General features: G+C 60.5%; 52 protein-coding genes (1 of these 52 cut by a window edge). 14 read left to right on the top strand and 38 right to left on the bottom strand.

Features of this window, described 5'->3' with window-relative positions:
* From AC1DZ5_RS17245 to AC1DZ5_RS17160, 18 genes are all read right to left on the bottom strand, one after another.
* A protein-coding gene (locus AC1DZ5_RS17245; protein ID WP_477891265.1) for an ATP phosphoribosyltransferase regulatory subunit crosses the window boundary here: on the bottom strand, window positions 1–903 show its 5' portion. 246 nt of this gene lie to the left of the window's left edge; 903 of the gene's 1,149 nt are visible here — the first part of the coding sequence; the start codon lies at window positions 901–903; its stop codon lies off the left edge, out of view.
* Between the two features lie 54 nt (window positions 904–957).
* Window positions 958–1,149, bottom strand: coding sequence for a DUF2065 domain-containing protein (locus AC1DZ5_RS17240; RefSeq protein ID WP_477891263.1), 192 nt, complete (start codon window positions 1,147–1,149; stop codon window positions 958–960).
* Between the two features lie 3 nt (window positions 1,150–1,152).
* A complete protein-coding gene (gene hflC, locus AC1DZ5_RS17235; protein WP_310339556.1) occupies window positions 1,153–2,055 on the bottom strand; it encodes a protease modulator HflC in 903 nt (300 codons plus the stop codon).
* Window positions 2,056–2,064: 9 nt separating this feature from the next.
* A complete protein-coding gene (gene hflK / locus AC1DZ5_RS17230) occupies window positions 2,065–3,441 on the bottom strand; it encodes an FtsH protease activity modulator HflK (protein ID WP_477891261.1) in 1,377 nt (458 codons plus the stop codon).
* A 39-nt stretch (window positions 3,442–3,480) separates the two neighbouring features.
* Window positions 3,481–4,653, bottom strand: coding sequence for a GTPase HflX (hflX, locus tag AC1DZ5_RS17225; protein WP_477891259.1), 1,173 nt, complete (start codon window positions 4,651–4,653; stop codon window positions 3,481–3,483).
* Between the two features lie 48 nt (window positions 4,654–4,701).
* Entirely contained in the window at window positions 4,702–4,950 is a 249-nt protein-coding gene (gene hfq / locus AC1DZ5_RS17220; protein WP_409034242.1) for an RNA chaperone Hfq, read from the bottom strand.
* A gap of 117 nt (window positions 4,951–5,067) precedes the next feature.
* Window positions 5,068–6,405: a ribosome biogenesis GTPase Der gene (gene der / locus AC1DZ5_RS17215; RefSeq protein WP_477891256.1), complete on the bottom strand. Its 1,338-nt coding sequence runs from the start codon at window positions 6,403–6,405 to the stop codon at window positions 5,068–5,070.
* A 19-nt stretch (window positions 6,406–6,424) separates the two neighbouring features.
* Window positions 6,425–7,555: an outer membrane protein assembly factor BamB gene (bamB, locus tag AC1DZ5_RS17210; protein ID WP_477891254.1), complete on the bottom strand. Its 1,131-nt coding sequence runs from the start codon at window positions 7,553–7,555 to the stop codon at window positions 6,425–6,427.
* Window positions 7,555–8,208, bottom strand: coding sequence for a YfgM family protein (locus AC1DZ5_RS17205; protein ID WP_477891252.1), 654 nt, complete (start codon window positions 8,206–8,208; stop codon window positions 7,555–7,557). The genes bamB and AC1DZ5_RS17205 overlap by 1 nt, the downstream gene beginning before the upstream one ends.
* An 11-nt stretch (window positions 8,209–8,219) precedes the next feature.
* Window positions 8,220–9,545, bottom strand: a complete 1,326-nt coding sequence (gene hisS, locus AC1DZ5_RS17200; protein ID WP_477891250.1) for a histidine--tRNA ligase — start codon at window positions 9,543–9,545, stop codon at window positions 8,220–8,222.
* 11 nt (window positions 9,546–9,556) lie between these two features.
* Window positions 9,557–10,825, bottom strand: coding sequence for a flavodoxin-dependent (E)-4-hydroxy-3-methylbut-2-enyl-diphosphate synthase (gene ispG / locus AC1DZ5_RS17195; protein ID WP_477891248.1), 1,269 nt, complete (start codon window positions 10,823–10,825; stop codon window positions 9,557–9,559).
* Window positions 10,825–11,760: a helix-turn-helix domain-containing protein gene (locus tag AC1DZ5_RS17190; protein ID WP_477891246.1), complete on the bottom strand. Its 936-nt coding sequence runs from the start codon at window positions 11,758–11,760 to the stop codon at window positions 10,825–10,827. Before AC1DZ5_RS17190 ends, ispG begins: the two co-directional genes overlap by 1 nt.
* Complete coding sequence (gene pilW, locus AC1DZ5_RS17185; RefSeq protein ID WP_477891244.1) at window positions 11,753–12,580, bottom strand: type IV pilus biogenesis/stability protein PilW; 828 nt, start codon at window positions 12,578–12,580, stop codon at window positions 11,753–11,755. The genes AC1DZ5_RS17190 and pilW overlap by 8 nt, the downstream gene beginning before the upstream one ends.
* The gene (rlmN, locus tag AC1DZ5_RS17180) at window positions 12,573–13,733 is read right to left on the bottom strand and encodes a dual-specificity RNA methyltransferase RlmN (protein ID WP_310339570.1); all 1,161 of its coding nucleotides are present in this window, start codon (window positions 13,731–13,733) and stop codon (window positions 12,573–12,575) included. Before rlmN ends, pilW begins: the two co-directional genes overlap by 8 nt.
* Window positions 13,734–13,741: 8 nt before the next feature.
* The gene (gene ndk, locus AC1DZ5_RS17175; RefSeq protein WP_310339571.1) at window positions 13,742–14,167 is read right to left on the bottom strand and encodes a nucleoside-diphosphate kinase; all 426 of its coding nucleotides are present in this window, start codon (window positions 14,165–14,167) and stop codon (window positions 13,742–13,744) included.
* A gap of 71 nt (window positions 14,168–14,238) precedes the next feature.
* On the bottom strand, window positions 14,239–15,522 hold the full coding sequence (locus AC1DZ5_RS17170) for a pseudouridine synthase (protein WP_477891241.1): 1,284 nt from the start codon (window positions 15,520–15,522) through the stop codon (window positions 14,239–14,241).
* Window positions 15,523–15,535: 13 nt separating this feature from the next.
* Window positions 15,536–16,195: an SMC-Scp complex subunit ScpB gene (gene scpB, locus AC1DZ5_RS17165; RefSeq protein WP_477891239.1), complete on the bottom strand. Its 660-nt coding sequence runs from the start codon at window positions 16,193–16,195 to the stop codon at window positions 15,536–15,538.
* Between the two features lie 119 nt (window positions 16,196–16,314).
* Window positions 16,315–17,460: an RluA family pseudouridine synthase gene (locus AC1DZ5_RS17160; RefSeq protein WP_477891237.1), complete on the bottom strand. Its 1,146-nt coding sequence runs from the start codon at window positions 17,458–17,460 to the stop codon at window positions 16,315–16,317.
* Here AC1DZ5_RS17160 and AC1DZ5_RS17155 point away from each other — a divergent pair.
* Window positions 17,357–18,163 carry an outer membrane protein assembly factor BamD gene (locus AC1DZ5_RS17155; RefSeq protein ID WP_477891235.1) on the top strand — a complete coding sequence of 269 codons (807 nt, stop codon included), beginning with the start codon at window positions 17,357–17,359 and terminating at the stop codon, window positions 18,161–18,163. The genes AC1DZ5_RS17160 and AC1DZ5_RS17155 overlap by 104 nt on opposite strands.
* Here the strand turns inward: AC1DZ5_RS17155 and AC1DZ5_RS17150 are convergent.
* Both AC1DZ5_RS17150 and AC1DZ5_RS17145 read right to left on the bottom strand, forming a co-directional pair.
* Window positions 18,132–20,135, bottom strand: a complete 2,004-nt coding sequence (locus tag AC1DZ5_RS17150) for an ATP-dependent DNA helicase (protein ID WP_477891234.1) — start codon at window positions 20,133–20,135, stop codon at window positions 18,132–18,134. The two genes, AC1DZ5_RS17155 and AC1DZ5_RS17150, sit on opposite strands and share 32 nt — an antisense overlap.
* Before the next feature lie 3 nt (window positions 20,136–20,138).
* Window positions 20,139–20,342 (bottom strand): YdcH family protein, encoded by a 204-nt coding sequence (locus tag AC1DZ5_RS17145; protein ID WP_477891232.1) that lies wholly within the window; start codon window positions 20,340–20,342, stop codon window positions 20,139–20,141.
* A gap of 111 nt (window positions 20,343–20,453) precedes the next feature.
* Here AC1DZ5_RS17145 and AC1DZ5_RS17140 point away from each other — a divergent pair, with 111 nt between their 5' ends.
* Window positions 20,454–21,215, top strand: a complete 762-nt coding sequence (locus AC1DZ5_RS17140) for a PP2C family protein-serine/threonine phosphatase (RefSeq protein ID WP_477891230.1) — start codon at window positions 20,454–20,456, stop codon at window positions 21,213–21,215.
* A gap of 13 nt (window positions 21,216–21,228) precedes the next feature.
* On the opposite strand, the gene AC1DZ5_RS17135 is transcribed toward AC1DZ5_RS17140, so the two are convergent.
* The 6 genes from AC1DZ5_RS17135 to AC1DZ5_RS17110 all read right to left on the bottom strand — a co-directional run bounded on the left by AC1DZ5_RS17135 (window position 21,229) and on the right by AC1DZ5_RS17110 (window position 29,070).
* Window positions 21,229–21,813, bottom strand: a complete 585-nt coding sequence (locus AC1DZ5_RS17135; RefSeq protein ID WP_477891228.1) for a hypothetical protein — start codon at window positions 21,811–21,813, stop codon at window positions 21,229–21,231.
* Window positions 21,810–22,907: a cell division protein ZapE gene (gene zapE / locus AC1DZ5_RS17130; protein ID WP_477891226.1), complete on the bottom strand. Its 1,098-nt coding sequence runs from the start codon at window positions 22,905–22,907 to the stop codon at window positions 21,810–21,812. Before zapE ends, AC1DZ5_RS17135 begins: the two co-directional genes overlap by 4 nt.
* A 79-nt stretch (window positions 22,908–22,986) precedes the next feature.
* The gene (gene lpdA, locus AC1DZ5_RS17125) at window positions 22,987–24,414 is read right to left on the bottom strand and encodes a dihydrolipoyl dehydrogenase (RefSeq protein WP_477891224.1); all 1,428 of its coding nucleotides are present in this window, start codon (window positions 24,412–24,414) and stop codon (window positions 22,987–22,989) included.
* A gap of 10 nt (window positions 24,415–24,424) precedes the next feature.
* A complete protein-coding gene (locus AC1DZ5_RS17120; protein ID WP_477891222.1) occupies window positions 24,425–24,781 on the bottom strand; it encodes a 5-carboxymethyl-2-hydroxymuconate Delta-isomerase in 357 nt (118 codons plus the stop codon).
* A 95-nt stretch (window positions 24,782–24,876) separates the two neighbouring features.
* Entirely contained in the window at window positions 24,877–26,130 is a 1,254-nt protein-coding gene (odhB, locus tag AC1DZ5_RS17115; RefSeq protein ID WP_477891220.1) for a 2-oxoglutarate dehydrogenase complex dihydrolipoyllysine-residue succinyltransferase, read from the bottom strand.
* Window positions 26,131–26,175: 45 nt separating this feature from the next.
* Window positions 26,176–29,070 carry a 2-oxoglutarate dehydrogenase E1 component gene (locus AC1DZ5_RS17110; protein ID WP_477891218.1) on the bottom strand — a complete coding sequence of 965 codons (2,895 nt, stop codon included), beginning with the start codon at window positions 29,068–29,070 and terminating at the stop codon, window positions 26,176–26,178.
* 309 nt (window positions 29,071–29,379) lie between these two features.
* On the opposite strand from AC1DZ5_RS17110, the gene AC1DZ5_RS17105 reads away from it, so the two are divergent.
* Complete coding sequence (locus AC1DZ5_RS17105; protein ID WP_477891216.1) at window positions 29,380–30,657, top strand: tetratricopeptide repeat protein; 1,278 nt, start codon at window positions 29,380–29,382, stop codon at window positions 30,655–30,657.
* Window positions 30,658–30,672: 15 nt separating this feature from the next.
* A complete protein-coding gene (locus AC1DZ5_RS17100) occupies window positions 30,673–32,022 on the top strand; it encodes a FecR family protein (RefSeq protein ID WP_477891214.1) in 1,350 nt (449 codons plus the stop codon).
* A gap of 6 nt (window positions 32,023–32,028) precedes the next feature.
* On the opposite strand, the gene AC1DZ5_RS17095 is transcribed toward AC1DZ5_RS17100, so the two are convergent.
* The 3 genes from AC1DZ5_RS17095 to AC1DZ5_RS17085 all read right to left on the bottom strand — a co-directional run bounded on the left by AC1DZ5_RS17095 (window position 32,029) and on the right by AC1DZ5_RS17085 (window position 35,417).
* Entirely contained in the window at window positions 32,029–33,924 is a 1,896-nt protein-coding gene (locus AC1DZ5_RS17095; RefSeq protein WP_477891212.1) for a propionate--CoA ligase, read from the bottom strand.
* 125 nt (window positions 33,925–34,049) lie between these two features.
* The gene (locus tag AC1DZ5_RS17090) at window positions 34,050–34,658 is read right to left on the bottom strand and encodes an isochorismatase family protein (protein WP_477891210.1); all 609 of its coding nucleotides are present in this window, start codon (window positions 34,656–34,658) and stop codon (window positions 34,050–34,052) included.
* Between the two features lie 78 nt (window positions 34,659–34,736).
* Window positions 34,737–35,417, bottom strand: coding sequence for a TetR/AcrR family transcriptional regulator (locus AC1DZ5_RS17085; RefSeq protein WP_477891208.1), 681 nt, complete (start codon window positions 35,415–35,417; stop codon window positions 34,737–34,739).
* Between the two features lie 218 nt (window positions 35,418–35,635).
* Here AC1DZ5_RS17085 and AC1DZ5_RS17080 point away from each other — a divergent pair, with 218 nt between their 5' ends.
* Window positions 35,636–36,184 carry a C40 family peptidase gene (locus AC1DZ5_RS17080; RefSeq protein ID WP_477891206.1) on the top strand — a complete coding sequence of 183 codons (549 nt, stop codon included), beginning with the start codon at window positions 35,636–35,638 and terminating at the stop codon, window positions 36,182–36,184.
* Window positions 36,185–36,235: 51 nt separating this feature from the next.
* Window positions 36,236–38,983, top strand: a complete 2,748-nt coding sequence (locus AC1DZ5_RS17075) for a DEAD/DEAH box helicase (RefSeq protein ID WP_477891204.1) — start codon at window positions 36,236–36,238, stop codon at window positions 38,981–38,983.
* Here AC1DZ5_RS17075 and AC1DZ5_RS17070 read toward each other — a convergent pair.
* The 3 genes from AC1DZ5_RS17070 to AC1DZ5_RS17060 all read right to left on the bottom strand — a co-directional run bounded on the left by AC1DZ5_RS17070 (window position 38,980) and on the right by AC1DZ5_RS17060 (window position 40,943).
* Window positions 38,980–39,600, bottom strand: a complete 621-nt coding sequence (locus AC1DZ5_RS17070; protein ID WP_477891202.1) for a 2'-5' RNA ligase family protein — start codon at window positions 39,598–39,600, stop codon at window positions 38,980–38,982. The genes AC1DZ5_RS17075 and AC1DZ5_RS17070 overlap by 4 nt on opposite strands.
* 161 nt (window positions 39,601–39,761) lie before the next feature.
* The gene (locus AC1DZ5_RS17065) at window positions 39,762–40,340 is read right to left on the bottom strand and encodes an NAD(P)H-dependent oxidoreductase (protein WP_477891200.1); all 579 of its coding nucleotides are present in this window, start codon (window positions 40,338–40,340) and stop codon (window positions 39,762–39,764) included.
* A gap of 69 nt (window positions 40,341–40,409) precedes the next feature.
* On the bottom strand, window positions 40,410–40,943 hold the full coding sequence (locus AC1DZ5_RS17060; protein ID WP_477891198.1) for a Crp/Fnr family transcriptional regulator: 534 nt from the start codon (window positions 40,941–40,943) through the stop codon (window positions 40,410–40,412).
* Window positions 40,944–41,030: 87 nt separating this feature from the next.
* Here AC1DZ5_RS17060 and AC1DZ5_RS17055 point away from each other — a divergent pair, with 87 nt between their 5' ends.
* The 4 genes from AC1DZ5_RS17055 (at window position 41,031) to AC1DZ5_RS17040 (ending at window position 44,369) form a co-directional block, all read left to right on the top strand.
* Entirely contained in the window at window positions 41,031–41,513 is a 483-nt protein-coding gene (locus AC1DZ5_RS17055) for a MarR family winged helix-turn-helix transcriptional regulator (RefSeq protein ID WP_477891196.1), read from the top strand.
* A 117-nt stretch (window positions 41,514–41,630) separates the two neighbouring features.
* The gene (locus AC1DZ5_RS17050; RefSeq protein WP_477891194.1) at window positions 41,631–42,671 is read left to right on the top strand and encodes an aromatic ring-hydroxylating dioxygenase subunit alpha; all 1,041 of its coding nucleotides are present in this window, start codon (window positions 41,631–41,633) and stop codon (window positions 42,669–42,671) included.
* Entirely contained in the window at window positions 42,668–43,636 is a 969-nt protein-coding gene (locus tag AC1DZ5_RS17045) for a PDR/VanB family oxidoreductase (RefSeq protein WP_477891192.1), read from the top strand. The genes AC1DZ5_RS17050 and AC1DZ5_RS17045 overlap by 4 nt, the downstream gene beginning before the upstream one ends.
* A gap of 7 nt (window positions 43,637–43,643) precedes the next feature.
* Entirely contained in the window at window positions 43,644–44,369 is a 726-nt protein-coding gene (locus AC1DZ5_RS17040) for a YceI family protein (RefSeq protein ID WP_477891190.1), read from the top strand.
* On the opposite strand, the gene AC1DZ5_RS17035 is transcribed toward AC1DZ5_RS17040, so the two are convergent.
* Entirely contained in the window at window positions 44,338–45,252 is a 915-nt protein-coding gene (locus AC1DZ5_RS17035; protein ID WP_477891188.1) for a DMT family transporter, read from the bottom strand. The two genes, AC1DZ5_RS17040 and AC1DZ5_RS17035, sit on opposite strands and share 32 nt — an antisense overlap.
* Window positions 45,253–45,356: 104 nt before the next feature.
* On the opposite strand from AC1DZ5_RS17035, the gene gcvA reads away from it, so the two are divergent.
* Window positions 45,357–46,220, top strand: a complete 864-nt coding sequence (gcvA, locus tag AC1DZ5_RS17030; RefSeq protein ID WP_477891186.1) for a transcriptional regulator GcvA — start codon at window positions 45,357–45,359, stop codon at window positions 46,218–46,220.
* Window positions 46,221–46,277: 57 nt separating this feature from the next.
* On the opposite strand, the gene AC1DZ5_RS17025 is transcribed toward gcvA, so the two are convergent.
* Both AC1DZ5_RS17025 and AC1DZ5_RS17020 read right to left on the bottom strand, forming a co-directional pair.
* A complete protein-coding gene (locus AC1DZ5_RS17025; RefSeq protein ID WP_477891184.1) occupies window positions 46,278–47,081 on the bottom strand; it encodes a siderophore-interacting protein in 804 nt (267 codons plus the stop codon).
* A complete protein-coding gene (locus tag AC1DZ5_RS17020; RefSeq protein ID WP_477891182.1) occupies window positions 47,081–47,662 on the bottom strand; it encodes a PadR family transcriptional regulator in 582 nt (193 codons plus the stop codon). The genes AC1DZ5_RS17025 and AC1DZ5_RS17020 overlap by 1 nt, the downstream gene beginning before the upstream one ends.
* Window positions 47,663–47,848: 186 nt before the next feature.
* Between AC1DZ5_RS17020 and AC1DZ5_RS17015 the strand changes: the two genes are divergently transcribed.
* Window positions 47,849–48,232 (top strand): hypothetical protein, encoded by a 384-nt coding sequence (locus AC1DZ5_RS17015; RefSeq protein ID WP_477891180.1) that lies wholly within the window; start codon window positions 47,849–47,851, stop codon window positions 48,230–48,232.
* On the opposite strand, the gene AC1DZ5_RS17010 is transcribed toward AC1DZ5_RS17015, so the two are convergent.
* Entirely contained in the window at window positions 48,219–51,302 is a 3,084-nt protein-coding gene (locus AC1DZ5_RS17010; RefSeq protein WP_477891179.1) for an EAL domain-containing protein, read from the bottom strand. The genes AC1DZ5_RS17015 and AC1DZ5_RS17010 overlap by 14 nt on opposite strands.
* 134 nt (window positions 51,303–51,436) lie before the next feature.
* Here AC1DZ5_RS17010 and AC1DZ5_RS17005 point away from each other — a divergent pair, with 134 nt between their 5' ends.
* Together AC1DZ5_RS17005 and AC1DZ5_RS17000 are read left to right on the top strand one after the other, a co-directional pair.
* Window positions 51,437–52,504: a YHYH protein gene (locus AC1DZ5_RS17005; protein WP_477891177.1), complete on the top strand. Its 1,068-nt coding sequence runs from the start codon at window positions 51,437–51,439 to the stop codon at window positions 52,502–52,504.
* 16 nt (window positions 52,505–52,520) lie between these two features.
* Complete coding sequence (locus tag AC1DZ5_RS17000) at window positions 52,521–53,882, top strand: diguanylate cyclase (RefSeq protein WP_477891175.1); 1,362 nt, start codon at window positions 52,521–52,523, stop codon at window positions 53,880–53,882.
* Window positions 53,883–53,956: 74 nt separating this feature from the next.
* Here the strand turns inward: AC1DZ5_RS17000 and AC1DZ5_RS16995 are convergent, their stop codons facing one another.
* Window positions 53,957–56,818 (bottom strand): sensor domain-containing protein, encoded by a 2,862-nt coding sequence (locus tag AC1DZ5_RS16995; protein WP_477891173.1) that lies wholly within the window; start codon window positions 56,816–56,818, stop codon window positions 53,957–53,959.
* On the bottom strand, window positions 56,818–57,061 hold a 244-nt coding region (locus AC1DZ5_RS16990), incomplete at its 5' end, for a hypothetical protein (RefSeq protein WP_477891171.1). The genes AC1DZ5_RS16995 and AC1DZ5_RS16990, both read right to left, overlap by 1 nt.

Genomic DNA, 57,061 nt, shown 5'->3' with positions numbered 1-57,061 from the left:
GCGCTTGCGGCCAAACACCGAACCCACCTCGTCATAGCGGCCACCGCGAGCCAGCGCATCGCTGGCACCGGCGGCATAGACAGAAAAGCGCACACCGGTGTAATAGGCGTAGCCACGCAGATCCGCCAGATCAAACGACACGCGCACGCCTTCTAGGTGGCCCGCCAGCCATTTCAAATGGTCCAGCGCTTCGTGAATCGCGGGCAAAGGGGGCAAGACCTTGCGAGCATGCTCCAGCACCTGTTCGCCACCGTAAAGATCGACCAGCGCCAACAGGCCTTGGGCAATCGCTTCGGGGCAGCTCTTCACCAGCAAAGCCAATTCGCTGCAGTCTTTGGCAGCCAGGGCGGCGTGCACCAGCACCTGCTGCGCGGCGTCCAGGCCCGATTGGGCCAACAGGGCTGCCACGATGCGCGCATCCGCCATGTCCACCGTGAGCGCACCCACTTGGGCGGTCTTCAGGGCATCCAGGGTCAGCGTCAAAATTTCTAGATCGGCTTCCAGGCCAGAGTGGCCATAGATTTCGGCGCCAAACTGCAAGGGTTCGCGCGTGGCGTGTGGCACTGCAGGACGCGTGTGCAACACCGGGCCGCAATAGCAGAGGCGGGTCACGCCCTGGCGGTTCAGCAAATGGGCGTCGATGCGGGCCGCCTGTGGTGTGCTATCAGCCCGCAGCCCCATGGTGCGGCCCGAAAGCTGGTCCACCAATTTGAAGGTTTGCAGGTCCAGCGCCTCACCGGTCCCCGACAACAAAGACTCCAGGTGTTCCAGCATAGGGGGCATGACCAGCTCATAGCCATAGCAGCGCGCCATGTCCAGCAGGTCTCGACGTATTTCTTCGATGTGGCGCGCTTCAGACGGCAACACATCGGCAATGTGATCCGGCAGGACCCAAGCAGACATGGAATTAGTGGGGGCTGTTAAAACAGCGATTTTACCGGGCTTGAGGCCCGGTTTTCAGGGCGTGAGCCACCAAATCGTGATCAAACCCGCCAAGATGCTGAGCAAACCGAAGAATCGGATCTGCCCATCCTGCAGCTGCAGCAGCTGCGTAAACATGCGGCGCCACCCGGTGGGGGAGATAAACGGGAACAGACCCTCTATCACCAACACCAGGGCCAGCGCCAGCCAGAACGCGTCAGCGCTCAAGGCCTACTTCTTGGCTGCGGCCGTTGCGCCGCCGCCATTGCGAAATACCTTGAAAAATTCAGAAGAGCTGGGATCCAGCACCATCACATCGCTCTTGTTGGCAAAGCTGGTCTTGTAGGCTTCCAGGCTGCGGTAGAACTGCGCGAACTGCGGGTCTTTGCCAAACGCCTCGGCATAAATGCGTGCAGCCTCGGCATCGCCCTCACCCTTGATCTTTTGGGCCTCGCGGTAGGCATTGGCAATGGCGATCTCGCGCTGGCGGTCCGCATCCGCGCGGATTTTTTCACCCTCAGCCGCTCCGGTGGAACGGAGCTCGTTGGCTACGCGCTTGCGCTCGGCCTCCATGCGGCGGTAGACCGACTCGGTGATGGCTTCCACATAGTCCACGCGGGTGATGCGCACATCCACCACATCCACACCCCAAGGCTTGGCACCACGCACCTTGTCGAGCACTTCGGCTTTCACGTCAGCCATCAGCGCTTCGCGCTTCAACGACAGCAGTTCTTTCACCGTGCGCTTGTTGATCTCTTCCTGAAAGGCATTGCGCACCACGCGGTTGAGCTGGCTGGCACCGGCACTTTCGTTCAGGCCCACATTGCGGATGTACTCGGTAGGCTCGCTGATGCGCCAACGCACATACCAGTCGATCACCACGCGTTGCTTTTCTGCAGTCAGCATGGGCTCGGCATCGGTGCTGTCCAGCGTCAGCAGGCGCTTGTCGATGTACGAGACATTTTGGAACGGCGGCGGCAGCTTGAAGTTGAGGCCTGGCTCCGTGATGACTTCCTTGATTTGGCCCAAGGCATAGACCACGCCAAACTGGCGCTGGTCCACTACAAACAGCGTAGAGCTGGCCAGCGCCAACACCACCAGCAACGAAGAAAAGATAAGTCCGATCCGGTTCATGGTCAGTTCCTAGCGCGAATCGCGGTCACGGGTGCGCGAAGCATCCCGGCTGCGTGCATCGTTGTTCAAAATGGTCACTGCTGGGGCAGTGGCAGGAGCGGTCGTGGTTGCGGCTGTGCCAGCATCCGCCGCAGGCGCTTGGGTCCCATTCATCTGCAAAACCTTGTCCAACGGCAAATACAGCATGTTGCCGCCCTGGCGAGACTCCACCAGCACCTTGGTCACGTTGCCATAGATTTGTTGCATGGTGTCCAGGTACATGCGGTCACGCGTGACCTGTGGCGCCTTTTGGTATTCGGTGTAGACCGAGCGGAAGCGCTGTGCATCGCCCTGGGCCTGGGCCACCACACGAGCTTTATAGGCATCGGCTTCTTCCTTCAGGCGCGAAGCGGAACCCACGGCACGGGGCACCACGTCATTGGCATAGGCCTGGGCTTCGTTCTTGGAACGCTCGCGTTCCTGGCCCGCCTTGAGCACATCGTCAAACGAGGCTTGTACCTGCTCGGGCGGACGCACACCGCCCTGCTGCAAGTTGATACCGACCACTTCCACACCCACCTTGTAGCGGTCCAGAATAGTCTGCATCAGGGCGCGTACACGCGGCGCAATCTGGTCACGCTCCTCGGAAAGGGCTGCGTCCATCTTCATCTTGCCCAACACTTCACGCACCGCGGTTTCTGCGGCCTGCACAACAGCCTCATCGGGCTTCTTGCTTTCAAACAAAAAAGCACGGGCATCGCTCAGGCGGTATTGCACCGCAAACTTGATGTCCAGAATGTTTTCGTCTTCGGTCAGCATGGCGGACTCTTTGAGGCCGGTCGCCTTCAAGACCACATCACGGCCCACATCCACCGAACGGATTTGGCTCACAAACACCAACTCATGCTTTTCAATCGGGTAGGGCAAGCGCCAGTTGAAGCCAGCATTGACGGTGGACTTGTACTTGCCAAACTGGGTGATCACGGCCTGCTGGCCTTCTTGCACGATGAAAAAGCCGGTACCCAGCCAGATCAGCAACAACACGCCAACGATCAGGCCAATGCCAATACCGGCACTCTTCATGTCTGGCTGAAATCCGCCGCCATTGCCACCGTTGCCTGTGCCTTGGGGCTTAGCGCCACCACCGAACAAGCCGCCGAGCTTGCGGTTGAAGTCGCGCCACAACTCGTCCAAATCTGGTGGGCCCGATTGGGCAGCACCCCGGTGACCTGATTGCGGCCCCGTGCTGGGCTTGCTGGCTTCAGGGGGGGATACCGGTGGCTCCACGCCCTCGCCCTCCGGCTGCTTGTCCTCACCTCGGCCCCAACGCGAATCGTTGAGGTTGAACATATGGCGCATCCACTGCGGGCGACGAAGCCCCTGGAGGGAAAGCGTAGGAATTTTCATGGTTTTGTCTCGCATACAACTGCTGACGATTGTGCCTAACTAATCACCGTCCCCAGACGGATCAGGGACATACGCTGGCGAAAGGTCTGCCTCCACTGGCAACGCAGCCATTTGCGCCAAGCGCTGGCGCAACAAAGGCATGCCCTTGTTGTCCCGCGCGCTGACAAACACCCGCGGGGTTTGCACGCCATTGACCTCGTATTCATCTTCCAAGCGCAAGGGTTTGTGCTCCGCATCCAGGGCATCGATCTTGTTGAAGACAAGTAGCTGGGGAATGTGGTCTGCACCAATCTCTGCCAGCACAGCCTGCACCTGGGCAATCTGCTCCGGGAAATTAGGATTGGATGCGTCTACCACGTGCAACAGCAAATCGGCGTCAATCGCCTCTTGCAGCGTGGCCTGAAAGGCATCGACCAAGCCGTGCGGCAAATCACGAATGAACCCCACCGTATCCGACAGAGAGACCGAGCGCTGCGCATCACCCAGGTAGAGCTGGCGCGTGGTGGTGTCCAGTGTGGCAAACAGCTGATCGGCCGCGTAGGCACGCGCTTTGACCAACGCATTGAACAACGTCGATTTACCCGCGTTGGTATAGCCAATCAGGGAGATATTGAAGGCATCTCGTCGCTCACGCTGCCTGCGCTGGGTTTGGCGTTGGCGCTTGACCTTGGTCAAACGTTCTTTGGTACGTTTGATCGTTTCGCTGATCATGCGGCGGTCCAGCTCAATTTGCTTTTCACCTGGGCCCCCACGCACCCCGGCACCACCCGTTTGGCGCTCCAAGTGAGACCAGCGGCGGACCAGGCGTGTGCTGAGGTACTGCAGGCGCGCCAACTCCACCTGCAACTTGCCTTCATGGCTGCGCGCACGCTGGGCGAATATCTCCAGAATCAGAAAGGTGCGGTCATTGACTGGAAGCTCGAGGTGGCGTTCCAGATTGCGCTGCTGGCCAGGGCTGAGCGACTGGTCAAACAGGATTTCCTGGGCACCCAGTTGCTGGGCCAACATCTTGATTTCATCGGCTTTTCCGGACCCGACGAACAACGCCGCGTCGGGTGCCCGGCGTTTGCAGGTGATGCGCGCCACAGGGCTCAACCCGGCGGTTTGTGCCAGTAGGCCCAGTTCTTCGAGTTCGCCGTCGAAATTGGGAACACCCAAGTCCACCCCAACCAAGATGGTGGGGGCGATGGGTAAATCAGTGCGATTGGTCAAAAGCGGATCTGGCCGATCAAACAGCTACGGGCCACCAGGCCCGCAGAATTAGGCAGCGCCAGCGTCGTCTGCCGTGGCCGCAGCAAGATTCACTGCGCGGCCTGGAACGATGGTGGAGATGGCGTGCTTGTAGACCATTTGTGTCACCGTGTTGCGCAGCAACACGACGTACTGGTCGAACGATTCAATCTGTCCCTGAAGTTTGATGCCGTTCACCAAGTAAATGGAGACCGGCACGTGTTCCCGACGCAAGGCGTTGAGGAACGGGTCTTGTAGGAGTTGACCTTTGTTGTTCACGATATTCTCCGTGTTCAAAAAATGAAGAGGCCTCGACCATACCACAGCATTGGACATGCGCTGAGCGCAACCGTGGTAACCCGGGGGGCAAAAGGCTACTTGTCCGCCTAATGGGCGCTAGTCTTTGTCCGCGTAAGGGTTCTCCGAGGATTTCATCTGGATTTTGAGGGGCGTGCCCACCAAATCGAACTCCTTTCGGAAACGCCCTTCCAGAAAGCGCTTGTAGGTCTCGGTCACATGCTCCAGCGAATTGCCATGCACCACAATGATGGGCGGATTCATACCGCCCTGGTGCGCGTAACGGAGTTTGGGGCGGTACACCCCAGTTTTCTTGGGCGTCTGAAATTGCACTGCTTCGAGCAACAAGCGCGTGAGCACTGGTGTCGGCATTTTGCAGTTGGCAGAGCGATGGGCTTGCGCAATGGAATCCCATACCGGACCGAGGCCCTGGCGCTTGTGCGCAGAGATCATGTGCAAGGCCGCAAACTTGAGAAAGCCCAATCGCGTCTCAATGGAGCGCTTGACCAGCTCACGCTGGTATTCATCGACCGCATCCCATTTGTTGATCGCCACCACCACAGCCCGTCCCGACTCCAGGATGTAGCCTGCGATGTGCGCATCCTGGTCAGTCACGCCTTGGATCGCATCGATCAAAAGCAAGACCACGCTCGCAGATTCAATGGCCTGCAGAGTTTTCACGACGGAGAATTTTTCAATCGCCTCAAAGACCTTGCCTTTGCGGCGCAAACCTGCAGTGTCAATCAGTTCAAAGCGCTGCCCGTTGCGTTCAAAAGGTACCGAAATCGCGTCCCGCGTGGTGCCGGGCATATCAAATGCCACCAACCGCTCCTCACCCAACCAAGTGTTGATCAGGGTGGATTTGCCTACATTCGGGCGCCCTGCTACGGCGAGTTTGATAACGGCAGGATCAGCATCTTCTGCAGCATCCTCAGGCACCGTCCAATTCAGAAGCGCCAACGCCATGTCGACCAAGGAACGAATGCCTTGTCCATGGGCGGCGGATACCGGAAACACTTCGCCCAGCCCCAGCTCAAAAAACTCGGACAGCTGAGCGCCATCTTTCATGCCCTCGGCCTTGTTGGCGATCACCAAGCAGGGTTTACCTAGCTTACGCAGGTACTTGCCGATGTCGTAGTCTTGGGCGGATACACCGCCCCTCGCGTCCACAACAAACACCACCACGTCTGCCTCCGCAACCGCCTGTCGCGTCTGCTTGGCCATTTCCTTGTAGATGCCAGAACTGGCGTCCGGCTCGAAGCCACCGGTGTCAATAACGATGTATTCGTGCTTGCCCTGCTTGCCGTTGCCGTAATGGCGGTCGCGTGTCAACCCCGCGAAATCGGCCACGATAGCGTCCCGGGTTTTGGTAAGCCGATTGAACAACGTGGATTTGCCGACGTTCGGACGACCGACCAGCGCGATAACAGGTTTCATGGAAAATGCCCTTTTTTAATTATTCAGGGCGGTACGCAAAAACGCCGCCTTTTTGCGTTACGGCAATCAATGTTTTTCCAACCAGCGCGGGCGAGGCCATGATGGGCGAACCATCCGTGCTCAGGCGGTTCAGAGGAGCCGCATCTTGGCGTGCCAAGAAATGCAGCAAGCCCAAACTATCCCCCACCACAATGCTTTGGCCCAGCAGCACGGGCGCGGTCAAACCGCGCCAACGCAGGCTCTCAGAGGACCAGAGGCGCTCGCCATCGGCACGCCGCCAAGCCACTACTTTTCCATCGTTCTCTGAGCCAACCAAAACGCTGTCGTCGCCGCCCAACCCCGTACTGCCAACCGCCGGTTTCGTCCACGCCACTTTGCCTGTTGCGGCGTCCACGCAGCCGACCACGGACTGAAAAGCCCGCACACACACGCTGTTGCCCACACGGCTCACGCCGGCAGAGAGATCCACCAGCCGCTCAACCTCGTTGGTTCCGCGGCTCACAGCCACAGGTGCCTCCCAGCGCACACTACCTGATTGGGGGTTCATGCCCACCAAGCGACCACCAATGCCTACCACCAAGGTATCGCCAACCGGTATCAGCACCCCTGCTTGCCCCAGCACCAATGCGTCAGAACCGCGTTGCTGTTGCCACAGCTTGCGACCGGTAGCCGCATCAAAAGCGGTAATAGTGCGGTCGGCCGAGAGTGAAAACACACGCTCGCCAGCCACTAGAGGGGTTGTCAATGCTGCGGCCCCTAAACGTTGGCGCCAAATGATCTGCCCGGCTTCTAGAGCAATCAATTCACCCTGGTCTGTCACCACGGCAGCGTAGTGACCGTCACTGCCTACGCCCGTCACCACCGATGCGGCCAATTCCGCTTGCCACACCTGCGCCCCGGTTTCACCATTCAACGCCACCACACGACCGCTGGAAGATGCAAGAAACAGCGTGTTGCCAACCACCCGTAACTCTGTAGGAGCATTGATGGCGCCAATATTGGCAGCCCAAGCAGGCTTGACGCCCAGCAAAGCAGCGTTGGGCCCCAACTCAGCGGGCACAGGCTTGGAAGGCCCCGCGCAACCGCACAGCACCATAGACAGCGCCCCCAATAAAACGGCGATCCAGCGGGTCACGACAGGCCGCGACATCAGGTTGCATCACCTGCGGTGGCGCCCAACGCATTCAGTTTGACCAGTACCATTCGGCGGTATTCAGACTGGGCATCAAAGCCCAGATAGGCCTTTTGGTACAAGGCGATTGCCTCTGTATTTTTACCCTGAGCTGCCAACACATCCCCCTTGCGATCTGCTACCAGAGACGCGAACTCGGTTGGGAAAGCGCCATCCAACAGTTTGAGAGATTCGTCATAGGCTTTGGCCTCCAGGCGCATACCTGCCAAGCGCAACTTGGCAACGGCGGCGTACCCCTCATCGGCCTTATTCTCCGCCACCCACCCCAGCACGTTCTGCGCGATTTCGGGTTTGCTAGACAGATACGCCATCTTCGCGACCAGCAAACCTGCCTGCGGTGTATAGACTGCAGAACCAAAACGCTGCTTCATATCACCAAAAGCTCGCTCAGCTTGGGCTACATCGCCACTGCGCACGACCTTCTCAACTTCATCAAACATCGCGGCCGCTTGTGTCGCCTGCTTTTGCTGCCAGTACTGGTAACCATTCCAAGCGGCCAAAGCACCCAGCACCAGTATCAAAATACCCGTGATGAGGTTGCCATACTGTTTCCAGAAATGTTTGAGCTGGTCTAGCTGCTCTTGTTCTTCAAGGTCTAAGTGGTTTGCCATATCAATCTCAATTAAGCGGGGGATTGTAGGCTCTTGGCCCATTGTTCAATTTGCTCCAGCGGCTGGGCGACCTGCGTTTGGCTTGCCTCCCGCAGGGGCTTGATGGTCACCTGGCCTTGACGCATTTCATCGGAACCAAACACCAAAGCGAAGCGGGCGCCAGAGGCATCCGCGCGCTTGAACTGCGATTTGAAACTGGCCATGCCCTCTGGGCCCGAAGTGTGCATTTGCACCGATACTCCCAGCGACCGTAGCGCCTGCAGGTGACGCATGACCTGCGGAAGGTCAGTAGCTTCGGAAATGATGGCATACGCATCCGGCACGCATGTAGATACGGCAGAGCCCTGTTCTTTCAGCAATTCGAGCACGCGCTCAATGCCCAGGGCCCAGCCCACGGCCGGCGCTGCCTTGCCGCCAATCTGGACGATTAGATCGTCGTAGCGGCCACCAGCACACACCGTGCCCTGAGAGCCCAAGCGGTCAGTAACGAATTCAAAGACCGTCAAGTTGTAGTAGTCAAGGCCCCGCACTAGGCGCGGGTTGATGGTGTAAGTGACATCGTTCGCATCGAGGATAGCCTTCAGACCTTCAAAATGCGCCAGCGACTCAGCGCCGAGAAAATCCAGCAAGCGCGGTGCCGCCGCGACCATCTCCTGCATGGCGGGGTTCTTAGTGTCAAGGATGCGCAACGGGTTGCTGTGCAGCCGACGCCTAGCATCTTCATCCAGAATGTCGGCATGCTTCTCAAAATATGCAATGAGTTGTGCCCGATGTTGTGCCCGCTCTGCGGGTTGGCCCAAACTATTGAGTTCCAGCCGCACGTCGGTCAGACCGATAGCCTTCCATAGCGAAATGGCCAGCAAGATCACCTCTGCATCGGTGTCCGGGCCGGCAAAGCCCAGGGCTTCGACACCTACCTGGTGGAACTGGCGATAGCGCCCGCGTTGCGGCTTTTCGCGGCGAAACATTGGCCCCATGTAAAACAGACGCTTGCCGCCGTCGTAGAGCAAGTTACTCTCGATCACGGCACGCACCACAGCCGCAGTTCCTTCGGGACGCATGCTCAGGTGCTCGGCCTGTCCGTGCTTGTCGGAGCGGTCTTCAAAGGAATACATCTCCTTCTCGACAATGTCCGTTACTTCACCAATGCCACGCACAAAAAGCGCAGTCTGCTCAAGGATAGGGGTGCGAATATTGCGGTAGGCATAACGCGACATCAATTCGCGCACCGTGGCCTCAAGCGCTTCCCAACGCGCAGAATCCGGAGGCAGAATGTCATTCATCCCCTTCACACCAACGAGTTTCTCCACCTTGCGTGGAGCGATCTTGTCAACCATAAGTTTTTGAATCAGGAATTGGATTCTGCGGACGCAAAACGCCGCTGAATGTAATCTTCAACCACCGCTTGAAATTCGGTGGCAATCGCATCGCCGCGCAAGGTCATACGTTTTGCGCCATCAATGTACACAGGAGCAGATGGCGCTTCACCCGTACCGGGCAGGCTGATGCCAATGTCCGCATGCTTGCTCTCGCCAGGTCCATTGACAATGCAGCCCATGACGGCCACCTTCAAGTGTTCAACGCCCGGGTAGGCGGAACGCCAGATTGGCATCTTCTCCCGCAAAAAATCATCAATCTGCTTGGTCAACTCTTGAAACGTCGTGCTGGTAGTGCGGCCACATCCAGGGCAGGCAGTCACACTGGGAACGAACGTGCGCAGCCCCAAAGCCTGGATGATTTCCGAGGCGATAACGACCTCCTGGGTACGGGCTTCGCCAGGCGCAGGCGTCAGAGAAACACGAATAGTGTCGCCAATGCCCTCCTGCAGCAACACAGACAGTGCCGCAGCTGAGGCCACGGTGCCTTTTGTTCCCATTCCTGCTTCAGTCAAACCCAAATGCAAAGCGTAGCGCGAGCGGCGTCCCAGCTCGCGGTAGACCGCAATCAGATCTTGCACACCACTGACCTTGCACGAAAGCATGATCTGCTCGGGCCGCATGCCCAGCTCCTGCGCGCGCTGCGCAGACTCCAATGCCGACGTGATCAAGGCCTCGTACATCACCTGCTTGGCATCCCATGGAGTTGCACGGGCGGCGTTCTCGTCCATCAAGGACGCCAGCAACTCCTGGTCAAGACTGCCCCAGTTGACGCCAATACGAATAGGTTTATCCCAACGGACCGCGGCTTCGATCATTTGGGAAAATTGCTTGTCCCGCTTATCACCCTTACCTACGTTGCCAGGGTTGATACGGTATTTGGACAGCGCCTGGGCACACTCTGGAAAATCCGTAAGCAGGCGATGTCCGTTGAAGTGAAAATCCCCAATCAGGGGGACATCAATTCCCATGCGATCCAACTGCTCGCGAATATAGGGCACGGCTTGCGCTGCTTCCGGCGTATTGACGGTAATACGAACCAGCTCCGAACCCGCATTGGCCAACTCTTTGACCTGGATCGCTGTACCAATGGCATCCACGGTGTCGGTGTTGGTCATGGACTGGACGCGCACCGGTGCACCACCACCCACCGTAACAACGCGGCTTCCCCAGGTCACTACGGACTGCAAGGAGCGTCGCTGGCTAGGCACTGCCAGCGCAATCGGAGAATTCGCTTCCACTACTTCACCTCAAATCGAGCAACGTTGTCGCGAGCAATGGCAGCCACATTGAAGGCCTTGCCGCGCACTTCTACATCGGTCAGGTCGGCACGACCGACCACCACCGTCAAGGGACTCACGCCCGTGGCCTTGACCACCTCCCCTTGGGCCAGCATTCTGCGCACCTGTACGCTGCCCTTGGCATCGGTAACCTCTACCCACGAAGGCCCCCGCACACGAAATACCACCATGTCTGTCGGTGAGACGACGACCGTCTCTGCCACAGGGGTGGGTGCAACAACTGCCGACACCACAGTAGCAGCCGTTGGGGCTGGTGTCTGCGCGGGAGTACCGGTTTGCACTGCTTCTGCCGCCACAGGCACAGCGGGCGCATTCACTGCGACTGCAGGAGCTGGCATATCAGAAGGTGCAATAGCCTCAGCTTGCGGGTTTTTGACCGGTTCGGCACCAACGGCATCCGACGCAGCAGTCGTTACCTTCTCAATCTGAAACTCAGGAACCATCACGACCACCACGGCGGCCACCAGCAAGGCCACGACCACCAGCGCGGCGGGACGCTTGAGAAAAGACGGCAACGATATGGCACTGGTATCTCCGGATGCCCGAAATGGCGCATTGATGCCCCGCTCCCCCGTATCCAGACGGGGGATACCGTTCTGTGGCAACTTAGCCAACACAGGAGCCGCGTCAATCTTCAGGCTGCGACACACGCTAGAGGCCAAGGCCCGCACAAAGACAGCATCTGGCAAGAGGTCCAGGCGATCTGACTCCAGTGCCTCCAGCTTCTTGACAGGCACTTTCATTGACACGGCCAAGGCCGCGACATGCAAACCCGCAGACTCTCTCGCAGCGCGCAGCATGGCACCTGCGGTCAAGACAGGAGAAACAGTCGGCGCTTGCGCATCTGCAACATCCGCCATAGGTGTATCACTCATCGAATGCTCCGCGCTCCAGCAAGGTTGTCTCTTTGGACTGAGGGAAACGTTTCTTCAACTGCCCGGACAACTGCGACACAGCCTCGCGATTGTCCAAGCGACGCTCGATCTTGATGCCCAGCCACAGCGACTCGGCATTGGCGTAATCACCATTATTGATACGACGGACATAAAACTGCGCACGCACATACTCCCCACGCTGAAACAGCAGCAGTGCCAAGTTGTAGCCCGTAACAGGGCTCGCTGCATCCAGTTCATACGAACGGATCAAGCTGTTCTCTGCCTCACTACGCTGCCCGGCTTTAGCCTGGCAAACGCCCAGCGCCATCCACGATTTCGCACGATCAGTGTAGGTAGGGTCTGCAATTGCATTGCCGAATTGTTTGTATGACTCTGCCATACGGCCCTGCTGGCACAGCAACCAGCCATAGTTGTGCTGCACCGTGCCCGCTTGAGGATTGATCTGCAGCGCCCGCTTAAAGCTCTCTTCAGCCAAGCCCATATCATTGAGCCGCAAGTAGATCAAGCCACGCAGGTTGTGCGCTTCGAAAAGACTCGGATCGGCAGCGATGGACTGCTTCAGCTCATCCAAAGCGATGTTGGTCTGCCCGTTGTTGTAATAACCCGCCGCAAGCTCCAGACGAATACGCGCACGCTTACGAGCCGCGGATTCGTCCGAGTCCGTCACGAGATCGGCATTGCCAGATGGACCGGCGGTGTTCGCGGCACAGCCCACCAATCCAGAAACCACATGCAAAGCCAGCGTGGACCAAAGCAATCCGCGTATGCACTTCCCAACCAGACCAGCAAGCTTAGGCATCCAAATCCCTTTTCGTTTCGACGGAGGCAATCTCCAAAACAGGATGCAGCATAACGGTTCGTTGCTTGGAAATTCGCTTAGCGACATCCGTTCTATCTTTAACGTCACCAGCAAGCTGGCCGCATGCGGCATCAATGTCGTCTCCACGGGTCTTGCGCACCGTGGTTACGATACCCGCGTCGCTAAGGATCTTGGAAAATGTCTGAACGCGTGCGTTAGGAGATCGGGTCAACCCTGAGGCCGGAAAGGGATTAAAAGGAATTAAATTGAACTTGCATGGCAAGGCTTGAGGCTTGCCGGGCTGCACCAAGGCAATCAATTCACGGGCATGTTCAGGCGTGTCATTCACGCCATCCAGCATGCAGTATTCGAAAGTAATGAAGTCACGCGGCGCGAAGGCCAAATAACGCCTGCAAGCGTCCAGCAACTCTGCAATGGGGTACTTCTTGTTCAGCGGAACCAAACTATCACGTAGTGCGTCGTTGGGCGCATGCAAAGACACCGCCAAAGCCACCGGGCACTCCGCGCCTAAACGGTCCATCATCGGAACCACGCCCGAGGTAGACACCGTTACGCGGCGGCGCGACAGGCCATAAGCATGGTCACTGAGCATGGTGCGCAAAGCAGGGACCAGGGCAGAGAAGTTCTGTAGCGGCTCGCCCATGCCCATCATCACGACATTCGAAATGACCCGCTGGGTGACACCCAAATGCTTGCGCAGAAAATGCTCGGCGAACCACAGCTGCGCAACGATCTCCGCTGTCGTGAGGTTGCGACTGAACCCCTGATGGCCCGTAGAACAAAATCGGCATCCCACGGCGCATCCGGCCTGGGATGAAATGCACAAAGTGCCTCGGTCATCCTCGGGAATGAAGACCGCTTCAACGGCATCGCCCTGCCCTACGTCGAACAACCACTTGATCGTGCCGTCAGCGGACATGTGCTGCGTGATCACGGGCAGGGCCCGCATTTCGGCGCAGGTCTTGAGCTTTTCCCGGAGCGACTTGGCCAAGTCACTCATGGTGTCGAAATCAGCCGCCCCTCTTTGGTGAATCCAACGGAACAGCTGGGTGGCCCGGAAACGCTTTTCCCCGAGCCGCTCACAAAAGGCGGCCAAGCCCTCGAGATCAAATTCGAGCAGGTTGGCCGTCATTGCATAACTTAGCGAGAGTAAACGTTCATGCCGGGGAAGAAGAACGACACTTCAACAGCGGCGGTTTCTGCGGCGTCGGAACCGTGCACGGCATTGGCGTCAATGCTGTCCGCGAAGTCAGCACGGATTGTTCCAGCAGCTGCTTTCTTGGGGTCGGTCGCGCCCATCAGGTCACGGTTCTTCAGGATCGCGTTTTCGCCTTCCAGGGCTTGAATCATCACGGGGCCGGAGATCATGAAGTCCACCAGGTCCTTGAAGAAGGGACGTGCCTTGTGCACAGCGTAAAACGCTTCAGCTTCTCCGCGCGACAGGTGCGCCATGCGAGCAGCCACAACCTTCAGGCCAGCTGCTTCAAAGCGTGCATAAATTTGACCGATCACGTTCTTCGCAACTGCGTCGGGCTTGATGATGGAGAGAGTACGTTCGATTGCCATATGAGTTCCTAAAGTTTCTTGCTACAACATTTGCCCGAACAGAGCAAAGCCTGCGATTTTACCATTGCTGTTTAACGATTTCGCCCACCACGACGCTGATTGCCACCGCCTTTGGGGCGACCTGCATCCTGGCGCTGCCGGGAAAAGCTATCGGCACCGATGTAGCCAAACGCGGTCTTCATTGGATCCGGTTGGGATGAGGCGCCTTGGCGATCGGCGGGTTTGTCCTGGCGCAAGCCACTGCGACCCGCATTTTTACCCGCAACAGGGTTGCCAGGCTTTGGAAAGGCTGGGCCGCGGCCCGGAGTATTGCGCCCACGCTGCTTGGGCGGGCGGGCTCCTCCATTGGCGTTACCGCCACGGTTCGATGGCTCGCGGGTTACACCCTCTTCACGCGGGGCCCGCCCTCCTCCGGCTGCTTGCACCAGAGAGCGGATATCTGCATCGTCCAATTCCATCCAGGCACCACGCTTGAGACCGCGCGGCAACACCATGGCGCCATAGCGGATGCGGATCAAACGGCTGACGGCGTGCCCAACTGCTTCCAGCATACGGCGCACTTCCCGGTTTCGACCTTCAGAAATCGTGACGCGGTACCAGCAGTTCGAACCCTCACCACCACCATCTTCAATAGAGCCAAACTGGGCTAAACCATCGTCCAACTGCACACCATTCAGCAGAGCCTGCTTTTCTTCTTTGTTCAAGGCGCCCAGCACACGCACCGCGTACTCGCGCTCCAAGCCAAACCGAGGGTGCATCAGGTTGTTGGCCAACTCGCCAGAACTCGTAAACAACAGCAGCCCCTCGGTATTCAAGTCGAGGCGCCCCACCGACTGCCACTTGCCTTGGTGCAACTTGGGCAAACGGCGAAACACCGTGGGACGGTTTTGGGGATCGTCATGGGTTACTACCTCACCCACAGGCTTGTGGTACGCGATCACACGCGCTGGTGGCGGGTCAATGCGAAAGCGAATGGGCTTACCGTTCACCTTGATGTTGTCACCAAATTGAATGCGCTGGCCAATGTGCGCAGGCTCGTTGTTGACCGAGATGCGCCCCTCCAGAATCAGCTGCTCCATTTCTAAACGGGAACCCATGCCCGACTGGGCCAGTACCTTGTGCAATTTGGGCGTCTCTGCCAAAGGAGCCAGCACGCGCTTGGGCACCGTCAGGTCTTCAATGGCTTCGTCCGCATCGAACTGGCCGGAAATCACATCGTCAAAGCGGTTGACAGGTCCGGATGCAGGTACGTCGCTGGTGCGCGTGGCAGAAGTGGCCAGCGCGGTAGCCTGCTCTGCTGGTGTGGGCACCGTGTGGTCAGATTCCAGCGTCGGTTCGTTTGTTTCTTCGTTCATTCTGCTAACCCAATCATGTTTGTTCCGAGCCCAAGGTGTCCAAAGGCATATTCATCTGCGCCCCCGGCGCATCAGCATCAGAATCTGCCGCCTCCGCTTGCGCCACTGCCGGCTGCTCTTCCAGTGCCGCCGCCAACACGTCCAACGTGTCACCAGGGCTAGTAGGGCTTTCCAGCAGCGGGAGCTGGTCCAGCGATTGCAGTCCCAAGTCATCCAAAAACTGCTTCGTGGTCGCGAACAAAGCTGGTCGTCCTGCGGCCTCGCGATGCCCAATCACCTCCACCCAGCCACGGTCTTCCAGTTGTTTGATCAACAAAGAACTGATCGTGACGCCTCGAATGTCTTCCATATCGCCCCGGGTTACCGGTTGGCGATAGGCAATGATGGCCAACGTTTCCAACGTTGCCCGCGTGTAACGCGGTGGCTTTTCTGGATGCAGCCGGTCCAAGTACTCGCGCATTTCCGGCCGACTCTGGAAGCGCCATCCCGTGGCAACGTTCACCAACTCCACGCCCCGCTCAGCCCAGTCGTTCTTCAGATCTTCCAAAAGCTGCTTGATCGAATCCACGCCAATGGCATCCCCAAACAACTCTCGCATGCTTTTGAGCGGCAAAGGTTGTTGAGCGCACACCAATGCGGTTTCCAGAACCCGCTTTGCATCGACCATGTTCATAGTCAGGGTATTTCGAATATGTCACCAACACAAATGAGCGGCTGCGGTGGGGCCGTCAAGGGCAACTTCAGCGGCGTACTTCGCCGCAGTGCCAGCCCGGGAGCGACTTACCGGGGCTTTCAGTGTCCTCCCGGACCTGCAAGCGCATTGTATCGCAGCCCCCAGTCGCCCAACATTTGCAAGAAGTCTGCGGGTGGTTGGGACTCAAACGCCAAAGGCTCGCCGGACACCGGGTGTGCAAATGCCAGCTTGTAAGCATGTAAGGCCTGCCGCGCCAATGCGCCGGCAGCGCTGCCGCCGTACAGAGTATCGGCAACCAACGGGTGCCCTAAGGACGCCATGTGTACGCGTATCTGATGGGTTCTCCCCGTATGGAGAATACAACGCACCCAGCAGCCCTCGCCCCCGTTGGCAACCCACACGATGTCTGTTTTCGCCGTTTTGCCAGACGTTTGGGCCAGGTCGACCACCGCCATACGCAGGCGATTGCGGGGATCTCGGCCAATAGGCTTGTCCACCGTTTGCCGCGTGGCCCCCACCCAGGCACGGTGCGCCAAGGCCACATACTGGCGGCTCACCTCCCTTGCAGCAATCGCCTTGACCAGTGCATCCATGGCCACGCGCGTGCGGGCCACCACCATCAGGCCACTAGTGTCCTTGTCCAAACGGTGCACGATGCCAGCCCGAGGTACCGAGGCGCAAGCAGGGTCTCGGGCCAGCAGCCCATTGAGCAGGGTTCCGCTCCAATTGCCCGGTGCAGGATGAACCACCAGGCCCGCTGGCTTGTTGATGACCAGCAAATGCGCGTCTTCAAAAACCACGTCCAGCGCCATGGTCTCAGGCCGAAAAGCCTGGCTTTGGGGCGTGGGCCGCAGCTCCACCTCGACCATGTCACCCGCCTTGACGCGCTGTGAGGTCTTGCGCACCGTCTGGGCATTGAGGCGCACCGAGCCATCTTCGATGAGCTGCTGCAAGTAGCTGCGAGAAAATTCATTGGCCGCCAAAGCCAGCGCGCGGTCCAATCGCTCCCCATGTTGGGGGGTGTCGATCACCACACTGCGTGTCTCGGATTCTGCAACCGGCTCCGCCACCTCATCCAAGTCCGGCTCCAGAGAGGGCGTCGATATAATTCCGGCGGTCTGATTCAAGAAGGTCCCCAAGATGCTACGTGTGAAATTATCGGTCGTTTGTGCCCCGCTGTTGACGGCCTTCACATTGCTGTTGGTGGGCTGCTCCAGCACGCCGGTGGACAAAACTGCAGGCATGAGTCCCAACCGCCTGTACGCGGAGGCCAAAGACGAAATGAACTCTTCGCAGTGGGACAAAGCCATACCTCTGCTCGAGAAGCTCGAAGCCCGTGCCGCCGGCACCCCGCTGGCGCAGCAAGCGCAGGTGGACAAGGCTTACGCATATTACAAATCTGCTGAACCCGCGCAAGCCCTGTCCACGCTGGACCGTTTCATCAAGCTCAACCCCGCTAGCCCAGCACTGGACTACGCCATCTACCTCAAGGGGATCATCAATTTCAATGACGATCTCGGCGTTCTGTCTTCCATAACCCGCCAAGATTTGGCCGAGCGCGACCAGAAGGCCGCCAAAGAATCGTACGAAGCGTTCAAGGAACTGGTGACCCGGTTCCCCGACTCCAAGTACACCCCGGATGCACGCCAGCGCATGAACTACATCGTCGGCTCGCTCGCACAGTACGAGGTGTATGTGGCACGTTACTACTACAAACGCGGGGCCTATTTGGCCGCCATCAACCGGGCGCAAATCGCCGTAACAGACTACCGCGACGTGCCCGCAGTGGAAGAAGCCTTGTTCATTCTCTACAAGTCCTACGACGCACTGGGCATGGAGCAGCTGCGCGACGACACCAAACGGGTCATGGAAAAAACATTCCCTCAGTCGGACTACCTGCTCAAGGGCGGCAAGCCTAATACGGATCCGTGGTGGAAGATTTGGTAAGGTCGTGCAGGGCCTGCTGAAAGGCCTCTGCAGAGTCAAGCCTGCGCATGGGCGGCAGGCTTGCAAGCAACTTGCGGCCATACCCCATCTGGCTGAGCCGCACGTCGCACAACACCAGCACACCGCGATCCGTTTCACGGCGGATCAGCCGCCCCACCCCCTGCTTTAAGGCCACGGCAGCCTGGGGTAGCTGGTAGTGGGCAAAGGCACTCTGCCCCTCCTCTTCCAATGCCTGACAACGGGCCTCGACCAAGGGATCGTCGGGAGGCGCGAAAGGGATTTTGTCTATCACCACCAGTTGCAGTGCCGCGCCCGGTACGTCCACCCCCTCCCAAAAGGAAGCGGACGCTACAAGCACACACCCCGCCGCATCGGACGCGCTGGCAAAGCGGTCAATCAGCTCACGTTTGGAGCCGTCGCCCTGCACCAGCACCTGAATCGGACTAGAGGCCGCCAATCGCTCCCGCAAACGCTGGCCAATGCGGCGCATGGCACGCAAGGTAGTGGTGAGCACCAGGGTCCGCCCGCCCAATATGATGGCTGCCTGCGCCACCAAATCGGCTACCTGATCGCTGTGCTGGGGCTCGGACGGTTTGGGGAAAACATTCGGCACATACAGTGCGGCCTGCTCCAAATAATTGAAGGGGCTGGCCACTTGCAAGACTTGGGCGCCCTCCAAGCCCGTGGACGCCAAAAACCACTGCAATCCGGCTTCATGGCCCAAGGTGGCGGACGTAAAGACCCAGGACTTGCGCCCTTCCTCCATGCTCCCATCCCCCGCGACTTTGGAACGGAGCGCATCGGCAATTTGCAGGGGAGACTCAACCAGGCGCAGCCGCAACCCAGCTTCCAGCCAGCGCACATTGCCGGCCCGAGGCGGAGCCGCAAAATCATCCAACCGCATAAGCAACGCCTGTGTGCGCTCGCGCAAAGCGCCCAAGTCCGGTGACATTTCAGCAACGAGATCAAGCGCTTGCAATACGCGCCTCAACACTGCGGCAACCCGTGCCATGGCCTGCGACCAGGCCTGGGGCTCGATCCCAGCTGGGGTATCTCCCACCCAGCGCAAGCGGGTGGGTATGTCAGCCCGACCGCCGCACAGCAGCTGCCACTCAGCCAACGTGTGCTCCAGATACCCCACCAGCCCCTGCCAGTCGGCCAGTCCGCGGGCATACTGGTTGCCCAACACCACCACATCACGCCCCAGCGACAGCAGTTGCCCCGTGGTGAGCTGTTGGCCCAAAAACTGGACACCGATTTCATTGAGTTGATGGGCTTCGTCAAAGATGACCGCGTCGACAGAAGGCAACAACTCTGCGACGCCCGATTCCTTGACGTTCCAGTCGGCAAAAAACAAATGGTGATTGATGACCACCATGTCGGCGGCCATCGCCTCACGCCGCGCCTGGTACACATGGCAACCCTGGTATTGCGGACAACGTCCACCCTGGCAGTTTTCACGGGTGGAGGTGACCAGCGGAATCACGGGCGACTGTTCATCCACAGAGGCCAACTCGGCCAGGTCACCTGTTCGAGTGCTGAGGGCCCAAAACTCCACTGCAGCGATGGCACACAGGTCATCGGGCGTCTGCAGCGTGCTGCCGTAGCGCGCGACACCCAGTCGATGCAAGCACAGGTAGCTGGCGCGCCCCTTGAGCAGCGCCACCCGAGCTCCGACACCAAGGGCCGCCAGCAGCTTGGGAATGTCCCGGCCGAAAAGCTGGTCTTGCAGGGCCTTGGTCGCGGTGGACACCAGCACACGCGAACCACTCAGCAGCGCTGGCGCGAGGTAGGCGTAGGTCTTGCCAATGCCGGTGCCAGCCTCCACCACCAGCACCCCTCCGGATTCCAACGTCCGAGCTACAGCTTGGGCCATTTCCAGCTGGCCAGCACGCGGAGAAAATTCCTGCACCGCGCGGGCGATGGAACCATCTACCGCAAACGCCTCGACCACCACATCAGACAGGCCCATGCCTCAGGCCGGTTCGTCAGGCTGCAAAGCGTCCTGCAAACGGGTGATCTCATCGCGCAACGCCAAGCGCCTTTTCTTCAGGCGACGCATCATCAGCTCATCCTTTGGCGCATCCAGCAACGCGATGTCAATCAGGGCATCCAAATCGCCATGTTCGATGCGCAGCTCGATCAGGCGTCGCTGCGGGGAGTGGAGATTGGTTTCCAATGGTAAATGGGGATAAGTACGTGGTTAAATGGCGCCGGTTGCTGGCGACTCCGCTCGATAATACGGCCAGATTCTTCATTCTCGGAAAAGCATTGCTGGATAGAACCCACCATGGCCACTGGATACCGTCTTACTGCCTCCACCGGCATTCACAAAGGTGACCGGGATTACCAGCAGGACCAGGTCGCTTTGTTCAAGCATGGCCGCAGCAATGGCTGTCTGCTGGCCATCGTGGCGGACGGCATGGGTGGGCGCAGCGGCGGACGCAAAGCTTCCGATCAGGTGATGATGACCGCCAAACAACTGTTTGAGCGCTACGACCCCGATACCGATGACGCCGCGGCCACGCTGATGCAAATCGTGCAAGAAGCGCACATCGTCATCAAACTCACCGCCATTTCTTCTGAAGAAGAACCGCACAGCACGCTGGCAGCATTTCTGATCAACCCGGGTGGCGACTGCCACTGGGCCCACACCGGGGACTCGCGCGTGTACCAGTACCACGGCAACCGCTTTGTGAAGCGCACCATGGACCATTCCTACGTGCAGGCGCTGGTGAACCGCGGCGAAATCACCGAAGAGCAGGCGGCAGTGCATCCACAGTCCAACATTCTGATGGGCTGCCTGGGCACGGACAGCGACCCTCCGGTGGACTTTCACTTCATTCCCAAGCTGCGGGCGGGCGACGTGCTGATGGCCTGCAGCGACGGCGTGTGGCACTACTTCAACAACGGGGAGCTTGGGTCGGTGCTGTCCACCCTGTCGGCGCGCGAGGCCACTGAATTTCTGATTGAAAAAGCCCGCTCACGCGGCCACGGTGGCGGAGACAACCTCTCCCTTGTGGTGGTGAAGGTCGAGACCCTGCAGGGCTAGGTTCAAGCCACCATCAGGGTGGCGTAGGCAGGGACTGTTGGGGTTTGGTGCTTTCACGCAGCCGCTTCTCGCGGGCGGCCTTGCGTTCTTGGGCCGCTTTTTGTTTGTCCGCAAAAGCCAGTTGGTTTGCCGTCTGCGCACTGGCAGCCAGGCTAGGTTTGGGAGCTGCAGCTGAGCGGTTGCTAACCTGCCCGGCCTGCGCTTGGTGTTGGGCCTGCTTGTCCCGCTGCTGCTGCAGTTTGTCCTGCTCCACATCCCCATTGCCTTGTGTCTCAGCATCACGGGCCAAGCGTTCCCGCGCTTTGTCGTCCAGACGCTGCCGCTGCTCGACGGCACGCTGTGTGCGCTCGGCATTGTTCAACACCGCCTCTTGGCGTGCCAGCGCTTTGTTGCTGGCGCGGCGGCGCGCAGACACGTCTTCTATGCAAGCGGTGACAGCAAAGCGCTTGGCGCACACAGCCTCTTGCGCGGCAAACTCGGTCTGCGCCTGGGCACGTGCCGCGGCAATGGACTGGCGCTGCGCTTCAATGTCATCCTGGGCCAGCGCCGAGCCAGATGCCAACCAACACAGCAACCAAACAACAGCTGCCTTTTTCATGTCAGCCCTGTGTCCACAACGCGTCGCTCGAGCAATAAAAACTCTTTGGACTGCATCTCCGTGAGACGCGAGACCGTGCGTGGGAACTCGTGTGACATGGGCCCTTCGGTGTACAGCGCCTCGGGCGCCACAGCGGCCGACATGATGAGTTTGACGCGCCGGTCGTACAACACATCCACCAGCCAAGTGAAGCGCCGCGCCTCCGACGCCATGCGCACTGGCATATGGGGCACATCGCTCAAGAACACTGTGTGAAAGCGCGAGGCGATTTCCAGGTAGTCATTTTGTGAGCGGGGGCCACCGCACAGGGTTTTGAAATCAAACCAGACAGCGCCACCCGCCATGCGCCGGGCATGGATCTCGCGTGACTCGATGTGCAGTACCGGGTCTTCGTCGTGCTGCTCCGCCAATGCGTTGAAGGTGGCGGTCATGGCCGTATCGGCCTCGGGGCCGTTGGGCGTGTGATAGAGCTGAGCATCCTCCAGCGTACGGCGCCGGTAATCGGTGCCGTTGTCCACGCTCAGCACTTCCAGCTTCGCATTAAGCAAGGCGATTGCCGGCAAGATGCGGTCGCGGTGCAAGCCACCGGGGTACAGGTCATTGGGCTTGAAGTTGGAGGTGGTGACAAAGCCCACGCCGTTGTCAAACAGCGCCGTCAGCAGGCGGTGCAGGATCATCGCGTCAGTGATGTCTGCCACGTGGAACTCGTCAAAGCAGATCAGGCGGTAGCGCTTGGCCATGCGCTTACCCAGCTCGTCCAGCGGGTTCACCGTGCCCTGCAGATCGATCAGCTCACGGTGCACCTCACGCATGAACTCGTGGAAGTGCAGGCGCGTTTTGCGCCTGAGTGGCACAGCGTTGAAGAAGCAATCCATCAGAAAGCTCTTGCCCCGTCCCACACCGCCATACATATACACGCCACGCGGAATCTCGGGGCGGTTGATCAGCTTCTTGAGCGCGTTGGAGCGCTTTTCTTTGTATTGCGCCCACTCGGTGGCGCAGCGCTCCAACGCCTCGACGGCGCGCAACTGGGCCGGGTCGGCTGTGTAGCCGCGCGCGGCCAGCTCGGCTTCGTAGGTTGCTTTGACGCTCAAGACGAACTCCGATTCACTATGAAAACAATAGCTGCTAGCGCACTGTCCACGGGGGCTAGCAGCCTATTTCATTCCTAAATCAGAAGTTCAGGGTGCGCTTGTCCACCGCCAGCGCCGCTTCCTTGGTGGCTTCACTCAAGGAGGGGTGGGCGTGGCAAATGCGCGCGATGTCCTCGGCACTGGCCTTGAATTCCATGGCCACGACAGCCTCGGAAATCAGTTCGGAGGCCTGCGGACCCACGATGTGCACGCCCAGGATTTCGTCAGTCGTGGCATCGGCCAGAAACTTGACGAAACCGGTGGTATCGCCCAGCGCGCGTGCGCGACCGTTCGCCAGGAAGGGGAACTGACCCGCCTTGTAGGCCACGCCATCGGCTTTGAGCTGCTGCTCGGTACGGCCCACCCAAGCAATCTCGGGGCTGGTGTAGATGACCCAGGGCACGGTGTTGAAGTTGACGTGTCCGTGCTGGCCAGCAATGCGCTCAGCCACGGCAACGCCCTCTTCTTCCGCCTTGTGCGCCAGCATGGGGCCGCGCACCACGTCGCCCACCGCCCATACGCCGGGCAGGTTGGTCTTGCAGTCGCCGTCCACCACGATGGCACCGCGCTCGTCCAACGTCAGACCCACCGCTTCGGGGTTCAGCCCGATGGTGTTGGGCACACGGCCGATGGAGATGATGAGCTTGTCCACGTCAAGCGTCTGGGCTTCGCCCTTGGCGTTGGTGTAGGCAACGGAAACACCCTTCTTGCCATTCTTGATCTCGCCGACCTTCACGCCTAGCTCGATCTTCAGGCCCTGCTTGGTGAAGGCCTTGAAAGCTTCCTTGGCCACGCCCTCGTCCACCGCACCCAGGAATGTGGGCAGGCCTTCGAGGATGGTGACTTCAGCACCCAGACGCTTCCACACCGAGCCCATTTCCAGGCCAATGACGCCGGAACCAATCAGGCCCAGTTTCTTGGGCACCGCGCCGATGTTCAGCGCGCCGTCGTTGGACAGCACGTTGACTTCATCGAACGGTGTACCTGGCAAGGCACGGGCGTTGGAGCCGGTGGCGATGATGACCTGCTTGCCGGTAATCACTTCTTCCGCAGCACCAGCCACCTTGATTTCATAGCCGCCTTCAGCAGCCTTGACGAAGGAACCACGGCCATGGAAGAACGCAATCTTGTTCTTCTTGAACAGGTACAGAATGCCGTCGTTGTTCTGCTTCACCACGGTGTTCTTGCGCGCCAGCATCTTGGCCACATCCATGCTCACGCCGGTGGCCGTGATGCCGTGCTCGGCAAAGTGGTGGTTGGCGTGGTTGAAGTGCTCAGACGACTGCAGCAAGGCCTTGGAAGGAATGCAACCCACGTTGGTGCAGGTACCGCCGGGCGCAGGACCGCCCTTGTCGTTCTTCCATTCGTCGATACAAGCCACGTTGAAGCCCAGCTGGGCGGCGCGGATGGCGGCGATGTAGCCACCGGGGCCACCGCCAATGACGATCACGTCAAATTGTTTGCTCATAAATTTCTCTTCATTCAATGTAAATTGCTTTGGAGTAGCTCTCGCGACTCATCTCGCGGACATCACAGCTGATTTGCACAGGAAACCCCATTCCGCGCGGCAAGCCGGCCATCAATGCAGCGACCACGGCTTGAGATAGTTGCTGCCGGACAACCTCAGTCCGACCAGTCAACAATTCCAGAGAGGCATGCACAAAGCCTTCCGAAACACCACCTGCTCCAATGCGAAACTGATTGCGCTGCACCACACGGCTCTTGACGTCCGGTCCATCAAAGACACCAGACAGCAATAGCGCCTGATGTGCACCGCCCAGTAAGTCAGCCGAAGCCACATGCGACTCCAGATTGGCACTGATTTCAATTGTCAAATGCGGCATGGTTTAAATGACCAGATCGGGAAGTAAGAAAAGGTGCATCAAGCCCAAATAACTCATGGTCACTATGAACTTGATGCACGCAGCGCTTAGATGTCGAACAACAGACGTGCGGGATCTTCCAGCGCTTCCTTCATGGCCACCAGGCCCAGCACGGCTTCGCGGCCATCGATGATGCGGTGGTCGTAGGACATGGCGAAGTAGTTCATGGGGCGAACCACCACGACACCGTTTTCCACCATGGCGCGATCCTTGGTGGCGTGCACGCCCAGGATGGCAGACTGAGGCGGGTTGATGATGGGGGTGGACATCATGGAGCCGAAGGTGCCACCGTTGGAGATGGAGAAGGTGCCACCGGTCATGTCTTCAATGCCCAGCTTGCCGTCCTTGGCCTTTTGGCCGTACTCGGCGATCTTCTTCTCGATGTCGGCAAAGCTCATCTGGTCGGCGTTGCGCAAAATGGGCACCACCAAACCACGGGGCGAACCGACTGCGATACCAATGTCAAAGTAGCCGTGGTAGACGATGTCGTTGCCGTCCACCGACGCGTTCAGCACCGGGAACTTCTTCAGTGCGTGCACAGCCGCCTTGACGAAGAAGCTCATGAAGCCCAGCTTCACGCCGTGTTCCTTCTCAAAGCGCTCTTGCATGCGCTTGCGCATCTCCATGACCGGGGCCATGTTGATTTCGTTGAAGGTGGTCAGGATGGCGTTGCTGCTTTGCGATTGCAGCAGGCGCTCGGCCACGCGGGCGCGCAGACGGCTCATGGGCACACGCTGCTCAGGGCGGTCACCCTGGTTCACGCTGGGAGATGCCACTTGGGGCAAAGAAGCGGTGCGAACCCCCGTGGGAATTGTGGCAGCAGCTACAACTTTAGGAGCAGCCGCAGCGGCTAACACATCACCCTTGGTGATGCGGCCGTCTTTGCCCGTGCCGTCCACGCTGGAAGCAGCGATGCCATTGTCGGCCAACAGCTTGGCCGCAGCAGGCATGGCCACACCGGCCTTGGAGTTGCTGGCAGGTGCGCCAGCAGCTGCAGGTGCAGCGGCTGGAGAAGCCGCCACTGGGGCTGCTGCTGCTGGAGCCGCGGCGCCAGCCACAGCGGCCGTGTCGATGCGGGCGATCAGCTGTTCGGCCACCACGGTGCCTCCATCGGCCACCAAAATTTCGACGATCACGCCAGAGGACGGTGCAGGTACTTCCAGCACCACCTTGTCGGTTTCGATGTCGATCAGGATTTCGTCCGCGGTGACGGCATCACCCACTTTTTTCTTCCATGCCAGCATGGTGGCTTCGGCCACAGATTCAGAGAGCTGCGGTACTTTGACTTCTACGATTGCCATATCAATTCTTTCCGTATGTGTTCGAGTGAGGGGGCTGCTGACGGCTTACTTTGTCAGCACAAAGCCCTTGAGCTTGGCGAATGCGCCTTCCACCAGCGCTTTTTGTTGCTCTTGGTGGAGGTGGGAATAGCCCACCGCAGGCGACGCAGACGCGGCGCGTCCGGAGTAGCCCAGCTTCTGGCCTTCGAGCATGTTTTCGTGGATGTAGTGCTGCACGAAGAACCAGGCGCCCTGGTTCTGTGGCTCGTCCTGGCACCACACAACGTCGGTGGCGTTGGGGTACTTCTTCAGCTCGGCCGCAAACACCTTGTGCGGGAAGGGATACAGCTGCTCCACGCGGATGATGGCCACGTCGTCGTAGCCCTTCTCTTCGCGCTTCTTCACCAGGTCGTAATACACCTTGCCGGAGCAGGCGATCACGCGCTTGACCTTGTCGCCCTTGAGCTCTTTGCTCTCGGGGATCACGGTCTGGAAAGCACCCTTGGTGAACTCGGTCAACGGCGAGGTGGCGTCCTTGTTGCGCAGCAGGCTCTTGGGCGTCATGATGATCAGAGGCTTGCGCAGGTTGCGCACCATCTGGCGACGCAGCACGTGGAAGATCTGGCTGGCCGTGGTGGGCTGGACGATCTGCATGTTGGTGTCGGCCGCCAACTGCATGAAGCGCTCCAGGCGTGCCGAGCTGTGCTCGGGGCCTTGGCCTTCGTAGCCGTGTGGCAGCATCAGCGTGATGCCGTTCACACGGCCCCACTTCACTTCGCCGGAGGCGATGAACTGGTCGATCACCACCTGGGCACCGTTGGCAAAGTCGCCGAACTGGGCTTCCCAGATCACCAGCGTGTTGGGGTCGTTGGACGCATAACCGTATTCAAAGCCCAACACCGCTTCTTCGGACAGGATGGAGTCAATGACGACAAACGGGGCTTGGTTGTCGGCCACGTTTTGCAAAGGCACATAGGTGCCTGCATCCCACTTCTCGCGGTTCTGGTCGTGAATCACAGCGTGGCGGTGGGTAAAGGTGCCACGTCCGCTGTCTTCGCCCGACAAACGCACGGGGTAACCGCTGGCCACCAAAGAGGCAAACGCCATGTGCTCGCCCATGCCCCAATCCACATTCACTTCACCGCGCCCCATGGCGGCACGGTCGTCATACACCTTCTTCACCAGCTGGTGCGGTGTCACTCCGGCGGGAATGGTGGTCAGCTTTTCAGACAGGCGCTTCCACTCAGTTAGGGGGATGGCGGTGTCACCCGCATCGGTCCATTTTTTGCCCAGGAAGGGCGACCAGTCCACCGAGTACTTGCTCTTGAAGTTGGTCAATACCGGGTCCACCGTGTGCTTGCCAGCGTCCATGGCGGCGCGGTACTCCTTGACCATGGCATCGCCCAACTCCGCACCCAAACCTTGGGCAGCCAGCTTGTCGGCGTACAGCTTGCGGGTACCCGGATGGGTGCCGACCTTTTTGTACATCAGCGGCTGGGTCAGCGACGGTGTGTCTTGCTCGTTGTGGCCGAGCTTGCGGAAGCAAGTGATGTCCAACACCACGTCCTGGCCGAACTCCATACGGAATTCCAGCGCCAACTGAGTGGCCAACACCACGGCTTCAGGATCATCTCCGTTCACGTGCAACACGGGAGACTCGACCATCTTCACGATATCCGTGCAGAAAGCGCTGGAGCGCATATCGCGCGGGTCCGAGGTGGTGAAACCGATCTGGTTGTTGATGATCAGGTGGACCGTGCCACCAGTGGTGTAACCACGGGTCTGGGCCAGTGCAAGGGTTTCCTGGTTCACGCCCTGGCCGCCGAACGCAGCATCACCGTGCACCAGCACGGGCAGCACCTGCATGCCTCGGGGGTCACCACGGCGATCCATACGCGCACGCACCGAGCCTTCCACCACGGGGTTCACGATCTCCAGATGGGATGGGTTGAACGCCAACGAGAGGTGCACCGGACCGCCAGGAGTGGACACGTCGGAGCTGAAGCCCTGGTGGTACTTCACGTCACCAGCAGGCAGTTCTTCGGGCGCAGTGTGGTCGAACTCGGCGAACAGGTCCGCAGGCATCTTGCCCAGGGTGTTCACCAGCACGTTCAGGCGGCCGCGGTGGGCCATGCCGATCACGATTTCCTGCACTCCCTTGGCACCGGCTTGCTGGATCAGCTCGTCCATGGCAGCAATGAAGCTCTCGCCCCCTTCGAGGGAGAAACGCTTCTGGCCGACATATTTGGTGTGAAGAAAACGCTCCAGGCCTTCGGCCGCGGTCAGGCGCTCCAGAATGTGTTTTTTCTTTTCGGCATTGAACTGGGGCTTGCTGCGGCTGGCTTCCAGTTTTTGCTGCCACCAGCGTTTCTGGTTCTGGTCGGTGGTGTACATGTACTCCACGCCAATGGTGCCGCAGTAGGTTTCGCGCAATGCGTTCATGAGCTCACGCAAGCTCATGGATTCTTTGCCGAAGAAGGTGTTGCTAATGTTGAAGACCGTTTCCTGGTCTGCGTCGTTGAAGCCGTAGAACGTCGGCTCTAGCTCTGGGATTTTGTCGCGCTCGGTACGCTTGAGCGGATCGAGGTCAGCCCATCGGGCGCCCACGTTGCGGTAGGCGGCAATCAACTGCTGCACAGCGGTGCGCTTGCGCCCCATCTCGGAGTCTGCACCCGTGGCCATTACCACATGCTTTACGCCTTTTTTGGCCAGATCAACGAAGGCGTTGATCACGGGCATATGAGCTACGTCTTTGGATGTAGTGCCATCGGCTGCGGGAACGTTTTGCAACGCGTCAAAGTAATCGCGCCAGGTGTCGGGAACGCTGCCGGGGTTGGCCAAGTAGTTCTCGTACATCTCTTCGACATACGGAGCATTGCCACCGAACAGGTAGGTGTTGTTTTGGTAGGTTTGGTACACGGACGAAGCCGTGCTCGCACCATTGGAGCTTGAATCACTCATATTTCGCTGACCTCCGTTCCCCTTCAGGGAACATTAGCTGGTTAAAGCTAGTTAATTAACCTTCCGCGACACGGCTGAACCGATTGGCGGATGCGACTGTGGCATGGGAAGGGCCTTCATTGCAGAGCGAATTGTGCCACCTTATGGGGTGCGCGGCAAAGGGAATTCACCAGACTGGGGCAATGCACACCCAGGCCAGACCACTGCCTACCTAGGGGAAATTGTGCTTTTATTGCAATAGTGCATGGCATAAAATTCGCTTCATGCCTGTGTGCTTAGGCCTCTCCATTTCGCCAGAAAGCCCTTTCCATGCGTTTACGTTTTCTTTCCTGTCTGGCTCTTGGCAGCGCATTGCTCGTCGGCACAGCCCATGCTGAATGGGACGATACGCTGAAGCAGGCCTTGTCGTTGGCCGAATCAGGTGCGGCGCAAAAGGCCTTTGAGATGCTGGAGCCCCAGGAAATGCAGCGCTCCGGCGATCCCGATTTCGATTTGGTATTGGGCATTGCCGCCAACCAGGCAGGGCATTACACGCGCGCCATCTTTGCGCTGGAACGGGTCTTGATGGTTACCCCCAACAACGCCCGGGCGCGGGCCGAGCTCGGACATGCGTTGTATGCCGTGGGCGACAACGCGGGTGCCAAAACCATGCTGGGCCAAGCCAAGGAGCAAGGCATTCCCACCGAGGCAGCCCGCACCATCGACCAGTTGCTCCAAACCATCGAGCGTATCGAGGCGGAAGCCAAGACCACGACCCGGGGCTACCTTGAAGCCACAGCGGGGTTCGACAACAATGTCAATAGCGCCCCGGATAGCAAGACCTTTGGCCTGAAACCGGTGTCCAGCCAGTTTGGTGGCATGGGGCTGGGCATCTCCGGGCGCACCGCCATTGCGCCGCGCTGGTCTGCAATCGGTAGCCTGAACGCGAGTTTTCGCGCGCACGAGCCAAATGCATTGGCCTATGACAACACCCAGATCGACGCCAGTGCAGGTGCCGCCTACCTGGTAGACCGCAATGAATACACCGTGGCCCTGCAATTGGGCAACAGCACCATTGCGAGCGTATCGGCCCGCAGCAGTTGGAGCATCACTGGCGAGTGGACACATCGCTTTGATGGGTTTCGCCAGTTCAATGCCTATGCACAACTGGGCCAGCTCCGCTACCCGCAGCAAACCCGCAATGTGGACCGCTACACCGTGGGTGCGTCTTACGGACAACAGTTCAAAAGCGGACTGTCCGCCTACGGCAGCGGCTACATCGGACAAGAAATCACCATGGAACCGGGGGTAGGCCATTTGGGGCAACAGTTCATCGGTGCACGCGCGGGCCTGCAGCAACCGTTTTCAGCAGCATTGGCTGGCTTTGCCACCGTGAGCCTGGAAGACCGCGGCTACAACGGGCCGGACCCTTTCTTTGGCAGCGTGCGCCACGACCAGCAATGGGGGCTGACCTTGGGAACCATCTGGGTGCCAGCCAAGGCTTGGCGCGTGACCTCGCAATGGGCCTACCTGCAAAACGTGTCCAACCTCAGCACATCCACCTTTGAAAAACAGACGCTTTCAATCACCGCACGTCGCGAATTTTGATAGCAGGAGCACACCATGCGCACATATCTCTTCTCTTGCCGCGCTGCTCTAGCAGTGGGTTTGCTTGCCGCATCCCCCTGGAGCTGGGCAGTGGACGCTGGCACGGCCAACTTTGTGTTTGGCGACGTATCGGTACGCTCCACCAACGGAAACAATGTGCCGCTGAAGAAAGGCGGCTCCGTTCAGAGTGGCGACGACATCGTGACCAGCACGGGCGCGCAGGCACAGATCCGCTTCAGCGACGGCGGCATGGTCGCAATCCAACCCAATTCGCAGTTCAAACTGGCCAGCTATGCCGACAACAAAGACACAAAAACAGACAGCTTTCTGGTCGAATTGGCCAAGGGCGGCATGCGCGCCATCACCGGCCTAATCGGCAAGCGCAATCATGACAACTACAAAGTCATTACCAATACCGCGACCATCGGCATCCGTGGGTCCTCGTTCCTGATTTCCTACAACACCGACGGCTCCGTTGCCGTGAACGCAGAGCAAGACGCCATCGTGGTTTGCACCAACACCGGCTGTGCTGGCCTGACCGCTGGAGAAACCGTGGTAGTCAAGGACAAGAACCAAGACCCGGCGCGCACCACCCAGCGCACCTCGTCCGAAGGCAGTGTGCCTCCTCCGCCACAGAGTCAGACCGTGGCGGGCAACAAGGTGTACATCATCAACGACCTGCAGGCCGAATTCAAGGGTATCGACAGTGCACTCAATACCACCGGCTATTCCACGGTGAACGCCGATGGAAAAGCCTCCGCAGTCGTGATCGACACACCCCTGGTCTCCTTTTTGGACTCGGATGGGTCCAAGCAATTGCTCAAGGCAAACAATGTGTCCAGCTTCAATGCATCTGGGGATCCGTTTGCCGCAGACTACATCGGCTGGGGCTACTGGGCGACGGCCACCAAGGGCCCGCTGTCAGGCACGACCGCCGCACTGCAGGATGTGCACTACATCGTGGGCCGCCCGACGCCCACGCTGCAGATGCCCACAGTAGGCACCTTTGAATACAACATGATTGGCGGAACCGCGCCAACGGCTACTAACACCTCCACAGGTGCAACTCTGGTCGGGCAATTGGTTAGTGCCAGCATGACAGTGGACTTTGGTTCTTCGTATGTGCAGAGTGTCAGCGCTACTACACGCTTCGCAGGCAACGACTACACCGCCAGCGCCAGCGGCTCCTTGAGCGGAGCCCGCTTCAACGCATCCGTGACCGACTCCAACTTCAAGGGCATATTCTCCGGCGCCGGTGCGGCCAAGGCTGCTTTTACCTTTCAGCAAAACAGCACGGCCGTGGGCACGATCACGGGTGCGGTGGGTATGACCAAAAGCGCAGAAGTCACCAACAACGCCCAATAGTTCACGTCACGACGAACTCAGATCACGGATCTGCTGCAGGGCCGACGGATCTTCCATGGTGGTGAGATCCCCAGGATCGCGCCCCTCGCACACCGCCTGAATGGCGCGGCGCAGCAGCTTGCCGCTGCGGGTTTTGGGCAATACCGTCACAAAGCGCACCCGCGCCGGGCGGCCCACAGCGCCAATCGAATGGTCCACCACCTTCATGATTTCGCCTTCAAGCTTTAGCTTGGCCGCGTCGTCAATCAGCGAACTGGCGTCTTTGGCCACAACAAATGCCATGGCCACCTGGCCCTTGAGCACGTCGGCCACGCCGACCACGGCCACCTCCGACACGTTGGGGTGGCTGGAAATGCTTTCCTCAATTTCCCGCGTTCCCAGGCGGTGGCCCGCCACGTTGATCACATCGTCGGTACGGCCTAGGATGAAAAAGTAACCGTCCTTGTCACGCACACCCCAGTCAAAGGTGTTGTAAACCAATTTACCGGGAATGCTGCTCCAGTAGGTTTTGACAAACCGGGCATCGTCTCGCCACACGGTTTGCATGCAGCCCGGCGGCAACGGCCCTTCGATGGCCACCACGCCTTTCTGGTCTGCGCCTAGCAGCTCTTCGCCTGTGTTTTCGTCCAAGAGTTTGACGTTGTAGCCATACATGGCCACGCCGGGGCTGCCAAATTTACTGGGCGCTTGCTCAACGCCATTGGCGATGCTGAGGATGGGCCAACCGGTCTCCGTTTGCCAGTAGTTGTCCACGATGGGCTTGCCCAGCGCCTGGCTGATCCACTGCGCCGTGGGTTCGTCCAGCGGCTCGCCCGCCAAAAATAGGGCGCGCAAGCTGGACAGGTCGTATCGAGACAGCAAGGCGGGGTCTTGTTTTTTGAGCACCCGCACCGCCGTGGGGGCGCTGAACATCACGGTCACCTTGTATTTTTCGACCAGGCTCCACCAGATGCCGCCGTCCGGGCGGGTCGGCAGCCCTTCGTACATGATGGTGGCCATGCCGGCGATCAGGGGGCCGTAGACGATGTAGCTATGACCCACCACCCAGCCAATGTCACTGGTGGAGAAATAGGTTTCGCCCGCCTTGCCGCCATAAATATGCTGCATGCTGGCCGCCAGGGCGACCGCGTAGCCGCCGGTATCGCGCTGCACGCCCTTCGGTTTACCGGTGGTGCCGCTGGTGTACAGCGTGTAGCTAGGGTGCGTGGCATCTACCCACTCGCACGGAACCACCGTTTGCAAGTGATTCTGGCGCACAGCCCCCCACAGATGGTCGCGACCAGCTACTAAATTCATAGCAACCAGTTGCCGATCTACCAACAGTACCGCAGCCGGTTTGTGGGTTGAGGTGGCAATGGCTTCGTCCAGCAGCGGCTTGTAGGCCACCACCTTGCCACCGCGGGAGCCTGCGTCAGCGCTCACCACCACAGTGGGGGTCGCATCTTCAATGCGCGAGGCCAGGGAGCCGGCTGCAAAGCCTCCGAACACCACCGAATGGATAGCACCAATGCGCGCACAGGCCAGCATGGCGAATGCGGCCTCTGCCACCATGGGCATGTAAATCAACACCCGGTCCCCCTTGCTCACGCCCAGCGCACGCAAGGCTGCCGCCATGCACTGCACTTCGGTATGCAGCTGGGCGAAGGTGTACGTCTGCTCGATATTGGTTTCTGTGGAAACGGCGATCAGTGCGGCCTGGTCAGCACGGGTTGGGAGGTGGCGGTCCACCGCGTTGTGGCACAGATTGGTGGTGCCGCCCACAAACCACCGTGCAAAGGGCGGGTTGCTGTAGTCGCAAACCTGCTGCGGCAGCGTTTGCCAATCGATCAGTGCGGCCTGCTCCGCCCAGAAACCGTCGCGGTCGTCGATAGAGCGACGGTAAAAGTCGGCGTAGCCAAGCATGGTGTGTCTCCGGTCGGGTCTATAAAACTGAATTCATAATTATGAACAAGCAACTTGCTACAAGCTGACTTCAGTATTTATCCAAGGAGGCGCCTCGCCCCCTTGGCCCGCCAAAGACAGCTGGTCTACTTGATGAGTGCCTGCATGGCCTTGAAATCAGGGTGCTCGGCAGAGCGCACCCATTCAAACCCGACCATCTCGGTCGTCACCAGCTCGGCGCCGGCACCGGCCAGACGGTCAAAGGCGGCATCCCGGTTGCGTTCGGAGCGGGAACTGCAGGCGTCGGTCACCACCCACACCTCAAAATCATCTTCCAGCAGGTCTAGCGCCGTCTGCAGCAAGCACACATGCGCTTCGCAGCCCGCAATCACGATGCTGCCGCGCTGGTCCGCCGGTGGTTTTTGCAGGTGCTTAGGCAGGCTACGCGCATTGCCTTGCACGGGTTTGGCCGGCGGGCGCAGCCACTCGCCCAGCCCCTCTTCCACCGCGCTGAACTGCATTTTGCTGAGTACGCGGGCCTCTGACTCTTCCAGTGCTTCCAGCAGTTGCGGCACCGTGGCCCCCAATCCCGACGGGTTTTGCTCGGTATAAAAAGCAGGCACGTCCAGCAAAGCGGCCCAACGTGCCAGCCGCACGGCATTGGCCAATACCAGATCACCTTCCAGCATGGCAGGCAAGAGCCGCACTTGGTAATCCACCAAAACCAGTTGGCTTTCTTCAATATCTAACAACATGGGATTCTTTCCTTCTGACTAATAAAGATAAGCATAACCGCCGCCCAACTTAGCTAACGACGTGACATCCCGGCTGCGCTAGCCAAACAAATCCACCTGGGCGGGTGCGTTGCCCTGCGCCTCTTCAAGCGCCAACGCTGGGGCCATGGCCCAGCGCACGGCCGCGTGGTCCACATGCGCAGAAAAGGACTGCAGGGCCAATGCGTTGAGCGCGGACAAGCGTCGGGCATCGCGCAATAACAAGGCGCCCAAGGCAGAGGCCAGCAAAGCCATGGTTTCTGACTGCAGCTGGGCCGCCGGGCAGCCCAAAGCCCCTAGAGCGGCAGACACAGGCGCCAGAGATTGCAGCAAGTCGGCAACGACATGGTGGGTCTGAGCGAGCTGTTCAGGGTCGGTGGTGTCCTGAGCCAGGAGGTGCAAAACCAAGCTCGCTTCACTGGGGTGGGCGGAAAAATACGCAAACCAGGCATGGGCACGCACATGAAGAACGCTGGACCCTGCCGTATTTTTAGGCACCTTGGCCTGCTGGGCGGCAGCCTGTGCGCCCTGCAAGGTTTCTTGCAGCATCGCCGCAAACAGCGCCTGCTTGCCTGGAAAGTAGGCATACAGCGCACCCGGCGTGTACCCAGCCCTGCGGGCAATGTCGCGCACATTGGCGCCCTGAACGCCCCCATCGGCAATGGCCGAACGCACCGCCCGCATCACGATGCCCCGCCTGGCCTCAGCCATCGCCTGCTGGCGCTTGTTCTTCAGTTCCATGGAACACACACCCTATCAAACACTACGTCAAGTATTTGAACATTACTCAATTAAAAAAACCATGAATTTAATTTTGAACATTGTTTATTTTTTAGAACATAAGCTCCTTGCATTCAGTCTACAAACTTTTCATTTCTTCAACAAATCAAAGACTTACCAGAACATCTTGAGACACTACATTGCTTGACACCAATCGCTTAGCTCATTACATTGCGCCGATGCTTTTTCGCTTTCTGTTTGTTGCTGCTCTCTTGATGGGTACTGCACACGCCGAACCCACGCCTCCCGCCGACGATATGTCACGCTTCATGAATGAGCGTGGCTTGTTGGCGCGCATTGGTGATGTGGGGGAGAAAATGGGCACCAAGGCGTCTGAACTGGTGCTGAACTCCATGGCCTTCCTGGGCGTGCCGTACAAACGTGGCGGCAACGATGCACAGACTGGCTTTGATTGCAGCGGCTTTGTTCGCGCCATCTATGAGCAAACCGCAGGCTTGCTGCTACCCCGCAAGGCCGAGCAACAGGCCGCAGCCACCGAAAAAATCGACAAAAAAGACCTGCAACCCGGCGACTTGGTGTTCTTCAACACCATGCGCCGCGCCTTCAGCCACGTGGGTATTTACGTGGGCAATGGCAAATTCATCCACTCGCCGCGCCCCGGTGCAGAGGTGCGGGTGGAAGACATGGGCATCAGCTATTGGTCCAAGCGTTTTGACGGTGCACGCCGCGTTGCCACCGAAGAGCCCGCCCCGCTAGCCGCTCGCTGAGCGTGTCGATACGGGCGCACAGCCGCAAACCCGCCGCGGCACAATCGCCGCATGGCCAGCCCCAGTAACAGCTCCAAGAATCTGCAACCCGGCGCAGACCAGCGCGACCGCACTGTTGCAGCTTGGGTGGATGCCCTGAGGCGCAAGGCCGATGCGGCCACCCTGAAAAACCTGCCCACACTGTCCGATGCAGATGCCGCCCGCGTGATGGCACTGCTGCGCATGGACAGTCCGCCACCGGCTGCGCCCGCACCGGTGATCGAAGCACCAACGGACAGCGTGCCCGGCCACTTCCGCCCTCGCCTCACGCTGCAAACCCTGGGCCGTGGCGATGGCCTGCTGGGCCTCAAACCGCAAGGCAAACTGGGCCCGCGCAGCGACAGCGTGACGCTGGCGCAGTTCGACTGGACTTACAGCACGGCAGCCGGCGACCGCTGGCAGACGCCCGCCCCCACCTCCATCCTCAACAACCGGCCCCAGGCGGTGCAGGAGCTGTTTGACACCGGTGGCCCCGTGGTGCGCATGCAGCGCGACCTGGCCACCGAGGCCGACGCCATGGACCTGGTGTGGGACATGGGTTTTGTGCCACTGGACCCGCAGTCTTTCCAATGGCGCAGCCGCGAACACCCAGCCTTGGGCTCGGTCTGGACGCTGCCGCAGGAGGAATTCTTTGGCGACTTCTGGGCCGACCAGGTGCCCACTTTGCAAGCCAAGGGCTGGTCGGTCGTTGTCAAACCCGGCTTTGCCCACGAAAGCGTGCCGGTGCAGCGCTGGAAGCTAGTGGTGAGCCCCGACACCGGCGAAGTGCTGGGCAAGGAACTCGACGCGCCCCTGGTGAAACCCGGCCGCGGCGTGGAAAAGCTGCAACTGCCCGCGCGCGAAGGCGCCTGGTTGCTGAGCCTGGGCATTGAGATTGACGGCCAGACGCTGGACCTGGCGCCCATGCTGGCCGACCTGCTGCGCCGCGACCACCGCTGGCTCAACGCCGCGCAAATCGCTGGCATCGACGACCTGGCCATCGTCTCGCTGCGCGCGCCCGGCGGCAAACGCATTGACGCACCGGCCGCGCCGATCAAGGCCATCGTCGGCGCCATGGTGGACCTGTTGACCGACCCGCTGCGCAATCAGGAGAGCTTGCTGAAACTGGGCGCGTGGGAGGCACGCCGCCTGGACGCACTGCGCGCCAGCCTGTTGGAAGCCCACCGAGTGGGCGCGCACAATGCCTGGCAACTGGAAGGCGATGTGGGGCTGGCCAGCCTGGCCAAGCGCCTCAAAGCCCTGGGTGCACCACAACCCGTTGCTGCGCCTAATGGTTTGAAAGTGCAACTGCGCCCCTACCAACTGGAAGGCCTGGCCTGGCTGCAGTACCTGCGCGCCCACAGCTTGGGCGGCATCCTGGCCGATGACATGGGCCTGGGCAAAACGGCGCAGGCATTGGCGCATGTGCTGGTAGAGAAGCACGCGGGCCGACTGGACCTGCCCGTGCTCGTGGTGCTGCCCACATCACTCATCTTCAACTGGCAGGCCGAAGCGAAGCGCATGGCGCCAGAGCTACGCCTGCTCACGCTGCAAGGCCCGGAACGCGCAGACCTGTTCGCGCAGATGCCCAACAACGACCTGGTGCTGACCACCTACCCGCTGCTATGGCGCGACATGGATGCGCTGGCCGCGCAGCGTTTTCACCTCGTCATATTGGACGAAGCGCAGATGGTCAAGAACGCGGGCAGCCGCAGCGCACGCGCGCTGCGCCGCCTGCAGACCCGCCACAGCCTGTGCCTGACCGGCACGCCGATGGAAAACCACCTGGGCGAACTCTGGGCGCAATTCGACTGGCTGATGCCGGGCTTCCTCGGCGACGCGCGCCACTTTGCAGCGCGCTGGCGCAAGCCGATCGAAGAAAACGGCGAAACCCTGCGCGCCGCGCTGCTGGCCCAGCGCGTGCGCCCCTTTATCCTGCGCCGGCGCAAGCAGGACGTGGCCAGCGAACTGCCGCCGCGTACCGAGGTCGTCAAGCGTGTGCAGCTGCAAGGCCAGCAGCGCGAGCTGTACGAAAGCGTGCGTGTGGCGGCCGATGTGCAGGTGCGCCGCGTGCTGCAGCGCCAGAGTTTCAACGGTGCGCAGATCAGCATCCTGGATGCGCTGTTGAAATTGCGCCAAGTCTGCTGCGACCCCCACTTGGTCAAGGGCAGCAAGCTGGGAGCCACCATGGAGCGCGCCAAGCTGGAGCTGCTGGCCGACATGCTGCCCGCGCTGGTGGAAGAAGGCCGGCGCGTGCTGGTGTTCTCGCAATTCACTGAGCTGCTGGACTTGATTGCAGACCAGTTGCACGCCCAGGCCCTGCCCTTCCTGAGTCTTACCGGCAAGACGGCCACCACGGAGCGTGGCAGCGTGGTGCAACGTTTCCAGGCGCAGGAAGTACCCATCCTGCTGCTGAGCCTGAAAGCCGGCGGCGTGGGCCTGAACCTCACCGCCGCCGACACCGTGATCCACATGGACCCGTGGTGGAACCCGGCCGTGGAAGAACAGGCCACCGCACGCGCCCACCGCATCGGCCAGGACCAGCCGGTGTTTGTCTACAAGCTGGTGGTGGAAGGCAGCATCGAAGAACGCATGCTGGAGCTGCAGGCGCGCAAACTGGCGCTGGCGGACAGTGTGCTGGGGCATGACGCGGCGGGAGCTTTGAAATTTGATGCCGCAGATCTGGACGCCCTACTCGCCCCGCTGGGCGCGATCACCGCCGCCGGGCAAACGCCCGAAGAAGCGGTGCGACGCTGGGGCAATAGCGGCCGCCGGGCTTAACTCTTGGCCAGAGGCCAACGCCCCAGCACCTCGTGCACGGTTTTGCCGTAGTGGCTATTGATCAGCACGAGCTCATATGCAGGCCAACACACGGGGGCTATCGCATGCACCAGCCCCAACCGGCCTTTGTAGGCCAGGGTCATATGGGGGGTGAAACTGCGCAGCACGGGCATATGCGCGTCCGCCATCGCCATGCCCAGCGCCAGCCGAAACTGCCTGAGCGCATTCAGTCCTTCCCCGCCGCACAACACATAAGGCACACCCCGGCTGCGAAACGCCATGGCCTTATCGAACACCACCTCAAACGCAGGAAAGACCAACGCGTCGGCTACCTGGCTGGCCCGCTGCACCAAACCCGGCGGCACTGCGTCGTACTCCCCCAGGTTGTGCAAGCTCACATGCAGGCGGTCCGCCGCCAGGGGCTCGCACCGCAAACCATGGGCCTGGGCCAAGTGCTGCCCCAGCACCTCCAGAGTCCGCGCGTCGTCTGGCGCGGGGCGGATAGCGAAGAACACGGTAAACGCCCGGTGTGGCCGCCGCGGCGCGGGTTTCGGGCGTGGCCGGGGTGGTGACGGGCCACCCGCCTCAAAGCCGGGCAGGTTGAACTGCTCAGGCATTACACCCCCTTATTTTTAAAGGAATAGCCTTGTAGCCAACGCAGAATATGCGCCAGCAGCTACTGAATCCATAGCAAATCAACGCACGCTATGGCTGCATTTTTTCTACGGCCATCACACAATGGTAGTGCTTTGTGTGCCTAAAGCATGCGTGGCTCCCGTCAGGCGGTGAACATGGCGCCCACTTGGTTCAGCCAGCTTTGACGCTTGGCATCGGTAGCGTGGCTGACGGGGGACAGGGCCACCCACTCCACCTTGCGCACGCCGCATTTGCGCAACGTGCCGCGCACCAGGGCGCGCTGCACGGCATCGCCATACAACCAGCGGTAGGCCCATTTGGGTGTGTTCATGGTGGTTACGACGACTGCGCGTTGGATGTGGGTCAAACGGCCCTCGACACCACGCTTGGAGGGCTTGTAGGCCCATCCATTGGTGAACACCTTGTCGATAAATCCCTTGAGCAAGGCCGGCATCACCTCCCACCAGATCGGGAAGATGAAGACCAATTGCTGGGCGGCGTCGATGCGGGCCTGGTAGCGCGGGACGTTGGGGTCTGCCCTTTGGCCACGTGCGTACACGGCCAAGTCTGCGCCCCGCATGACGGGGTCAAAGTCTTCGGCATCCAGGTGCAGGCGGTCCACGGTGTGGCCGGCTTGCTCCAGCTGCTGCACCACGCGGTGGTACAGGGCGTGGCAATAACTCTTGGAATAGGGGTGGGCCAGGATGACCAGGGTTTGCATGTGTGCTCCATCAAAAAATGTGATGGGGCGATGATGCGAAGCGCGGGCCGCGCCGTCATTAACAAAGGTTCAGAGCGCCTTCAATTTGCGCCGAATCCGGCTCAGGTGCACGGCACTCACGCCCAGGTAGGCCGCCAATATGTGCAGCGGAATGCGCTCCAGCCGCTGCTGGTGCGTGGCCAGCAAGGCCTGGTAACGCTGGGTGGGCGTGTCGGCAATGGCGCTGGTGTAGAGGTTGGCGTAGTGGATAAGCCGCTGCTGCAACAGGGCCTGCAAGTCGGCCTGCAGTGCGGGGTCCACCAGGGCCCGGGCTTTGATGGCAGCACCGTCCACCACACGCAAACGGCAGGCTTCCATGGTCACCAGGTGCAGCGCGCTGGGGCGCCCGGTCAGCAGGCTCTCCATCGAACTGACCACCTCGCCTTCAAAGAAAAACTGGGTGCTGGTCTCACGCCCCTGCGAGTCGATCAGAAAGAGTCGCGCGCAGCCCTGCTCAATCAGGTAAAGACGCTGCGCCACGTCACCCGCATGCAGCAACACCTGGCGTGCTTCGACGTGGCGACTGGTGCCGAGCTCCAGGAAGGTGGTATGCAGCGCGTTCATGGTGGGTGCCCAAACATTGTCCACGAAGCATCGGGCCCAGCGGGGAACGCTGTTTTATAGTCAGCCCACCTCGTCCACACCCACGCCATGCCCCCTGCCCCTACCTGCCCCACCGCTGACACCCCCATCCCCTTGCAAGCCGAACCCGGCCACCTGATCCGCCGGGCGCACCAGTTGGCAGTGGGCACGTTTGCCAAGACGCATGGCAAGCAAATCACGCCGGTGCAGTACGCTGTTCTAAGGGCGCTGCAAGACGCGCCAGGCATCGACCAAGTGACGCTGGCAGACCGGGTGGCGCTGGACACGTCCACCACCGCCGACATTGCCACCCGGCTGGATGCCAAGGGCTGGATCGTGCGGGAGCTGCTGCCGCGGCGCCAGCGCGCGCTGCGGCTTACGCCCGAGGGGGAAGCGGTGCTGGCCGAGATGCTGCCGCGCGTCGCCCCCATGTATGCGCAGTTGCTGGATGCGCTGGAGCCAGCTGAGCGCGAAGAGTTTTTGCGCCTGTTGCGCAAGTTTGTGCACCTCAACACCCCCACGGCCGATACGCACCCAACCCCTACGGACTGAGTTGCAGTTAAGGGAAAACCCTCATTTCCACCCCCTAGCTTTGGAATTGACTTAGGTCTATGATTCTTCACATTCAGCATACTGAATGTAGATTTTTACCACCCGAGGAGCCTGGCCATGTTTCCCATCAACACCTGGTACGTTGCCGCCCGCAGCGAAGAAATCCCCAGCGACCGCCCCCTGGGCCGCCGCATCTGTAACCAGCCCATGGCCCTGTTCCGCAACAGTGCGGGCCAGGTGGCAGCAGTGGAAGACTTCTGCCCGCACCGCGGTGCCCCGCTCTCGCTGGGCAAGGTGGAGGGCGACACCCTGGTCTGCGGCTACCACGGCCTGGCCATGGGTTGCGATGGCAAAACCGTGTCCATGCCCTGCCAGCGCACACGCGGCTTCCCGGCCATCCGCAGCTTCCCCATCCACGAGGCGCATGGCTTCGTCTGGGTCTGGCCCGGCGATGCAGCCAAGGCCGATGCGGCCCTGGTGCCCCAGTTTGAATGGCTGGGCAACCCGCAGTTTGGCTACGGTGGCGGCCTGTACAACATTGCCTGCGACTACCGCCTGATGATCGACAACCTGATGGACCTGACACACGAAACCTATGTGCACAGCACCAGCATTGGCCAAAAGGAAATTGACGAAGTGCCCTGCCAGACCCGCGTGGATGGCGACCATGTGATTACCGAGCGCTACATGGAAGGCATTGAGGCGCCCCCATTCTGGAAGATGGCGCTGCGCATGAACGGCCTGCCCGACGACCAGCCGGTGGACCGCTGGCAGATCTGCCACTTCACGCCGCCCAGCCACATCATGATCGAGGTGGGCGTGGCGCTGCAGGGCCATGGCGGCTACCAGGCGCCGGACGAATTCAAGGCCGCGAGCTGGGTGGTGGACTTCATCACGCCCGAGACGGACACCAGCATCCACTACTTCTGGGGCATGGCGCGCAAGTTCAAGCCGCAGGATGCCGAGTTAACGGCCCAGATCCGCGAAGGCCAGGGCAAGATTTTTGGCGAAGACCAGGAGATGCTGGAGCGCCAGCAGAAGAACCTGCTGGCCAACCCCGAGCGCAAGCTGCTGATGCTCAACATCGACACCGGCGGTGTGCAGTCGCGCAAGGTGATTGACCGCGTCATCGCGGCCGAAAACGCGGTCACGGTATGAGCACTGCCGCAACCCTACAGGTGCGCGTGGTGCACAAGCGCAGCGAGGCAGAGGACATTTGCAGCCTGGAGCTGGTGGCTGCCGACGGTGGCGCCCTGCCCGCCTTCACGGCCGGTGCCCACATTGACGTGCACCTGCCCAACGGCCTGCAGCGCCAGTACTCGCTGTGCAATGCGCCTGGCGACACGCAGCGCTATGTGATTGGTGTGCTGCGCGATGCCACGTCGCGCGGGGGCTCGGCCAACGTGCATGAAGCGGTGAATGAGGGCAGCCTGCTGACCATCAGCGCACCGCGCAACCTGTTCCCCCTGGCAGAGCAGGCACCGCACCACCTGCTGCTGGCCGGTGGCATTGGCATCACGCCCATGCTGGCCATGGCCGAACACCTGGCCGGCACCAGCCAGTCCTTCACGCTGCACCACTGCAACCGCAGCCGGGCGCGCACGGCCTTCATCAGCCGCCTAGCTGGCGCCCCCTTTGCCAGCCAGGTGCAGCACCACTTTGACGATGGTGACGCCGCGCAAAAGCTGGATATTGCCGCCACGCTGCAGCGTGCGCCGGCGGGCACGCACCTCTATGTGTGTGGCCCCCAGGGGTTTATGGACGCGGTGCTAAACGCGGGGCGCGCCGCCGGCTGGCCAGAGGCGCGCTTGCACCGCGAGTACTTTGGCGCCGCGCCGGTGGACCACACCAACGACGGGAGCTTTGAGTTGGAGATTGCCAGCAGCGGCAAGGTCATCAAGGTGCTGCCAGACCAAACCGCGCTGGAAGCACTGCACGCCGCGGGCGTGGACATTCCCATGTCGTGCGAGCAAGGCGTGTGCGGCACCTGCCTCACACGCGTGAAGGCCGGCACGCCGGACCACCGCGACCAGTACCTGATGCCCGAGGAGCAGGCGGCGAACGACCAGTTTTTGCCCTGCTGCTCACGCGCGTCCAGCGCGCGGCTGGTGCTGGACTTATAGTCGCCGGATGCCATTGCTACGCCCCATCACCCGCTCCACAGCACTGCTGTTGGGCATGGCGATGTTGGTGTCGTGCACGTCGGCACCGCCGGTGGATGCGCCTGCGGCAGCAAGCATACAGCGCGCATCGCCACCCGCGGTGCCCGCCTCACCCCTACTGGCCAAGGTCTATCGCATTGACCCCGCAGCCTCGACACTACACATCCTGGTCTACCGCGGGGGTGCCATGGCCCGGCTGGGCCACAACCATGTGGTGAGTTCGCCCAATCTTCAGGGCAGCGTCTGGCAAGGGGCGTCTCTGGACAGCGCGGGCTTCGACATCACCGTGCCGGTCAATGATTTGATCGTGGACGACAACGCCACGCGCGCCGCAGAAGGCGAGGACTTTGCGCAGAACGTGTCGGAAGACGCGAAGCTGGGCACCAAAACCAACATGCTGCGCGACACCCAGCTGGACGGCGCGCGCTACCCGGACATCCGCATCACGTCGATCCGTGTGCAGGGCGATGCCACGGCGCCCGTGGTCATCGCCGCCCTGCGCATCAAAGACCAAACCCGCGAGGTCACACTACCCGTCGCCCTGCAAACCTCGGGTAAGCGCTTGCAGGTGCAAGGCAAGTTTGAGATCCGGCAGACCGACTTTGGCATCACCCCGCTCAGCATCGCGCTGGGTGCCCTGCAGGTGGTGGACACGCTCACCATCAAGTTCGCACTGGTGGCTGTGGCTGACTAACTGCGGGGGGCCGCAATACCAGCCACAAGGCCACCGCTATCAGGCCACCGCCCAAGGCGTGCGCGGTGGTGGCCGCTTCGTCCAGCACCAGCGCGCCCCACAGCACCCCAAACAGCGGGATGAGAAAAGTCACGGTTAGCGCCTTCATAGGGCCCACTTCCGCAATCAGCTTGAAATACAGCACATAGGCCAGCGAGGTGCACAGCAGGCCCATCACCAGCATCGACAGCCAGACGGTGGCCGCCACCTCGCGCCACGCCACGGGGTGTGTTGCGGTGTCCCAGATGGCAAATGGCAGCAACACCACCACGGCCCCCAGTTGGCTGCCCAGCGCCACGATGCGGCTGTCCAGCCCACCGCGCTGGCTGATCCACCGCTTGGTGAGAAAGCCCGCCAGCCCATAACAGGCGGTGGCCACCAAGCATGCGGCAACGCCCCATAGTGTGGCCGCAGTCATTGCCACGGGCCCCGCCCCGGTCAGGATGACGACGCCCATCAAACCCACGAACACACCCAGAGCCTTGGGCCAGGTCAAGGCTTCACCAAATGCCAATGCGCCGATGGCGACGCCCATGAGCGGTGTGGTGGCGTTCAGGATAGCGCTGTAGCCCGCCGGCAGAATGCGGGCGGCGAATGCAAACATCAAAAACGGAACGCCAGAATTGATGGCGCCCAGCACCAGCGTGGCCCTGAACTTGCCCTGGAAGGCGAGCGGCAACCGCATCAGCGCCACCACGCCCAACAGGCCAGCGGTACCCAACACCACGCGCCCAAACGCCGTGGGCACGGCTCCTAGCACGGGCGCGGCAATGCGCATGAACAGAAAACTGCCACCCCACAGGGCAGCAAGCAAAAGCAGTCGAGACAGGTTGGCAGCATTCATGGTGTGGGTCCAAAGCAGAGTGGTTCTGAGGGGTGATTCTTCTTGCAAGCATTAGTCAAAGCAATCGATTTATATTGAACGATGATTTAGAATTTCTAAACTCTATGCAACTCCCGCCCCTCCTCGCCCTGCGCTTCTTCGAGGCCACGGCACGCTGGCTCAGCGTCAAACTGGCCGCCGAAGAACTGTGCGTCACGCCGGGAGCGGTGTCCCAGCAGCTGCGCAAACTCGAAGACTTTCTGGGCTGCCCGCTGTTCGAGCGCCTGCCGCGCGGCCTGGCCCTAACCCCTGCAGGGCGCGAGTACCAAGCCACCTGCCAGGAGGCGCTGGCCATGATCGCGCGGGCCACGGCCAAACTTACGCAGACACAGCGCCAGACCATTGTGGTCAGCTGCACGCCGCAGTTTGCGGCGCAATGGTTGGTTCCCCGGCTTCAGGGCTTCATGCAAGAGTCGCCCACCATTGATGTGCACGTCAGCACCACCCTGCGCATAGTGGATCTGCACACCGAAGAGGTTCACTTTGCCATCCGCCATGGTCTGGGGCGCTACCCCGGGTTGCGGGCCGAAACACTGATGGAAGGTGACTACATTGCGGTGTGCAGCCCGGAGTTGATCCAGCCCCGCACGTCGATTACTGCGGCCGACATACAGAGCCATCTGCTGCTGCACGATGAGGGCCGCAAAGACTGGCGGCTGTGGCTGGATGCCCAGGGCCTGAGCCAGGTGGACAGCAGCGGTGGCGTGGTGTTTGTGGATTCCAACGCCGCCATCGAAGCCGCGCTGGCCGGCCTGGGCTATGCGCTGGTACGGGCCGGGCTGGTGGAAGCCGAGCTGGCCGCGGGCCACCTGCTCAGCGTGCAGGCCACACCGCTGCATTTGCCGATGGCGTATTACCTGGTCTACCTGCCCGAAACCCTGGCAGACCCTACCATGGCGCGCTTTCGCGACTGGATCATGGCTTTGTGAGTTTCCAGTAAAAACCAGCTGTAGCCCCCGCAAACATTGCGCAAGCAGCTCCTGAATTTATAGCGACTCGTGCGCATCCGCACTGCCCCGGCGCCAGTAGCTCGAGGCGCGAATCCACTGCGGGTTGGCCATGCACTCGGACACCAGGTAGGCACGCAGGGCTTTAGCCTGGGTGGACTCGCAGGCTATCCACGAATGGAACACACCGGCCGGCATGGCGGTGCGGCGCAGTGCGTCCAGCAAGGGCAGTGCATCGGCGCCCGCACTGCTGCGGTGCACCCATTGCACGCTCAGCGTGGCAGCACTGGGCAGCGTGATGTGGTCGGCGGGGCCGTCCACTTCAACCAGCACTTCGGCACGCGCACCCGCAGGCAGCTCGGCCAGGCGGCGGGCGATGGCGGGCAAGGCGGTGTCGTCACCCATCAACAAATGCCAGTCAAACCCTGTGGGCACGATGAGCGAACCGCGCGGGCCGCCCACGCCCAGCGTCTGGCCCACCTGGGCCTGTGCCGCCCATTCGGTGGCCGGGCCACCGGGCTGGTGCAACGCAAAGTCAATCTGCAGTGTGCGGGCCACCGGGTCAAAGTGGTGGGGCGTGTAGTCGCGCATGGTGGGGCGTGCGCCCTCAGGCCACACCGGGCCTTCGGCACCCACGGTGGGCAAGGCCAACACGCCGGTCACCGGATCAGGGAAAAAGAGTTTGACGTGGTCGTCAAAACCCAGGCTCACAAAGCCTTCCAGGTCATCTCCGGCCAGCGTGATGCGTACCAGGTGGGGCGTGAGGCGTTCCGCCTGGCTGACCTGCAGCTGGCGAAAACGTAGGGGATGGCGAACGCGTTGGGACGTCAGATCGACAGACATTAAATTTTCTCCAGCTGTTGGGCCGCATGGTCCAGCACCGCGGCAAAGGCATTGGCCTGGTCGGGTGTCAGCGCTTCGCGCGACAGGCGCATGCGCATGGCCAGCTTGAGGTTCTCGATGGCGCGCATCACCTGCGGCGGGCGGCCTCCGCGGGCACCGGCGCCGTCTACACCGCCGTTCAGGCGGGCCAGCATGGCGTCGGTCAGGGCTCGGTTCTCTTCCAGAAAGGCTTTGCCCGCATCCGTGACGGCGTAGCGTTTGCGGCCACCGGCGTCAGCGCTTTCGCCCTGCAGATAACCCTGCTCTTCCAGCAGCGTCAGTGTGGGATATACGGTGCCTGGGCTGGGGCTGTAGCTGCCGCCCAGGCGGTCTTCAATGAGTTTGATGAGCTCGTAGCCGTGGCTGGGCTTGTCGCTGATGAGTTGCAGCAGCACAAAGCGCAGGCCGCCGTGGCTGAAGATGCGGCCGCCGCCGCGGCGGCTGTGCATCTCATCGCCATGCCGACCTCGGCCGCCGCCCATGGCGTCGCCGTGCTCGGAAGAGCGCATGTGGTACTTGAAATGTTCGTGGTGGTGTCGCATGGTTATGCTCCTTTACTAGATTCAATTATGATATATCTAAATGCATTCTAAATAAAGTCAAAACCCTATCTTTACCAGGCTTTTACGCAAGCTGATACCCGTCGCTTTGTGCGCCAGCACACAGCGCCGAGACCACCAATCGCCGAGCATGGGGGCCACCTATTCCACGACCCGAGGACCACGGACATGCCCATTGCACATTTCCACAAGGCCACCGACCCCGCCACGGAGGACGAGGTGCACATCAACACCGATGCCGTTTTGTATGTGGAAGAACCGCCTGCCACGCAAATAGGCAGAACCGCCATGCAGGTGATGGGCTTGCAAACCGATGGCATCCGCATTACCGAGGACTTGAGCCAGGTGCTGGTGCAACTACCGCTGCTGGTAGCGACGTGGCGGCACTACCACGCAGGCGAGCCGCCCGAAGGCGCGAGCGTGGTGCACATTGCCACGCACAACGTGAGCTATGTGGTGCCCAACGTGCCGCACACGCCTGCGTTCTGGACCGTCCACTTCAAGGACGCGTCCGAGCTGCGCGTCGTGCACCCCTTGCCTATGGACCTGTAGACTCGCCAGCAATGGCGGTCAGGTCGCGCCAGCGTGCCTGCTGGCGCCACTGCGCAGCCCACGGGGCAAGTGCAGCGGCTGGCATCGGCTTGGCCACCCCGTAGCCCTGGGCTAGATGGCAGCCCATGCCCAGCAAAGCGGCACCAATGTCCAGCGTCTCCACCCCTTCGGCAATCACCTCGCGGTTGAAGGCGTCGGCCAAACGAATCACGCTCTCCACAATCCCGCGGTCTTCACTGTCTGTGAGCATGTCACGCACAAAACTCTGGTCGATCTTCAGCGTGTCGACGGGCAGCTTGCGCAGATAGGTCAGGGACGAATAGCCTGTGCCGAAGTCATCCAGCGCAAAACGCACACCCAGCGTCTGGCACCTCCGCAACACGGCACCTGCCGCATTGATGTCTTCAAACGCTGCCGTCTCCAGCACCTCCAGCTCCAGCGATTCCGGTGGCAGCTGTGGGTGGGCAGACAGGGCGGCAGCCAACTTGTCGCAGAAATCGGCCTGGACCAGGTGTGACGCCGAGATGTTGACGCCCATCTGCAACTGCAGGCCTGCTTGCAGCCACTGCGCGGCTTGTGAGAGTGCGGAGCGGATCACCCAGTCTCCCAGGGGCTGCTCGAGGTTGCTGCCCTGGATATGGGGCAGAAACTCCGACGGCGGCAGCAAGCCCTTTTCCGGATGCTGCCAGCGCACCAAGGCCTCCACGCCGACCAAACGACCGTCTCGCAAATCCACCTTGGGCTGGTAATGCAGCACCAGCTCGTCCTGCGCCAACGCCAGGCGGACCCGGTCGATGTAATTTCGGTGTTGCTGCGCCTTGCGATCACTCTCCGGGTCGAACAAGTGGAAGCGGTTCTTGCCCGCGTTCTTGGCCAGGTACATGGCCTGGTCGGCATGGCGCAACAACGTGTCGGCATCGGCGTGGTCTTGTGGGTACAGGCTGACCCCGATGCTGGCCGAGACACAGACTGCCCGGCCATCCACCTGCACCGGGCTGCTGGCGGCTGCCAGCACCCGTTCGAGAATGATGGAGCAGTCTTCAGGCGAAGCGATGTCAGCCAACAACAGCACGAATTCATCGCCCCCCAACCGGGCCAGCGTGTCTTCGGCGCGCATGATTCTCTTCAGATGTTCGGCCACACCGATCAGCAGCTGGTCACCACCTGGGTGGCCATACTCGTCATTGACCTGCTTGAAACTGTCCAGATCGAGGTAGCAGACCGCCAGCGACAGGTCGCTGCGGGCCGTACGGGCAATTGCCTGCGCCATCCGGTCGGCCAGGAGACGGCGGTTGGGCACTCCGGTCAGAGGGTCGTAGTGCGCAATGCGGTCCAGCTCGGCATCATGTGCCTTCAGTCGGCTGATGTCAGAAAACACCGCCACATAGTGTTCAACCGCACCGCCGCCACCGCGAACCACCGATATCGACAGGAGTTCGGCATAGATCTCGCCACTCTTGCGGCGGTTCCAGATCTCGCCCTGCCAGTAATCCTGCTTGCCAATCGCACCCCACATTTGGCGGTAAAACTCGGTGTCTTGTTTGCCTGAGGACAAAATGCGCGGCGAATGGCCAATGACCTCTTCTGCCGCATAACCGGTAATACGGACAAACGCCGGGTTGACCTTGGCAATCAGGCCGTCGGCATTGACCACCATCAGGCCCTCATAGCTGCATTCGAATACGGTGCTCGCTTCGCGCTGGGCCAATTCATAGGCTTTTTGCTGGGTCACGTCGGTGTGCGAGCCAGCCATGGTCAGCGGCTTGCCATCGCTATCCCATTCAACGATACGACCCCTGGCATGCAGCCAGCGCCATTCACCGCTCTTGTTTTTGCAGCGCAAATCAAGTTCGTGCTTGTCAGTCTGGCCGTCCATATGGCGCTGAATGGACGCCATGGAAGCGGCCAAATCGTCGGGGTGTACATGGTCACCCCAATGCTCAACACTGACATCCATTTCTCCGGGCGCGTAACCCAGCATGGTCTCAAAGCGTGGGCTGACGTGAAAGTCATTGGTCTTCAGGTTCCAGTCCCAAAAGCCTTGGTCAGAGCCTTCGATCACGCGCGCCAGTTGTTGCTCTCGTGCCCGCAGCAAATCCTTGGCCCTCCGGCGTTCGGTGATGTCGCGAGCGACACCAAAAATGCCGGATATGGAGCCATCGGGATCGCGCACCGGCCCCTTCGTTACCAGAAACACCAAACTTTTGCCGTCGTGTGTCTTCACGGTTTCTTCATGGGTTTGGGTGATGCCGCCCTCCATGATGGTCTTGTCCAAGCCCATAAGATGTTGTCCCGACGCAGTGTCGAACAGCGCTGTATCGTCCTTGCCCAAGATCCAGGACAAGGGCTTGCCGATGAATTGGGCTGTGGCCTGATTCCCCAATACATACCGCCCCGCACGGTCTTTGACAAACACCGCGTCTGAAGTACCGGATACCACCCCGTCAAGCAGGCGGCGCTGCTTTTCGGCGCGGTGCAGAGAGTGACGCAGAACAGCGCTGAGCAGGCTGACCGCCACCCCATTGGCAACCAGAGAGGCCCACTGGATCTGATTCTGGCTGGACGTGCCGGTCTGCGATGTCAGCGGCTCCAAGAACACCCAATAGGCCCCCACTGCGGAGACCACCGTCGACAGCAAACCCGGCCCCAATCCACCAATCAGAGCGCTCAGAATGATGGGCATCATGAACAATATCAACATAGGCCGATGAGACTGGCCATGCGCGATGCCCTCCCGCACAATGACCGTGAGCAAGGTCACCAGCAACGCGAAGAAATAGACCATCCAACGGGGGGCTTGTAGTACGGCCAAGCCATGGTCCAGGCTCCCGATAAAACTGCTGTCGTCCGCAGGCTGCACAGGCGGGACGGCCTGCAGTGCGACAAAGAACATGCCGGCCGTGCTAACGACAAAGAGCAAGCCCTTGGCGGTGGATAGCCAGAGCAGTGAAGAGCGATCGGTGAAGTTGGCCAGTAACTGGTCAGAGAGAAAAATCCAGGCCAACGCAAAAACCAGATAGGCACTGGTGGCAATGACAATGAATCGGTTACGGGCGTTATCCAGTTTCATGGGCATTTAGAGATGTGTGACCCCCTCCTTGTACACCTAATCCACCAGACACGGCAACCTGCGTCCACCGGCAATAGTGGGCCCTTTGTTGCCGTATCCTTGGGCCCACTCAGCACAATCTGTCGGAGCCCTGGATGAAAAAATCAGTGACCGCCCTGGTCTGGGCCATCGTCTCCACCTCGGGGCACAGCCATGACCTGACCGCCCTGCCCTTGGGCGACGGCAAGATTTCGCAGTCACCCAAAGTGGGTTGGATTTGGGCCTGCCACATCGACCCGCAGGCCGGTGGCGCCCAGCAGGTCGGGCCATGGATCAACACCGCCAAAGGCACCTACGACCTGACCGCCAAGGCCGTGGTACCAGGGCAAGTAAGCTGGCCCTCGCAGTTCAAGCTCAGCATTCAGAACGAGCAGCGCGTGTTCAGCGGCAACGACCTGCCCAGCCACGCCACCGGCACTTTTCCGGTCCCCAGCAACAGCGATGCCTACCGCTACGACCGCAACCCCAACAGCATCAAGGCGCAGACCATGCAAGTGGCGCTGCCGCTGTGGCCCACGTTGGCAGCGCAGGCCACCTGCGTGCCGGGGGCGATTGGGTTTCTGTTGAGCGGCTCCGTGCTGTTCAACGCCTTGGATGCGCCGGGCCGCGACGCGGTGGCCCATGAAACCCAAGATGCCTGCCAGGGCCACCCGCAAGAGTCTGGCGTGTACCACTACCACAGCCTCAGCAACTGCGTGGCCGACAAACGCGAGCCGACCGGGCACTCCGCGCTGGTGGGCTACCTGCTGGACGGCTTCGGTATTTACGGCCCATCTGGCGAAAAAGGACAGGCCTTGGCCAGCAAAGACCTGGACGAATGCCACGGTCACACGCACACCATTACCTGGGAAGGCAAGCAGGTGGCGATGTACCACTACCACGCCACGCCAGACTTCCCCTACACCGCGGGCTGCCTGCGCGGCAGCTACAAGCAGTCCGACGTCACAACCATCAGCGGCCCGCGCCCACAGCGCAATATGCAAGGCCCAGGTGGCCCTGGTGGTGCACCACCCGACCTGAACAAGGCCGCCTCCGCTTTGGGCATCAGTGCACAAAAATTGCGTGAGGCTTTGGGCCCGCCCCCACCGGACCTAGGCGCCGCTGCCACCAAGCTGGGCATCAGTGTGGACGCGCTGCAGTCCGCCCTGAATGCCGCCCGTTGATTGTTTGAGGAACCCCATGGCTACCTTGCTCCCGCGCTGGAACCTGTCGCTGCGTACCGAACTCATTGTCTGCCTGCTGGTCACCAGCCTGGTGTCAACCGCCATCGTCGGCGGGCTGACCTACCAGCGGCTGATGAAGAAGTTCAACACCCTGGTCATGCAGGAGTCCAGCAAGAACTTCACCAACGATGTGCAGAAGTATTTCAAGACCTATGGCAGTTGGGAGGAAGGCCAGAAGGTGGAGGGCTTCCGGGCTTTTTCCGAGCGCAATCGCCCTCCCCCGCGGCCCGATGCAGGCGGTGGCGTGCTCCCGCCGCCGGCAGCCCCCCGCCCTGTCGGTCCCGGGCTCGTGGCCCAGCCGGGCAACCAGCCACCGCCACCGTCGCCGGGTGGTGGCCTGCACAAGCCGCCGTTTCGCTTCTACCTGTTTGGTGCGGACTACCGCTCGCTGTTCACACTGGCGCCCTACAAGCCTGGCGACCCAATTCGCGATGAAGACCGGGCCCGCATGTTCCCCATCTTGCTGGACGAGAAGGTGATTGCCTATTCCTCACCACAAGGAGAGCCCAACTACTCCGACCTCGATCTGGGCTACCTCTCGGCCATGCGCGAATCGCTGGTGCTGGGCACCACCATGGGCCTGGCCCTCACCCTGGTGCTGGGTCTGTTTTTGGGCAACCGGCTGAGTCGCTCCCTGCGCCACCTGACGGGGGCCGTACAGGCCATGGGCGAAGGCGCGCTGCGCCAGCAGGTGCCCGTGGAGTCCGACAACGAGGTGGGCGTGTTGGCCCAGGCCTTCAACCGCATGAGCGACGAGATCGCGCGGCAGTATGAAGACCTGCGCCAGTCCCACACGCAGATCGAGGCCATGGCCGCGCAGATGCGGGAGCTCAGCCTGCGCGATGCGCTGACGGGCCTGCACAACCGCCGTCATTTTGATGCGCAGTGCGCCCAGTTCTTTGCCAGCGCCCAGCGCTACGAACGCCCCTTCAGCGTGATGCTGTGCGACATCGACCACTTCAAGAGCGTCAACGACCGCTTCTCCCACGCCACGGGCGACGAGGTGCTACGCCGCCTGGGCGAGATATTGCAGCAGAGCATGCGCGGCTCAGACCTGGTGGCGCGCTACGGTGGCGAAGAGTTTGTGGTGGCCTTCCCTGAGACCGATCTGGTTCACGCCCGCGAAGCCTGTGAATCCCTGCGCCAGCACGTGGAAACCTACCCCTGGCACGAGGTACACCCCGACCTGCGCATCACCATCAGCATGGGCCTTTGCAGCGACACCAACCTTGCCAGTTTCGATCGCATGCTCGAAGCGGCCGATACCCTGCTCTACCGCGCCAAGCATGGCGGACGCAATCTCGTCTGCACCGACTAGAAATACCACCAGCACCCGGTGCACCGGCGCTGCGGATTTACGCCGTCGGGGCAGACAGAACTGGTGACCGAACCCTACGTTGCGATTGGCTCGGAGGGCATGTCGCCCAGGGCGAGGCATGCGTCGGACATAGCCAACAACTGCTCCCGAGGCACCGCTTTGCTGAACAGATAGCCCTGCGCCAACTGGCAGCCTTCGGCGGCCAAGAAGTCTGCCTGCTCCTGCGTTTCCACGCCCTCAGCCACTACCTGTTGGTTCAGGCAACGCGCGATAGACAAAATGGCCCTGACCAGTTCTGCCCGAAAGTGGTCCGTCGTCGCCGAATGGATAAACGATCGATCGATTTTGAGTGTGTCGATGGGAAAACGGGCCAGATAGGACAAAGCTGAATAACCGGTGCCAAAGTCATCGATGGCAATGGTGACACCCATATCGCGCAACGCCTGCAAGGCGTTGACCACGAGCCCATCCTCGTCCAGCAGCAGGCTTTCAGTGATTTCAAACTCCAGCCACTGCGGCTGGCAATGCGTCTCCGCCAAGATTCCCTGCACCTGTGCCACCAAGCCCGGCACCTGTATCTGGCGAACCGACAGATTGACCGCTACCTTGCGTGGCAGCGCTGCCGCGGCGTTCCACACCACCGCCGTCAGACAGGACTCGCGCAACACCCAGGCACCCAGCTCGTTGATCAATCCTGAGTCCTCCGCCACAGGGATGAACTGATCCGGTGGAACCATGCCCAAGCGTGGATGGGCCCAGCGCAATAGCGCCTCGCAGCCGACCATGGCCCCGGACCCCAGCAGCACCTTGGGCTGGTAGTGCAACGCCAGCTCGCCGCGCTCCAGTGCCCGGCGTAGATCAGACTCCAGGGTCAGCCGTTCCTGCGCGCGAACCGTCAGGTCTTTCGAATAAAACCGGAAGTCATTGCGCCCGCTGCGCTTGGCGGAATACATGGCGGAGTCGGCGTACTTGAGCAGTTCCTCTGACACCATGCTGTCTGTCGGGTACACGGCAATCCCGACGCTGCAGGAGATAAAAATCTCCCGTCCCTCAAGCCAAAAGCTCTGCTTGAAAGCCGCCTGGACCTTACCCGCCACGCGTGTCAGATGGGCCCCCGTACGAATTTGCGGCAACAAGATGCCGAACTCATCCCCGCCCAGCCGGGCCACGGTGTCGTAGCTTCTTACACTGTTGCGCAGACGCACGGCCACCTCTTTGAGCAAGGCGTCCCCCGTCGCATGGCCCATGGTGTCATTGATCTGCTTGAAGCGATCCAGATCCACCACCATCACCCCGGCCTGGTGGCGGTGGTAGGCCGCATCCTTGAGCATTTGCGCTAGGCGATCGTTGAACAATACCCGGTTGGGCATCCCCGTCAGGGGGTCGTAAAACGCCATTTGATGGATCTTGTCTTGATAGGCTTTGAGTTCACTGATATCGCGCCCTACCATCAAGATGCTGCTGACGCTCGCGTCGCCGCCGACCTCTGGCGTCAAACTGACCAAACTGCAGACGCTACGTTCCTGGGCGTCAGACCAGTGCAGTTCAAACTCCACGGATTCCTTGCGATCCACAACCTCTGCAAAGCGCTGCTCCAGTGCTGCGCCTGCCTCACCGCCCCACAGGGCCAACGGTGAACACCCCACCGCCCCCGTACTGGAGCGCCCCAGGGCCTGCAGCAGCACCGGATTGGCATAGCGGCAGCCGAACTGCAGATCAAACCGGGCAATCACGTCCGGCGAGTTCTCGACCAGGGTTCGGTACTCGCGCTCACGGCTGGTCAATTCCTGCTGCAACTCCAGCCGCCGCGTGACATCGCGTGAAACCGCAATGAAATGCGGACGCGCACCATCGTCGACACGCATCTGCGACATCGATAGCTCAAACTGGCGCAGGCCAACAGGCGTCATGACCGAAATGACATGCCCCAAGGAAACCCCCGACCGCTCAGCCTCCGCGTAGGCGATTTCGGCGGTTGCCACGCTTTCGGGTGACAGGACCTCCTTCAGGGTTCGCCCCAGCAAGCTCTCCCGGCTTGCTGCCAAAAGTTCAGGGTTGTGCGTCCATATGTTCAGGTAGCGACCATCCCGGTCCGTTTCGAACAAAAGATCCGGGAAGGCATCAATGACGCCTTGCGTAAAGGCCAACGCTTTCTGGAGCTCGCTCTCGGTGTGCTTGCGATCGGTGATGTCTCTGGAATAACCGACGGTACCCACCACCTTGCCCTGCTCATGCAGCGGTGACTTCCACACCTCCATCCAGCGCCGTTGGTTGTGCTCATCGACATAGAGCTCTTCCACGTAATGGGCCACGCCCGCCGCCATGACAGCCTTGTCATCGGCAACATAGGTCTCAGCCAGATCGTGCGGGAAGAATTCGAATTCAGTTCGGCCTTCCAGTTCCGCGGTGGAAGACACCCTTGCCACTCTGGCGTACGCGGTGTTTGCCGCCAGCAAGCGGCTTTGTTCGTCCTTGAGCCAGACAAAGAAAGGAAACTCATCCAGCAAAGTGCGCCAGTACTGCTGGCGTTTCAACAATGCATCCTGCATTCGCTTGGATTCCGACATGTCGCGGGCGATAGCCACGGCGAACGATTGCCCATCCATCTGCAGCGTGACGCCGTGCACCTGCACCGGTATCAAGTCGCCACCCAGCGTCCGGAATACTGTGTCAACGAGGAAGGTGTACCCCTGGGGGCTCTGCAGTATTTCCAGACAGCGCTGCTGGGAAACGTTTGGATCGATGTCCGGCGGCCCCATTGTCAACAAGACTTCACGGCCATACCCCAAAGCGCGTGTGGCAGCATCGTTGGCATAGATGAAGCGCCCATCTCCACCCGTGATGAACACACTGTCCTGGTACAGGTCGAGGCCCTTGCCCAGTAGAACCCAAGCCAAGCTCGCGTCATCGACCCGCATGCCGGTAATGTTTGGCATTAACAGCACCGCACGTAGATATCCAACAATCCGCTGTTTTTAATCATTCTTCGGCCCCGCGAAATAGGCGTAAAAATGAAACTATATGCGAAATCAGTAGTGTCCCAACGTTTGCACATCAGGACGTCGTAAGTTAATGATTTGCTTGAAGAATTTGGTGATTGAATCTGGTCTCGATTTAAACGTCGAACGCCAGACTGGCGGTTTTTTGCGGCTTTGCGCCCAAGACCACCATGCACCAAG

The sequence above is a fragment of the Rhodoferax sp. P1_F3 genome, from assembly GCF_056405715.1.
Note: the sequence above shows the minus strand (reverse complement) of the source record. Positions and strands in the feature narration are given on the sequence as shown.

Bases quoted from the DNA above. Each gene is read 5' to 3' on its own strand.
- AC1DZ5_RS17070 (WP_477891202.1), bottom strand. From the start codon at position 39,600: ATGCCTGAGCAGTTCAACCTGCCCGGCTTTGAGGCGGGTGGCCCGTCA.
- AC1DZ5_RS17205 (WP_477891252.1), bottom strand. From the start codon at position 8,208: ATGGCAAACCACTTAGACCTTGAAGAACAAGAGCAGCTAGACCAGCTC.
- AC1DZ5_RS17075 (WP_477891204.1), top strand. From the start codon at position 36,236: ATGGCCAGCCCCAGTAACAGCTCCAAGAATCTGCAACCCGGCGCAGAC.
- gcvA (WP_477891186.1), top strand. From the start codon at position 45,357: ATGCAACTCCCGCCCCTCCTCGCCCTGCGCTTCTTCGAGGCCACGGCA.
- scpB (WP_477891239.1), bottom strand. From the start codon at position 16,195: ATGAACATGGTCGATGCAAAGCGGGTTCTGGAAACCGCATTGGTGTGC.
- AC1DZ5_RS17060 (WP_477891198.1), bottom strand. From the start codon at position 40,943: ATGAACGCGCTGCATACCACCTTCCTGGAGCTCGGCACCAGTCGCCAC.
- AC1DZ5_RS17005 (WP_477891177.1), top strand. From the start codon at position 51,437: ATGAAAAAATCAGTGACCGCCCTGGTCTGGGCCATCGTCTCCACCTCG.
- AC1DZ5_RS17080 (WP_477891206.1), top strand. From the start codon at position 35,636: ATGCTTTTTCGCTTTCTGTTTGTTGCTGCTCTCTTGATGGGTACTGCA.
- AC1DZ5_RS17055 (WP_477891196.1), top strand. From the start codon at position 41,031: ATGCCCCCTGCCCCTACCTGCCCCACCGCTGACACCCCCATCCCCTTG.
- AC1DZ5_RS17110 (WP_477891218.1), bottom strand. From the start codon at position 29,070: ATGAGTGATTCAAGCTCCAATGGTGCGAGCACGGCTTCGTCCGTGTAC.
- AC1DZ5_RS17160 (WP_477891237.1), bottom strand. From the start codon at position 17,460: ATGCCTGCAGTTTTGTCCACCGGCGTGCTGGAGCAGCCCACCAACAGC.
- AC1DZ5_RS17085 (WP_477891208.1), bottom strand. From the start codon at position 35,417: ATGGAACTGAAGAACAAGCGCCAGCAGGCGATGGCTGAGGCCAGGCGG.
- AC1DZ5_RS17170 (WP_477891241.1), bottom strand. From the start codon at position 15,522: ATGAACGAAGAAACAAACGAACCGACGCTGGAATCTGACCACACGGTG.
- AC1DZ5_RS17020 (WP_477891182.1), bottom strand. From the start codon at position 47,662: ATGCGACACCACCACGAACATTTCAAGTACCACATGCGCTCTTCCGAG.
- odhB (WP_477891220.1), bottom strand. From the start codon at position 26,130: ATGGCAATCGTAGAAGTCAAAGTACCGCAGCTCTCTGAATCTGTGGCC.
- lpdA (WP_477891224.1), bottom strand. From the start codon at position 24,414: ATGAGCAAACAATTTGACGTGATCGTCATTGGCGGTGGCCCCGGTGGC.
- AC1DZ5_RS17150 (WP_477891234.1), bottom strand. From the start codon at position 20,135: ATGGGCCTGTCTGATGTGGTGGTCGAGGCGTTTGCGGTAGATGGTTCC.
- der (WP_477891256.1), bottom strand. From the start codon at position 6,405: ATGAAACCTGTTATCGCGCTGGTCGGTCGTCCGAACGTCGGCAAATCC.
- hisS (WP_477891250.1), bottom strand. From the start codon at position 9,545: ATGGTTGACAAGATCGCTCCACGCAAGGTGGAGAAACTCGTTGGTGTG.
- AC1DZ5_RS17035 (WP_477891188.1), bottom strand. From the start codon at position 45,252: ATGAATGCTGCCAACCTGTCTCGACTGCTTTTGCTTGCTGCCCTGTGG.
- AC1DZ5_RS17095 (WP_477891212.1), bottom strand. From the start codon at position 33,924: ATGCTTGGCTACGCCGACTTTTACCGTCGCTCTATCGACGACCGCGAC.
- AC1DZ5_RS17045 (WP_477891192.1), top strand. From the start codon at position 42,668: ATGAGCACTGCCGCAACCCTACAGGTGCGCGTGGTGCACAAGCGCAGC.
- AC1DZ5_RS17100 (WP_477891214.1), top strand. From the start codon at position 30,673: ATGCGCACATATCTCTTCTCTTGCCGCGCTGCTCTAGCAGTGGGTTTG.
- AC1DZ5_RS17000 (WP_477891175.1), top strand. From the start codon at position 52,521: ATGGCTACCTTGCTCCCGCGCTGGAACCTGTCGCTGCGTACCGAACTC.
- bamB (WP_477891254.1), bottom strand. From the start codon at position 7,555: ATGTCGCGGCCTGTCGTGACCCGCTGGATCGCCGTTTTATTGGGGGCG.
- rlmN (WP_310339570.1), bottom strand. From the start codon at position 13,733: ATGACGGCCAACCTGCTCGAATTTGATCTCGAGGGCTTGGCCGCCTTT.
- AC1DZ5_RS17010 (WP_477891179.1), bottom strand. From the start codon at position 51,302: ATGAAACTGGATAACGCCCGTAACCGATTCATTGTCATTGCCACCAGT.
- ndk (WP_310339571.1), bottom strand. From the start codon at position 14,167: ATGGCAATCGAACGTACTCTCTCCATCATCAAGCCCGACGCAGTTGCG.
- AC1DZ5_RS17190 (WP_477891246.1), bottom strand. From the start codon at position 11,760: ATGAGTGATACACCTATGGCGGATGTTGCAGATGCGCAAGCGCCGACT.
- AC1DZ5_RS17140 (WP_477891230.1), top strand. From the start codon at position 20,454: ATGGCCACTGGATACCGTCTTACTGCCTCCACCGGCATTCACAAAGGT.
- AC1DZ5_RS17135 (WP_477891228.1), bottom strand. From the start codon at position 21,813: ATGAAAAAGGCAGCTGTTGTTTGGTTGCTGTGTTGGTTGGCATCTGGC.
- AC1DZ5_RS17155 (WP_477891235.1), top strand. From the start codon at position 17,357: ATGCTACGTGTGAAATTATCGGTCGTTTGTGCCCCGCTGTTGACGGCC.
- AC1DZ5_RS17025 (WP_477891184.1), bottom strand. From the start codon at position 47,081: ATGTCTGTCGATCTGACGTCCCAACGCGTTCGCCATCCCCTACGTTTT.
- AC1DZ5_RS17050 (WP_477891194.1), top strand. From the start codon at position 41,631: ATGTTTCCCATCAACACCTGGTACGTTGCCGCCCGCAGCGAAGAAATC.
- AC1DZ5_RS17015 (WP_477891180.1), top strand. From the start codon at position 47,849: ATGCCCATTGCACATTTCCACAAGGCCACCGACCCCGCCACGGAGGAC.
- AC1DZ5_RS17065 (WP_477891200.1), bottom strand. From the start codon at position 40,340: ATGCAAACCCTGGTCATCCTGGCCCACCCCTATTCCAAGAGTTATTGC.
- pilW (WP_477891244.1), bottom strand. From the start codon at position 12,580: ATGCCTAAGCTTGCTGGTCTGGTTGGGAAGTGCATACGCGGATTGCTT.
- AC1DZ5_RS17090 (WP_477891210.1), bottom strand. From the start codon at position 34,658: ATGTTGTTAGATATTGAAGAAAGCCAACTGGTTTTGGTGGATTACCAA.
- AC1DZ5_RS16995 (WP_477891173.1), bottom strand. From the start codon at position 56,818: ATGCCAAACATTACCGGCATGCGGGTCGATGACGCGAGCTTGGCTTGG.
- hflC (WP_310339556.1), bottom strand. From the start codon at position 2,055: ATGAACCGGATCGGACTTATCTTTTCTTCGTTGCTGGTGGTGTTGGCG.
- hflK (WP_477891261.1), bottom strand. From the start codon at position 3,441: ATGAAAATTCCTACGCTTTCCCTCCAGGGGCTTCGTCGCCCGCAGTGG.
- AC1DZ5_RS17040 (WP_477891190.1), top strand. From the start codon at position 43,644: ATGCCATTGCTACGCCCCATCACCCGCTCCACAGCACTGCTGTTGGGC.
- AC1DZ5_RS17105 (WP_477891216.1), top strand. From the start codon at position 29,380: ATGCGTTTACGTTTTCTTTCCTGTCTGGCTCTTGGCAGCGCATTGCTC.